We start from the raw sequence: 56680 nt of genomic DNA on the forward strand, positions 1-56680 counted from the left end.
TCCGAGAAGCCGAGCCGGCGCGAGAAGAGCGTGTTGGGGAACACCTTCACCTTGGTGTTCATCTCGCGCACGCCGCCGTTGTAGAACCGGCGTGCGGCCTGGATCTTGTCCTCCGTGTCGACGAGCTCGCCCTGCAGCTGGAGGAAGTTCTGGCTGGCCTGGAGCTGCGGGTAGGCCTCGGCGACCGCGAAGATCGAGCGGAGGGCCTTCTGCATGTGGTCCTCGGCGACGGACGCCTCGGCGGGTCCCTCGGCCGAGAGCGTCTCGGCGCGAGCGCGGGTCACCGACTCGAAGACCTGCCGCTCGTGAGCGGCGTAGCCCTTCACCGAGTCGATCACGTTCGGGATCAGATCGGCCCGTCTCTTGAGCTGGACCGTGATGTCGCTCCAGGCCTCGTCGACGCGGACGTTGAGGGTCACGAGCGAGTTGTAGGTCGCCCAGAGGTACACCCCGAGGACGACGACGAGGGCCACGACGATGATGAGCGGGACGAGCCATTCCATGCCGACAAGTGTAGGAGTGGGGCCTCACCCCTCCCCCGCCGGTTCGGCGCATTCGCAGTGTCGCCCGGGCCGCCCGGCGCCTGCTCCGGGGGCGGCGCACGTCGGGGCGCCCGCTCCTGCCGGCTGCGCGCTCGATCGGCGAGTGGGGCGGGGTGCCCATCCCACTGTCTCGCTGCCCGCGGCGTGCCTGCATGCGTCGCCTGCGTCGTCTCCCTGCCTGCCTGCCCGCCTGCCCGCTCTTCTGCCGGCTGCCCCAGCCCTCCCTGCCTGTGTCGCCGCTCGCCTGCTGCCAGCCCGCTCCTCCGCAGGGCCGCCGCCGCCCCGCCCGCCTGTCTCACTGCCCGCCAGCCCGCCGGCCTGCTCCCCTGCCGGTTCGCCGTCGGCCTACCCGCCTGAGTCGCTGCCCGCCGGCGTGCCCGCCTACGTCGTCTGCCTCGTCTGCCCGCCTGCCTGCCTGCCTGCCTGCCTGCCGTAGGTATACGCGCTTGTCTCGCTGTCCTCCTGTCCGCCTGCACGCCCGCTCTTCTGCCGGCTGCCCCAGCCCTCCCTGCCTGTGTCGCCGCTCGCCTGCCGCCAGCCCGCTCCTCCGCAGGGCCGCCGCCTCCCCGCCCGCCTGTCTCGCTGCCCGCCGGCCCGCCAGCCTGCTCCTCTTCCGGTTCGCCGCCGACCTACCCGCCTGACTCGCTACCCGCAAGCGTGCCCGCCTCCGTGGTCTGCCTCGTCTACCTCGTCTACCAGCCCGCTGGTCGAGTAGCCCCGGAGGGGCGTATGGAGACCCACTGGATCCGGCAGAGCTGCCCGCCTGCGTGCCTGCCTACGTGGTCTGCCTCGTCTGCCTCGTCTGCCAGCCCGCTGGTCGAGTAGCCCCGAAGGGGCGTATCGAGACCCACTGGATCCAGCAGAGCTGCCCGCCCGCAGCTCCGACTGCGGATGTCGCCACCCTCTGCGGCGGAGTGCTGGTCCGGCAGGACGCCAGACCAGTGGTCGTCGTCCTCCACAGGCGCCGATCGGGGGTGACTTGTCCGGTTCGAGCGCTTGGGCCGGTCCGGTGTCAGTGGTGCCTGATTCAATACTCGTATGGATGGAACGGGTGAGGCCTCAGCGGCAGTCGCGGCGCGGCTCGGCGCGGTCGACGAGCTCGCAGAACTCGCGGCGCGGGCGGGGTTCTCCGCGGCGCAGCTGCAGTTCACCCGCGCCACGGCCCTGCACCTCGCGCGTCGGGTGGCGTGGGAGATCCCGGAGGCGTTCGCCCGTGGCGGCCGGCTGTCGCGGAGCGAGTCGCACGATCTCGTGGAGCGGTCCATCCGCGCCGACCTCGCGACGCGGCAGGGCATGACCGAGCGGATGGTGACACGCAACCTCGAGCTGGCGCAGCTGCTGTTCGAGGACCTGCCCCTCACCCGCGCTGCCCTCTCGGAGGGTCGGCTGCTGTGGGAGGCGATCGAGGCGATCTGCGACGCCGCCGCCACCCTGCCCGTCACGGCCCGTGGAGAGCTGGACGAGCGCGCGGTGGAGGTGGCGCTGACGAAGAACCTCACCCAGCTGCGCCGGGCCGTCGCCCGGATGAGGGACGAACTGCACGACGAGCCCCTCGCCGTGCGGCACGTGCGTGCCCGGCGAGACCGGGGCGTGTGGGTCTCGCCGGAGATCGACGGCATGGCGACGCTGTGCGCGCTGCTGCCCGCACCTGTGGCGATGGGCGCGTACAACCGCATCGACCGCATTGCCCGCACCCTCCGCGACGGCGACAGCGACAGCAACGGCAACGAGCACTCCGGCGACGAGCGCACGCTCGCCCAGCTGCGCGCCGACGCGTTCGCGGACCTGCTCTGCGACGGCGACATCGCAGGCACGACCCCGGTCGACGACGGCCCGGCCGCCCCGCCGACGTTCGTGCCCGGAGTGCGCGCTGACGTGCGGCTGACGCTCGCCGCGAGCACCGCCACCGGAGCCGACGACACCCCCGCGCACCTCGACGGCTACGGACTCATCCCCGCCGACACCGCCCGCGAACTCGTCGGAGTCGGCGCCTCCTTCACCCGCATCCTCACGGACCCGGACACCGGCTTCGTCGCCTCCGTCGGCCGCACCCACCGTGTCCCACCGCACCGCATGCGCCTGCACCTCCAGCTCCGCGACCAGACCAGCCGCTTCCCCGGCTGCACCCGACCCGCGTCCACCAGCGAGGCCGACCACACCCTCGAATGGCGCAACGGCGGCGACACCAGCCTCGACAACCTCGCGTCGCTCTGCACCGCCCACCACCACGTCCGACACGGCGACCGCTGGACCTACCGCCTCCACCCCGACGGCACCGCGGAGTGGAGCACCCCCACAGGTCGCCGCGTCACCACACGACCGGCCGCACTCCCCGGACGCCCACCCGCACCACCCCCGCGACCACGGTTCGACGATGCACCGCCGCCGTTCTGACGCGCCGGCTGGCCGATCGACCCGCTCCAGCGCGCCAACACTGCGGGAGCGTGGTCAGCGCATCCAGCGTTGGAGTGCACCAGCGGACCCGCGCACCGTCCCGCGGTCGCGCACCGCCCACGTCCCGATACCGAGAAGGCCCCGCGGGCTCTCACAGGATCGCGTTCCCGACCGTCGAGCGGCGGCGAACGCGTGCGGTCCCCTCCCCGCGACCTGGACGCGGCGGTACTCCGCGGCGCTACTTGAGCGTCTTCTGCATCAGCACCGTGCTGAGCCAGCGCTCGAACTTGAAGCCCACGCGGCCCATCCGCCCCACCTCGACGAAGCCGTACTGCGCGTGCATGCCGAGCGAGGCCTCCGCGCCCTTGTCGGCGATCACAGCCATGATCTGCCGGATGCCGACGGCCTTCGAGCGCTCGAGCAGCTCGGCCATCAGCGCCTTGCCGAGACCCTTGCCGGTCGAGGCCGCTCGCAGGTAGATCGAGTTCTCGACGGTGAAGCGGTAGGCGCGCTTCGAAGACCACGGCGACACCATCGCGTAGCCGAGGATCTGACCCGAGGGAGAGACGGCGACGATGAACGGGAGCCCCAGCTTCTGGTTGCGCGAGAACTTCGTCCGCCACTCCTTGAGCGTCGAGTCGTCCTCGTCGAAGGTCACGACCGTGTTGCGCACGTAGTGGTTGTAGATCTCGCGGATGTCGGGGAGGTCGGCCTCCCGCACCTCGCGGATCTCGAACGAGAAGTCGGGCTCCGGCGCCGGGGCCTTGCGCAGGTGCGGCGGCAGGACGCGGCGCTGCTCGTACTCTTCCTCAAGCATCTTCTGCTCTCCTTCCGACGATCCGGGTCAGCACGATCCGGGTCAGCACGATCCGAGTCAGCACGATCCGAGTCAGCGTATCGACGTGCGGCGCCCCCGCGGTGTTCACTCCGCGAGGCTCCAGTCGACCGGATCCGCGCCGCGTTCGGCGAGCAGCTCGTTCGCCCGGCTGAAGGGCCGGGAGCCGAAGAAGCCGCGCGAGGCCGAGAGCGGACTCGGGTGCGCGCTCTCGACGATGCCGGCGTCGCCGAGCAGGGGACGGAGGTTCGCGGCGTCGCGCCCCCACAGGATCGCGACGAGCGGCTGGTCACGCGCCGCAAGAGTCCTGATGGCGTGCTCCGTCACCGCCTCCCAGCCCTTGCCGCGGTGCGACGCCGGCGCACCCGGGGCGACGGTGAGCACGCGGTTGAGCAGCATCACGCCGCTCCGCGTCCAGTCGCCGAGGTCGCCGTGCGAGGGCGTCGCCAGGCCGAGGTCGTCGTGCAGCTCGCGGTAGATGTTCTGGAGGCTCCGCGGGACGGGGCGGACGTGGCGCTCGACCGCGAACGACAACCCGATCGGATGCCCGGGCGTCGGGTACGGGTCCTGACCGACGATGAGCACGCGCACCTCGGCGAGCGGCGCCGCGAAGGCGCGGAGCACGTCCCTGCCCGCGGGGAGGTAGGGCCGCCCGGCGGCCACCTCGGCGCGCAGGAAGTCGCCCATCCGCGCGATGTCGGGGCCGACGGGCGCGAGCGCCTCGGCCCAGCCGCGATCGATCAGCCCGGCCTCGGCGAGCTCCTGCAGCTCCACGCGGGTCAGCTCGCGGCGAGCGTCGCCACGACGACTCCCGAGGAGCCTCCGCTGACCCGCCAGACGGAGCCGGCACCGCGCACCTGCAGCGCGCCGGTGCCCACGGTGAGGACCGTCGACTCGTCGATGGCCACGCCTCCGTCGACCAGGCCCGCTTCGACGGCGGCGACCAGGCGTCCGAGGGTGCCCCACTGCGCGGCGTGCACGTCGATCGAGACATCGACCAGGCCGATCCCCTCGAGGACGCTCACCTCGTCGAGCTCCTCCGCCGACGCCTCCGGGGCGACGGCGACTCCTCCCACGCGGAAGCCGCCGACGATCGCGCGATCGGCTGCGATGGCGGCGCCGGCCGAGAAGCCGGCATAGGGCACACCGGAGGAGACGAGATCGCGCAGCGTCGCGAACGCCGGCTCGAGGGCGTCGCGGAACGCGGGCGTGAGCCCCCCGCCGACGAAGATCCCGTCGACGCCGTCGAAGACCGCGGGGTCGAAGCGACCGCCCTCGGGCTTCAGCACGGCGACGGGCTCGAGCGGGCCGACCGCCGCGAGCAGCGTGGAGTAGTGGGCGTAGGCCTCCGCGCCCAGCCCGTCGTGCACGACGACGATCGCGATGCGCGGCCCCTCGATGCGACCGGCGTCGACGGCGCGGCTGCGCGCCTCGGCGAGGAACGCGCCGTAGAGCGCAGCGTCGTGCTCGGCGCCGCCTCCGCCGCCGATCAGGTGGACGCTCACTCGTCGTCCTCGGCGAGGGCACCGGCGACCGGGGGCAGGGCCGACCAGGGGAAGACGATCCAGCGCGGAGTGCGGCGCCAGAAGAAGTCGGGCTCGAGCACGGTGCGCGGCTTGGTGTAGAGCGTGACGGTCTGCACCTCGGCGCCCATCGCGCGGATGAGCTTCACCGAGAGCGCGAGCGTGTGGCCGGAGTCGGACACGTCGTCGACGAGCAGGATCCGCTTGCCGCGGACCGACGCCTCGTCGAGCAGGGGCGGGAGCACGACGGGCTCGGCCAGCCGCGCCTCGACGCCGGTGTAGAACTCGACGTTCAACGCGCCGCAGCTCTTGATCCCGAGCGCGTACGCCACCGCTCCGGCGAGCAGGAGCCCGCCGCGGGCGATCGCGACCACGAGCTCGGGCCGGTAGCCGGAGGCGACCACGTCGTCGGCGAGGTGGCGGGCGGCGTCGCCGAACTCGAGCCAGCCGAGGACCTCCTTCTCCGTGGCGGCGAGGAGGGCGGCGGAGTCGTCGGCGTCGGAAACCATGAGGGACAGGCTAGGGCGTCGCGACCCTCCGCGTCACATCCCGGCGCCCGCCGACGCACCCCCCGTCAGACCTTCGGCGCGAGCGGCCCCTTCACGACCTTGTGCGGCGCGGCCTGCGCCACCGGCTTGATCGTCACCAGGTCGAGGTTGACGTGCGCGGGCAGCTCGACGGAGGAGACGATCGCGGCCGCGACGTCCTCGGCGACCAGCGGGTCGGGCACCTCGGCGTAGACGGCGTCGGCGCGGGCGCGATCGCCGCCGAAGCGCACGAGCGAGAACTCGTCGGTGTGCACCATGCCCGGCGCGATCTCGATGACGCGGATCGGCTCTCCGGCGAGCTCGAGGCGCAGCACGGCCACGAGGGCGTGCGCCGCGAACTTGGCGGCGTTGTACCCGCCACCGCCCTCGTACGCGACGTGCCCGGCGATCGAGGTGATGGTGACGATGTCGGCGGACCCCTCGGAGCCCGCGTCGGCGATGCCCGCGCGCAGCAGCGGCAGGAGGGCGCTCGTGACGAGCTTCACCGAGAGCACGTTGATCTGGAACATGCGCGTCCAGTCGTCCGGGTCGGACGCCTCGACCGAGTCGAGCCCGAGGGCGCCGCCCGCATTGTTGACGAGGGCGTGCACCGCACCGGTCGCGGCGACGTGGTCGCGGAGCGCATCGACCTGCGCGGCGTCCGTGAGATCGGCGACGAAGACCTCCGCTCCGGTCTCCGCGGCGAGCGCCTCCAGCCGGTCACGGCGCCGCGCGACGGCGACGACCTCCCAGCCGTGGTCGCGGAACAGGCGGACCGTCGCCGCACCGATCCCTGAACTCGCTCCTGTCACGACGACGCGTCGAACCACGATCGTCCCCTTCCGTCAAGCCTCGGACACCACCGACCCCGTCGTCGCGCCCAACGCTAGTCTGACCGCGTGCAGCCCGCCGACCCGGCTCCCGCCACGGGCGGGGTCGCCGCTCCCCCGAAGCGACGCGTTCCCCTGTGGGACAACGCGCGCTTCGTCTGCGTGACGCTCGTGGTCATCGGGCACGGGATCCAGCGGCTCACCGCCAACTCCGACACCTCGCTGATCGTCTATCTGACGATCTACGCGTTCCACATGCCGGCGTTCGCGATCATCTCGGGCTACTTCTCGAAGGGCGGCCCGCCGAACAGCCGGGCGATGCGCCGGGTGATGACCGACATCCTGCTGCCCTACCTGATCATGGAGACGGTCTGGACCCTGGTGCAGTTCGCCGTGGAGGGCAAGCAGGAGTTCAACCCGACCAAGCCCAGCTGGACCCTCTGGTTCCTGCTCGCGCTCGGGATCTTCCGGCTCGTCCTGCCCTACCTGGCGCTGCTGCGCTGGCCGCTGCTGATCAGCGTGGTGCTGGCCGTCGGCGTCAGCTACTACGACAACATCGACTCGACCTTCTCGCTGGCCCGCGCGATCGGCATCCTCCCCTTCTTCGTGTTCGGCTGGCGCCTGCGCAGCTGGAAGCTCGGCTCGACTCCACTGATCGACCGCTGGCTCGACCTGCGGCCGGCTCAGCTGACGGTCTGGCGGATCGCGGCGGCGGCGCTCTTCGCCCTCACGGTGGTCGTGATGACCGTCAACATCGAGGCGTTCCGGGCCGCGGACCTGCGCTACTGGTTCTTCTACGACCGCCCGTACGACGCGCTCGGCGAGGCGGAGTGGTGGGCGGGCCTCGTGCGGCTGGGCCTCATGCTGGTCGCGGTCGTGCTCTCGCTCGCGTTCTTCAGCCTGGTGCCGCGCTCGCGCAGCGCGCTGACGACATGGGGGCAGTCGACCATGTACGTCTACCTGCTGCACTCGTTCGTCCTCTACCCGCTGCGGGAGTCGGGGATCCTCTCGGCGGCCGACAGCACCGTGGCCCTGGTCGCGGTGATCGTCTTCTGCGTCCTCGTCTCGGTGGTGCTCTCGCTCGGCTGGCCGCGCACGCTCTTCCACAAGCTCGTCGAGCCGCGCGCCGCCTGGCTGTTCGCTCCCGTGGTGGAGGAGCGTCCGGAGCGGCCCCGACGCGCCGACCCGACCGGCTCCAAGCGCGACGCCCCGGCCGCGCGCGACCGCGGAGCACGCTGATCGGATTACCGCGTGTGTCGGGTGCCCTCGACCGCGCGAGCGACCCCACCTAGGCTCGTCGCGGCGGAGAACGGCCTCCGCCCGCAGATGTCGACGACCCGATTGGACGCACCATGACCGACCCCACCCAGTGGCAGTTCGAGACCAAGCAGATCCACTCGGGTGCCGCCCCGGATCCGGTCACCAAGGCCCGCGCGACGCCGATCTACCAGACCACCTCCTACGTCTTCGACAACGCCGAGCACGCGAAGAACCTCTTCGCGCTGGCGGAGTTCGGCAACATCTACACGCGCATCCAGAACCCGACGCAGGCGGTCGTGGAGGAGCGCCTCGCGGCGCTCGAGGGCGGATCCGGAGCACTGCTGCTCGCCTCCGGCCAGGCGGCCGAGACCGCTGCGGTGCTGAACATCGCGCAGGCGGGCGACCACATCGTGTCGTCGTCGTCGATCTACGGAGGCACCTACAACCTCTTCAAGTACACGCTCGCCAAGCTCGGCATCGAGACGACCTTCGTCGAGAACCAGGACGACCAGGAGGAGTGGCGCCGCGCCGTCCGCCCGAACACCAAGCTCTTCTTCGCCGAGACCATCGGCAACCCGAAGATCAACATCCTCGACATCCGCTCGGTCGCGGACGTCGCGCACGCCGCCGGCGTCCCGCTGATCGTCGACAACACGATCGCCACGCCGTACCTCATCCGCCCGTTCGAGCACGGCGCCGACATCATCGTGCACTCGGCGACCAAGTTCCTCGGCGGGCACGGCACCGTCATCGGCGGCGCGATCGTCGACGGCGGCACCTTCTCGTGGACGGCCAACGCCGCGCGCTTCCCCGGACTGACCACGCCGGACGAGTCGTACCACGGCGCCGTGTACACCGCCGCGGTCGGCGACTCCCTCGCCTACATCATCAAGGCGCGCGTGCAGCTGCTGCGCGACCTCGGCGCCTCGATCGCTCCGGCGAGCGCCTGGCAGCTCATCCAGGGCATCGAGACGCTGTCGCTGCGCATCGAGCGCCACGTGCAGAACGCGCAGGAGATCGCGGAGTACCTCGAGAACCACTCCGACATCGCCACCGTGAACTACTCCGGTCTGCCGACCTCGCCGTGGTACGCGGCGGCGAACCACTACGCACCCAAGGGCGTCGGCGCGGTGCTGTCGTTCGAGCTCAAGGGCGGAGTGGACGCGGGTCGTGCGTTCGTCGACTCCCTGACGCTGTTCTCGCACCTGGCGAACATCGGCGACGTCCGCTCGCTGGTCATCCACCCCGCGTCGACCACGCACTCGCAGCTCAGCCCGGAGCAGCAGCTCACCGCCGGCGTCACGCCGGGCCTGGTGCGCCTCTCGGTCGGGCTGGAGAGCATCGACGACCTGCGCGCCGATCTGGCGCAGGCGCTGCAGGCGGCCCGAGCCGTGGTGGAGGCGTCGCGCGCGAACGCCTGAGTCCGCGTGCCGCGGGTGCGGGCGTAACAATGGGGCGGCCGGTCGGCGGCCCGTGACACGATGGACCCGCTATGGACTGGCAGCAGACACTCGAGGACACCGTCCCTTCGGCGTTCATCACCGAGCGCCAGCTCCGCTCGGTGATCGGCAAACCGCCCGCCACGGGGGCCTGGCGGGACGGCGACCACCCGGGTCACCGGCGGTTCCTCGACGCCGGCCCCTTCGACTTCGAGGCCGGCGGCCACCTCCCGCATCTGCGCATCGCGTACGAGTCGTGGGGTGAGCTGTCGCCCGCGAAGGACAACGCCGTGCTGGTGCTGCACGCCCTCACCGGCGACTCGCACTTAATCGGGCGCGGAGACCGCGGCCACGCCACCGACGGCTGGTGGTCGGGACTCGTCGGCCCCGGTGAGGTCATCGACACCGACCGCTTCTTCGTCGTCGCGCCCAACATGCTCGGCGGCTGCCAGGGGACGACCGGCCCCGCCTCCCTCGCCCCCGACGGGCACGAGTGGGGCGCCCGCTTCCCGTACACCAGCATCCGCGACCAGGTCCGCGCCCAGGTGCTGTTCGCCGATCTGCTCGGGATCGACCGCTGGCACACGGTGATCGGCGGGTCGATGGGCGGGATGCAGGCGCTCGAGTGGGGCATCGACCACCCGGAGCGGGTGGCCCGCCTCGCGGTCCTCGCGGCGCCTCCCCGCGCCACCGCCGACCAGATCGCCCTGAACTTCGTGCAGCTGGAGGCCATCCGCAACGACGCCGGATTCGCCGGCGGCTCCTACTACGACGCGGGAGACGGCCAGGGCCCGTACCACGGCCTCGCGCTGGCCCGGCGGATGGCGCTGCTCAACTACCGCAGCCCGTCCGAGCTCAACGACCGCTTCGAGCGCAGCTGGCAGTCGGGTCTGGATCCGCTCGGCGGCGGGGGGCGCTTCGCGGTGGAGTCGTACCTCGACTTCCACGGGAACAAGTTCACCCGGCGCTTCGACGCGAACAGCTACATCACGCTCGTCGAGGCGATGAACTCCCACGACGTCGGACGCGGTCGCGGCGGCGAGGCCGAGGCGCTCTCGAGGATCACGAGCCCCACCCTCGTGCTCGGCATCGACAGCGACCGGCTCTTCCCCGTCGACGGGCAGCGCATCATCGCCGCCCACGCCCCGGGCAACATCGACGGAGACGACGTGGCCGTGATCAGCTCGACCTTCGGCCACGACGGCTTCCTCATCGAGGACGACGCGGTCGGCGCCCACCTCGATCGGCTCCTCCGCCTCTAGCCGGTCCCGCAGGTCCGCTCGCACCCCGCGAGCCAGTGGCTATCGTGTGTCGGGGGCCCACCACCGCGTCACCAGGAGGGAGAGCGCCCGTGCCGATGATCCGCAGCGCACGCGAGCGCGATCGCCTCCTCCGCCAGTCCGCGTGCGGGATAGGCCTGCTCACCGACGCCGCCGCCTTCTCGCTGGTCCTCGTCCCCGGCACCCTGCACGAGAGGGCCGTGCCCTTCGCCGTCGCGCTGCTGCTCGGGCTGGCCGTCGCCCACATCGGGCTCGGCCGCACCGGCGGGAGGCTCTGGATGGTCCTGGTCGCGCTCGGCGGGCTGCTGCTCAGCGCCGGTCTCGCGATCGACCTCACTCCGAGCGGCGACTACGCGGGCTTCGTCCTCGTCAGCACGGCGAACGCCATCACCTCCAGCATCGCCCTCGCCGTGACCACCTCCCCTCGCCGCGTCGCGCTCCTGTTCCCGGTCATGGTGCCGAGCGTGGTCTTCTCGGTGCTGGTGGGCGGCGACGCGATGATCGCCACCGTCATCATCCAGAGCGTGCTGCCCTGGGGGGTCCTCAGCGGCTTCGCCCTCTGGATCAGCACCGCAGTGCCCCGGGTGGTGCGCAGGATCGACAGCATCGGCAACGCGCACCGCGTCGAACGGCAGGCCAGCGAGACGGAGGCGCAGCGCCGCCAGGGCGCCCGCCTGCTGCACGACACCGTGCTCGCCACGCTGACGCTGCTCGCCCACTCCGGACGCGGCGTCTCGGTCGACGCCCTGCGGCAGCAGGCCGCGGAGGACGCGCAGCTCCTGCGCCAGCTGCGCCTCGGCGGAGCTCCCACGCCGAGCGTCTCGGGGTCGTACCAGCTCACCAGCGTCACCAGCGCGCCGGCACCGAACGCCCTCGAGAACGTGAAGACCCGCTTCGGCCGGATGGGACTCGACGTCAACTGGCATGGCTCGGGCCAGGTCGTGCTGACGGGGGCCGCCCTCGACTCCTTCGTGCTCGCCCTCGCCGAGTGCCTCGAGAACGTGCGGCGGCACTCCGGTGTGAACTGCGCCGACGTGACCATCACGGAGGATCAGCGCACCGTCCGCGCGATGGTCACGGACGCGGGGACGGGGTTCGACATCGACACCGTGCCGTCGACGAAGCTGGGCTTCAAGGAGTCGGTCGTCGCGCGGCTCGCCGACGTCGGCGGCAGCACCCGGCTGTTCAGCTCGCCGGGCTCGGGCACCACCGTCGTGCTCGAGGTGCCGAAGTGACGGCGGGCGACTCCGACGGCATCGCCCCGCTCCTGCGCGGCGGCGGACCGTGGCGCGGACGCTCCTCGCGGGCCGCACGATCGGCGAAGGGCCAGCAGGAGGGCCTCGGCACCAGCTATCTCGGCAACGGCCTGAACGGGATCGCCGCGGCCCTGATGGCGTACGAGTTCCTCGTCTTCTTCGCCTCGATGGGCTCCTACGCCCGCCCGGGCCTCGTGCTGGTCGCCTGGTTCCTGCTCGCGGCCTCGTTCGCGACCGTCGTCATCACCATCCGGACGTCGGGCGACCGGCTGCCGACCCTCGCGTACGCCGCCTTCCTGCTCGGCATCGCGGGAGCGGTCGTCCTCGATCTGATCGCCGTCGTCGAACCGGGCAGCGCCGCCGTCGCGCCGACCGCCGCCGTCGCCGCCGCCGTGGCGCACGCCGCGATGATCGTCCACCGCCGGAGCATCGAGATCCTCGCCGTCGCGCTCGTCGTCGGCGTCGCCGAGCTCGTCACCTTCGGGGCGATGTCCCCCGGCGACCCGACCTCGTTCTCGGTGCGGGTCAGCGCGCTCGTCGTGACGATCGCGCCCGCGGTCGTCGTGGTCGTGATGATGCGCGGATTCCGCCGGATGGTGCAGCACGAGATCGACCGGGCCCTGGTGCAGAGCACCACCCTCGGGCCGCGCTACGCGGTCGGGATGCTCGCCTCCGAGGAGCTCGCCCGCCTCGACCTGGCCGCCGAGCGCCTGCTCACCGAGGTCGGCGACGGGAGCACTCCCCTGCCGCTCGATGCGCACCGGGCCGCGCTCGCCGCCTCCCTCGCCACACAGCTGCGCCTGCACCTCATCGAGGGGCGACGGGAGACGTGGCTGCACCACGCGATCCTCGAGTCGGAGCTGCTCGCACCCCTCGTCGAGCTCCACGACCCCGACGGCGCCGCCGGGCTCCTCGGCCACCAGCAGCGGGACGGGCTGCTGTCGGCGATCTGGCTCATCCTCGACGGATCGACCGCCGTCCTGCACGTCGAGGCGGGCCCGCCGCGCGATCCCGGCGCCGACGCCCCGCCGCGGACCCTGCTCGTGCCCCTCGTTCTCCGCTCGGAAGGCGTGCCACTGCGCGGTGTCGACCCTGCGACATGGGAAGCTATCGCACAGGTCGGCACCTTCCGCGAGCCGCCCCGCGACGGGGAGCTCGTGATCGAGATCGACTGTCTGGTCGAGAACCCCGCCGACCGATGAGCAGCATCCGCGACACCGCCCGCAGAGCCGAAGGACCCCGATGACCCACACCGCCGACCCGAAGATCACCCTCGCGGTGGTCGACGATCACAAGATGCTGCTCGGCGCCCTGACCGAGTGGATCCGCGGCGCCGCCTCCGACATCCAGCTCGTCGCCGCCGTCGCCTCGTGGCCGGAGCTGCTCACCCACCCCGAGTTCCCCGTCGACGTCGTGCTGCTGGACCTCGACCTCAAGGACAACATCCCGATCTCGGTGAAGCTCTCGACCCTGAAGACCACCGGCGTCAAGACCGTCCTGATGAGCACCTACTCGGAGCCCGCGGTCGTCCGCGAGGCCCTCGCCTCCGGAGCCCTCGGCTACCTCGTGAAGACCGAGGACGCGGACATGATCGTCGAGGCGATCCGCGCGGCCAAGGACGGCCACTCCTACATCTCCCACGAGCTCGACATGGCCCTCTCCACCGGCGACTCCGACGGCGCCCCGAAGCTCAGCGCACAGGAGCGCCGGGTGATGGCGCTCTACGGAGGCGGCGAACCGGTCAAGTCGGTCGCCTTCGAGCTCGGCATCTCGGAGGAGACGGCGAAGTCGTACCTCAAGCGGATCCGTGAGAAGTACCGCGTGGTCGGCATCGACGTCGGCACGAAGGTCGCCCTGCGCAAGCGCGCCATCCACGACGGGATCCTGATCGAGACGGACTGAGCTTGCTTGCACGGCGGTCCTTGCCCGCCGTGCCGCGGTCGGCTCCTCCAGGTGGTCGCGTCTCAGAGAGCGTCCTGCCACGCCTGCGGAGATCCGCTCGCACGCGGATTTCCGAGCGGCTCCACCCTGGGGCGTGCGCGGCCGCGGGCTTCGCCGCGGGTGGCGTTGCTTCGCGCGCCTGCTGGTCGGGTAGCACCGCAGGGGCGCGCGGCGGGGTCAGAGGGCGTTGATCGGGATGCCGTTGGTGCCGGGGGCGGCGGGCTCGCGCTGGGCGGGGTAGACGGTGCCTCGGGCGCGGTCGACGGCGATGCTCGCGACGGCCAGGAGGATGCCCGCGACGGTGAGCACGACGCCGACCCAGATCGGCGAGACGTAGCCGAGTCCTGCGGCGATGGTGACACCGCCGAGGGCCGCGCCGACCGAGTTGCCGATGTTGAGCGCGGAGTGGTTCAGCGCCGCGGCGATCGTCTGGCTGTCGCGGGCGACGTCCATCAGCCGCGTCTGGATCGCCGGGGACGCTCCCGCCGAGAAGCCCGCGGCGAGGAACGTGAACACCAGCAGACCCGCGGGAGTCGTGGCGGTCAGCGCGAGGCCGACCAGTGACACTCCGACGCCCGCGAACAGCACCAGCAGAGCGCGCGTGACGTTCTTGTCGGCCGCCCAGCCGCCCACGAGGTTGCCCACCGTCATGCCCAGGCCGATCACGACCAGCACCCACGGCACGACGCCGAGCGGCAGTACGGTGACCTCGGTCGAGAGCGGAGTGATGTAGCTGTACATCGCGAAGAGCCCGCCGAAGCCGATGGCTCCGATCGCGAGGGTCATCCAGACCTGCAGCCGACCGAAGGCCTTCAGCTCGTTGCGCATCGTCGCGCCGGGGTTCCCCTCCTGGAACGGCACGAGCAGCCACACGGCGACGACGGTCGCGGCGAAAATCGCGGCGACGACGAGGTAGGCGCTGCGCCAGCCGGCGTTCTGGCCGACCCAGGTGATCGCCGGCACTCCGACGACGTTGGCGATCGTCAGACCCGAGAGCACGAAGGCGACGCCCTTGCCGCGCTTGCCCGGACCCATCAGGTCGGCGGCGACCAGGGACGCGATGCCGAAGTAGGCGCCGTGCGGCAGGGCCGCGACGAAGCGGGCCGCCAGCACGAGCGGGAAGGTCGGCAGCAGGGCCGAGGCGATCGTGCCGAGGGTGAAGGCGACGAGCAGGCTGAGGAGGAGGCGCTTGCGCGGCCAGCGGGCGGCGGCCGCCGCGATCGTGGGGGCGCCGACGACGACGCCGAGGGCGTACGCCGAGATCAGGAGCCCGGCCTGCGAGTTGGCCTGCTCGGAGCTCGCGGCGTAGACGCCGGGCAGCAGGTCGGCGGCGAGCTGCGGGAGCAGTCCCATCGCGACGAACTCGGTCGACCCGATGCCGAAGCCTCCCATCGCGAGGGCGAGCAGGGCGAGGCGGGTGCGGGCCGGAGAGAGTGTCGTCACCGGTCGAGGATACAGAGGTCCTGCGCAGAATCGAAACGATTCGAGCGAGTCGCCCGACCGTGGCGCGTCACTCGTCGAGCGCTCGCCCCAGCCGCTCGATCTTGGCGTCGATCTCGCCCGAGTACCCGGGACGGATGTCGGCCTTGAGCACGAGCGACACGCGCGTCCCGAAGGCGCCCACCGCCTCCGTCGCCCGCTTGACGACGTCGAAGACCTCGTCCCACTCCCCCTCGATCTCGGTGAACATCGAGGTCGTGCGGTTCGGCAGGCCGGAGTCGCGCACGATGCGGACGGCGGCGGCGACCGCGTCGTGCACGGAGGCGTCGGGGCCTTCGCCGCCCGACGGTGCGACCGAGAATGCGACGAGCATGAACGACTCCCTGCCGCGGTCGCGTCTCGACCGCTCCGAGGAGCCTACGAGGCGCTCACGCGCGACGCGCCGGTCATCGCGCTCGCGGAGGCCGCGACTCCGGCGTCCGGCGCGCTCCCCACCCGCCACAGCTCGCGCACGAGCCAGACGAGGAGCACGACGAGGACCACGTTCCGCGCGGTGAGCACGAGCACCATCGACCAGTGGGCGTAGAGCAGGAAGAGGTAGAGGTACGGGTACACCAGCTGCGTGAGGGCGCCGATCACCAGCGTCAGCTTCGCCGGAGTCGCGAACGATCCGTCGCGGCTCGCGACGAGGCCGGCGATGACGGGCGGCGCCAGCCAGACGATGTACTGCGGCGAGAGCACCTTGTTCGTGTCGATGAAGACGACGACGAAGGTCAGCGCGAGCAGCGGGAACAGCCGGGCGGGGGCGGCACCGGCGCGGAGGGCGCGCAGGCCCAGCAGCGCGACACCGATCATCGTCAGCGCGAGCAGCGGAGTCATCACCGCTGCGGCGATCTCGGTCCCCGGGCCGTGCATCTCGAAGGTGTTGATCTCGGCGGCGTACCAGACGTAGCTGCCGCCGGCGGACCCGAGCGAGGCCGCCCACATCCACGGTGTGCTGACGACGGCCTCGATCTGCAGGCCCCGCGTCGTCTGGTCGCCGACGAAGCTGAAGACCTGGTCGCCTCCGCCGACGAGGACCACGGCGAGCACGATGACGACCGACGTCGCGACCGGCACCAGCACGGTCCTCACCCGCCCGCGGAGCACGAGCACCGCGGCCGCGAGGATCGCCGCCGGCCACACCTTGATCCAGGTCGTGATCGTCAGAAGCAGCGCGGAGGCCGCCGGATGGGTGCCCGCCCAGAGCATCCCCGCGATCGCGGGCGGGACGGTGAACGCGTCGATCCGCCCCACCGCGATCGGGCCGAGCAGCACGAGGAAGAGCAGCCACCAGCGCGCCGCGGCGAGGCGGACGGGGACGCCGCCGCGCAGGAGGAGCGCGAAGGCGGCGGCGTCGACCAGCGCCACGAGCACCAGCCACACCAGGTCGTAGCCGGCGGCTCCGAAGAGCCAGGAGGAGGCGATCGGCGCCCAGGCGAGGATCGGGTAGACCCAGCCGGTGTCGATCCCGGCGATGCCGCCGCCGTCGACCGCGGTCTGCATCCACTGCTTGTAGACGATGCTGACGTCGCCCATCGGGAGCCCCGGTGCGAAGAGGGCCAGCAGCGACAGCAGCACGTGCACGAGCGCGAACCCGCTCCAGAGCACCGTGGCGGAGTCGCGGTTCTCGCGCAGCCACGCGACGGGGCGGCGGGGCGCTCGGGTTCCTGGGGTCGACACGGCGACAGTGTAGAGGGACCGGGCGGAGCGGCCCTGACAGGATCCGCCCCCGGCTGAGAGGCTCAGTAGCCGGCGAACGCGTCGGTGCGGATGCTCTTCGCCCCCGCGCCGCGGATCGCTCCGCGGACGGAGTCGACGAACGACGGGGAGCCCGAGACGAGCCCTGTGCGCCGCGGGGCGTCCGGGACGGCGTCGGCGAGCGTCTCAGCGCTCAACCGGCCGTTCACGTGGCTCCAGTGCTCGGGCAGCGCCGACGGGGTCTCGCGCGACACGAGGACCACGCGGGCGCCCGATGCGCGCAGCAGCTCGCGGTAGGCGACGTCCTCGAGGCGCGGGGCCGCGTAGACGACCACCACGTCCCGGGCCGGGCCGTCGGCGATCGCCCGCAGCTGGCTGGCGAACGGGGTGATGCCGATGCCGCCGGCCACGAGGAGCAGCGGAGTCGCGGGGTCGGCGGGGAGGACGAAGTCGCCTCCGACGCTCGTCGCCCGCACCGTGCTGCCGGGCTCGAGGGCGGCGAGGGCCCGCTTGAAGCTGCTGGCCTTCTCGGGCATCCGCGTCGCGATGGCGATCTCGCCGTCGCCGGGAGCGGAGGCGATGGAGAAGGTCCGGCGACTGCCGCGGCCGTCGGCGCGGTGCGGCAGATCGAGCTCCAGCCACTGGCCCGCCTCGAAGCGCACGGGGACGCGCGGACGGAAGCGGTACTCCGTGATCCCCGGCGCGATGACGCTCGACGAGGCGAGCTCGAGCGAGAGCCGGCGGCGCTGGCCGAAGGCGAAGGCGATCGCGTTGCCGACCACGAGGCCCAGCTCGGGGCTGGCGTAGAGGGGCCCGAGCTCGAACGGCACGCTCGCCAGCAGCGCGGCGACCACGGCGACGAGGAGCTGCTGCGAGCGGCGCGGCGCGAGGGTCAGCGGCTCCGTCAGCATGAACGCGCCGGCGAAGACGAACGGGTAGGCGGTGACGACCAGCGCGACGGCCGCCCCGAGCTCCTGGCCGTTCTGCACCGACTGCCAGACCGAGACCGCTCCCGCGACGGCGACGAAGACGAGGAACACCGCCCAGCGGCGCACACGGGCGACGACGAGCAGCGAGCCGAGCACCACCCAGGGCCAGAGGGCACCGGAGGCGATCCACCACACGCCGGCGTTGAGCCCGGTGAACGCGATGATCAGCACCGCCACCGCGGCCGGATTGAAGAGGTGGCGCCCGCGCCAGACCAGCAGGAACTTGGACGCCGCGGCGATCGCCCCCACCAGCGCGATGACGGCGAGGCCGACCGGATCGGCGGTCGGGAAGAGCAGGCAGGCGATGAGCAGGCCCGTCACGAGAGACGACTCGAGGTGCGCGCGGGTGCGGAACAGCCGCGCGAGGACGGCGCTCACCGCCGCCGTCGAGGCCACCGCCACCAGCGTGCTCGACACGAGCTCGAGCGGGGTCGAGAAGAGGAGTCCGGCGGCGGAGTAGCCGAGGGCGATCAGGAGGAGCGCGGCGAGCGTCGTCCAGACCAGGCGGTACATGGTGATGCGGCCGAGGGCGCGATCGAGGGTGCCGATCATCGGAAGACCTCTCCGGGGAAGCGGGGCGAGTAGTGGAGGGTGCCGTCGCTGAGGACGCGGACGAACTCGAAGTCGAAGCGCTCGGCGAGCGTCTCGGGCGGGCAGACGAAGAGGGCGGTGGCGAGGCCGTCGGCCACGAGGGCGGTGTCGGCGACGGCCCACGTGGCGACGACCGTGTCGACCGGCCGCCCGGTGCGGCCGTCGAGCACGTGGTGCAGGCCCTCGCCCCAGGTGCGGCGGTTGCCGGCCGAGCCGCAGAGGGCGCGGTCGGCCGGTACTGCGACTCCGATCGCGCGGGCGGGGTCGTAGGGGTGCTCGAGACCGACGCGGAGCGACTCGGCTCCACGGGAGCGCAGATCGCCGCTCGCGTCGACGACGGCCCGGTCGATGCCCGCCGACTCCAGCTCGGCGAGCACGAGGTCGACGAGCTGGCCCTTGCCGGCCGCTCCGACGTCGAGCACGACGCCGGCCTCGGTCACGACGCTCACGCCACCCGCGGCCCTGGCCCCGCTCCAGGAGGGAGCGGGCTCGGCCGGTCCGCGCGGGACCAGCGAGTAGACCGGGTCGTAGCCGAGCTGCTCGAGCGCGTCACCGACGAACGGAGTGACCGCTCCTCCGCTCAGCGCGAAGAGCTCGTCGTAGAGGGCGAACAGCGGCTCGGCCTCGGGCGGGAAGAGGTGCTGCCCCGGCTGCGTCCGCAGGGCGGAGGCGGCGGAATCGTCGCGGAAGCGCGACCAGGTGCGGTCGTAGGCGTCGATCCGCGCGGCCACCTGTGCGCGGGCGGCCTCGTCGAGCGGCTCCTCGGTGTCGATCTGCCAGCGCGTGCCGATCGCGTCGAAGCGCCACTCGTGCTCGAGTGCGTCAGGCCGCGGCATCGGCCTTGATCGTCTCGACGGCGTCGTTGAAGCCGCCGGAGGTGAGGGAGGAGCCCGACACCTTCGTGACGTCGAGCTCGTCGAGCGACTTGCCGACGACCTCACCCGCGATGCCGCTCGCGAAGCGCTCCTGGTACTGCTTGCCGGTGGCGTTCTCGGACTCGGGAGTGACGGTGACGGCCGTGACGACTCCGCCCTCGAGGGTGATCGAGACCCCGACGGACTCGTTGCCGCCGGGCGAGGTGTAGGAGCCCTCGGCGTCGTAGGTGCCGTCGGCGTACGCGCTGTCGCTCGCGGCGGCAGTGGAGTCGTCGGTCGCGGCAGCGGTGGGCTCGGTCGCGGCGGCCGTCGACTCCGAGGTCGCCGCGGGGCTGGTGGTCTCCTCCGCCGTGTCGGTGCCGGCGGTCGCGGTGCTCGAGCAGGCGGCGAGCGCGGCGAGGGTGCCGGCCCCGGCCAGGAGGGTGAGGGCGTAGCGGACGGGGGTCGTGGTCTTCGCGGTCATGTCTGTTCTCCTGGGATGGGGGCGGACGCGGCTGTCGATCCCGACGCTACGGACGGGACCTTCGAGGTTCCGATGAGGCGGCAGTGCGGCTCCGATGAGCGGAGCCGCCGGGGTGCCGTCTCTCCCTCTGACAACGGGGGCGCTCGACGAACGGTTCAGTCCCCGACAGAGGTCTCGGCGCTCGAGCGGGTCCTCAGCGCAGGAGCCGCGCCACGACGCCCGGCAGGTGCTCGGCGATGTCCAGCGCCGCGATCGGCCCGCCGCCCGACGCGGCAGCCCCGGCCTCGGCGTGCAGGACGGCCGCCGCGGCGGCGACCGCGGCGAGGTCCTCGTCGGACAGGGCGCGCCCGTCGCTCTCGGCGTCGGCCGCGCGGCCCGCGAGCAGCGCGCCCAGCACTCCCCCGAGAACGTCGCCGCTGCCCGCGGTGGCGAGCCACGGAGTGGATCCGCTCACCGCGCAGGCGGCCGACCCCGCGACCACGTGCGTCGTCGAGCCCTTCAGCAGCACGGCGACGCCGAACCGCTCGGATGCGCGCCGCGCCCAGCCGCCCGGATCGGCCGCGATCCCGCGGCGATCGACCTCCACCCCGGCGCGCGCGAGCATGCCGCTGAGCTCTCCGGCGTGCGGCGTCACGACGACCGGGCCGGCCGCCTCGCCGACGAGGTCGAGGGCGCCCGCGTCGAGCACCACCGGCACGCCCGAGCGGAGCCGCTCGAGGAGCGCGTCGCGCTCGGCGTCGGAGCGGTCCGCCGCGTCGGTGCCCGAGCCGATGAGCCACGCCTGCACCCGCCCGGTCGAGGTCACCACCTCGGGCCGCCGCGCGAGCACGAGCGCCGACGGCCTCTCGTCGCCGAGGTACCGGACCATCCCGAGCCCGGTGCGGACGGCCGACTCCACCCCGAGGACCGCCGCTCCCGGGTACCGCTCGGACCCGGTCGCGATGCCGAGCACCCCGCGGCTGTACTTGTCGTCGTCGGATCGGGGGGCGCGCACCGCGGCCTTCGCCTCGCGCGGCCCGAACTGCTGGAAGTCGCTCACCCGGTCAGCCTAGGTCCGCCCCCTCCCCGACCCGAGAGCGCGTCGCGGCGGTATCAGCCGCAAGGCGGACGAGGAAGCGATACCGGCGCCACCGCGCCCGACGACAACGCCGCGGATGGCACCACCACGAGCCGACGCGGGGCGGGGAGGTGGTGATCGCAAGGCGGACGAGGAAGCGATACCGGCGGTATCGCGCCCGAGGACAACGCCGCGGATGGCCCCGCCGCGGCGCGCTCTCAGCGGCGGGTGGCGTCGTCGACTTCGCCGACCAACTCCTCGATGATGTCCTCGAGGAACAGCACTCCCGTGGCTCGGCCGTTCTCGTCGAAGGCGCGGGCGAGGTGGGCGCCGGTGCGGCGCATGATCGCGAGGGCGTCCTCGAGGTCGGTGGCCTCGAAGATCGAGGCGAGCTGGCGGATCCGCTTCGCCGGGATGGGGAGGCGGAACTTGGGCCCCTCGGTGTCGCCGTCGAGGTCGAGGACGTCCTTGAGGTGGATGTACCCCTCGGGCGCTCCGTCCTCGCCGAGGACGACGTAGCGCGAGAAGCCGTGCTTGGCGACGGCGCGCTCGACGTCGGCGGGGCTGGCGCCGGCGGGGAGGCTGACGATGCCGTCGAGTGGGAGGGCGACGTCGTGCACCTTCTTCTCGGTGAACTCGAACGCGGCGAGGAGCGTGCCGGTCGAGTCGCGCAGCGTTCCCTCGCGGGTCGACTGGTCGACGATCGTCTGCACCTCTTCGAGCGTGAAGGTGCTGTTCGCCTCGTCCTTCGGCTCGACGCGGAACAGGCGAAGCACGCCGTTCGAGATCGCGTTGAGCGCGACGATGATCGGGCGGAGCACCCGGGCGATCGCGACCAGCGGAGGTGCGAGCAGCAGGACGGCCTTGTCGGGCATCGAGAACGAGATGTTCTTGGGCACCATCTCGCCGAGCACGACGTGCAGGAACGACACGATCAGCAGCGTGATCACGAAGGCCGCGGTGCCCGAGAACTCGTCGGGGATGCCCACGGCGTGCAGGGGGACCTCGAGCAGGTGGTGGATCGCGGGTTCGCTGACGTTCAGGATCAGCAGCGAGCAGACGGTGATGCCGAGCTGCGTCGTCGCCAGCATCAGGGTGGCGTGCTCCATCGCGGCGAGCGCGGTGATCGCGCTGCGGCGTCCGCTCTCGGCGAGGGGCTCGATCTGGGAGCGGCGCGCCGAGATGACGGCGAACTCCGCTCCGACGAAGAAGGCGTTCGCGGCGAGCAGCACCACGAGCCAGGCGATTCCGGCCCAGTCACTCATGGTCGGCCTCCTTGCGTCCTCGGTGCGGGCGGCCGGCGTCGGCCAGGGGGTCGGGGATCTCGTCCGGTCCGGCCTCGGGGTCGGGGGTGTACCGGATCCGGTCGATGCGGCGGCCGTCGAGGCGCTCGACGCGGAGGGATCCGCCGTCGACCGCGACCTCGTCGCCCACGGCGGGGAGCCGGCCGAGCTCGCTCATCACGAAGCCGGCGACCGTCTCGTAGGGTCCCTCCTCCGGGATGTGCACGCCGGCGCGGTCGCGGACCTCGTCGGGTCGGAGCATGCCGGGGAAGGTGGTGGAGCCGGGCAGCTTGACGACGTCGGCGCGCGAGCGGTCGTGCTCGTCGGCGACCTCGCCCACGAGCTCCTCGACGAGGTCCTCGAGGGTGGCGACGCCCGCGGTGCCGCCGTACTCGTCGACCACGACCGCGAGCTGGAACCCGCGGCCGCGCAGCTCGGTGAGCAGGACGTCGAGCTTCATCGTCTCGGGCACCCGCAGCGGCTCGGAGCGCAGCGCCGTGACCGGCACCTCCGAGCGCTTGCCGCGCGGCACGGCGACGGCCTGCTTGACGTGGACGACTCCGACGATGTCGTCGATGTCGTCGTCCGTGATCGGGAAGCGCGAGAGCCCCGTCGTCCGGGCGAGGTCGAGCACGTCCTGCGCGGTGCTCGCGCGCTCGACGGTCGAGAGCCGCAGGCGCGGCGTCATCACGTCCCCCGCGGTGAGAGCGGAGAAGCGGAGGGTGCGCCCGAGCAGGTCGGCCGTGTCCTCCTCGAGGAGTCCGGCGCTCGCGGAGTGGCGGACGAGGCTCGAGAGCTCCTCCGCGCTGCGTGCGCCCGAGAGCTCCTCCTTCGGCTCGATGCCGACGAGGCGCAGGAGGGCGTTGGCGCTGCCGTTGAGCAGCGCGACCGCGGGGCGGAACACCGTGGTGAACGCGGTCTGCAGCGGCACGACGAGCTTGGCCGTCGCGCGCGGCAGGGCCAGCGCGAAGTTCTTGGGGACGAGCTCGCCGAGGATCATCGACAGCAGCGTCGCGATGACGATCGCGACGACGGTCATGATCGGCGTGAGCACGTCGTCGGGGAGGCCGAGACCGCTGAACGGCTCGCGGAGCAGCGTCGAGAGCGCCGGCTCCATCGTGTAGCCGGTGAGCAGCGTCGTCAGCGTGATGCCGAGCTGCGCGCTCGAGAGGTGGGTCGACGTCACGCGCAGGGCGGCGATCGTCATGCCGAGGCGGGTCTCGCCGCGATCGCGGCGGGCCTCGAGGTCGGCCCGGTCGAGGTTGACGAGCGCGAACTCGCTCGCGACGAACACGCCGGTGCCGAGCGTCAGGAGGAGCCCGACGCCGAGCAGGAGCCACTCAGAGCCCACGGGGGTCACCCCCGCTCACGCAGAGGGGGGTCGAGGCGTGCCGGACGAGCCGGTCCGAGGGCGGATGGGCAGAAGGGGGGTCGTCCATTGTGGCGTCGAGTCTACCGGTGCGCCGCCCCGCGCTCAGCGCCGGATCAGAGCCATTTCTTGCGCTTGAACACGGCGTAGAGCACGAAGCCGAAGACGAGCATCAGCCCGATCGCCCAGGGGTAGCCGAGCCGCCAGTGCAGCTCGGGCATCTCGTCGAAGTTCATCCCGTAGATGCCCGCGACCAGCGTCGGCGCGAAGAGGATCGCCGCCCACGACGAGATCTTGCGCACCACGTCGTTCTGGGCGAGGCCCGTCTCGGTCTGCCGGCGCGAGACCAGCGTGGAGTGCACGGTGAGCGCCTTGTCGAGGATCGCGCGGAGGGAGTCGACCGCCTCCGTCACCCGGATGGTGTGGTCGAGCACGTCGCGCAGCGACCGGTGCAGCTCGACGCGCTCGGGGCTCGTCGCCGCCGTCGAGTCGTCGGCCAGCAGATGCAGCAGGGCCGTGAGCGGCTGGACCGACCGCTGGAAGTGGATGACCTCGCGCGAGAGCCGGTAGATGCGCTCCGAGAGGCCGTCGTCCGACTCCGTGCCGAAGAGCTGGTCCTCGATCTCGTCCACGTCGCCCTGCACGCCGAGCACCACGGGCGCGTACTCGTCGACGACCTGGTCGAGGATCGCGTAGAGCACCGCCTCCGGGCCGCGGCCGAGGAGCGCCGGGTCCTCCTCGAGGCGGCGCCGCACCCTCGCCAGGTCGGGCGAGTCGGCGTGCCGGATGGTGACGACGAAGTCGGGTCCCACGAACACGTGCAGCTCGCCGAACACCACCGCTTCGGCCGCGTCGACGTAGCGGGCCGGGCGCAGCACCACGAACAGCCCGTCGTCGTAGCGCTCGAGCTTCGCGCGCTGGTGCCCGCTCAACGCGTCCTCGACGGCCAGCGGATGCAGACCGAACTCCTCGGCGACCGCCTCGACCTCCTCGCGGCTCGGGCGGTAGAGCCCGATCCACGCCATCCCGCGCTCCTCGCGCATCAGCTCGAAGGTGTCCTCGAGCGAATCCGGGTTGCGGATGCGGTGGCCGCCGACGTACACGGCGTTGTCGACGATGGTCATGCGCTCGGTTCTAGCACGCGGCGGCCGCTCACCAGCTGACCGGCAGCGCCTTGCCCTCCTCGTAGCCGGCGGCCGACTGGAGGCCCACCAGCGCGCGCTCGTGGAAGTCGGCGACGCTGCGCGCGCCGGCGTAGGTGAAGGAGGAGCGCACCCCGGAGGTGATCATGTCGAGCAGGTCCTCGATCGAGGGGCGGAGCGGGTCGAGGTAGATGGTCGACGACGAGATGCCCTCGGCGAAGAGGCGCTTGCGGGCGAGCTCGTAGGCGTCGAGGCGGTCGAAGCGCTCCTGGACCGCCTTGGCGGACGCCATCCCCCAGCTCTCCTTGTAGACCCGGCCGGCCGCGTCGCTCCGCAGGTCGCCGGGCGCCTCGATGGTGCCGGCGAACCAGGAGCCGATCATCACCGAGGAGGCCCCGGCCGCCAGTGCCAGCGCCACGTCGCGCGGGTAGCGCACCCCGCCGTCGGCCCAGACGTGCGCACCGAGCTCGCGGGCGCGCTCGGCCGTCTCGAGCACCGCCGAGAACTGCGGGCGCCCGACGGCGGTCATCATGCGGGTCGTGCACATCGCGCCCGGTCCCACTCCGACCTTGAGGATGTCGGCGCCCGCGGTGACGAGGTCGTGCACGGCCTCGGCCGTCACGATGTTGCCCGCGGCGATCGGCACCCCGAGATCGAGGGCCGAGACGGTGCGCAGCGCGCGGAGCATCCCCTCCTGGTGGCCGTGCGCGGTGTCGAGCACGAGCACGTCGACCCCGGCCTCGACGAGCGCCCTGGCCTTGGCCCCGACATCGCCGTTGATGCCGACGGCGGCGGCGACGCGGAGGCGGCCGTCGGCGTCGAGCGAGGGGTCGTAGAGGGTGGAGCGCAGCGCGCCCGTGCGCGAGAGGGTGCCGACCAGCGCGCCGTGGTGCAGCACCGGGGCGAAGTCGAGATCGGCCGCGGTCATCAGGTCGAAGGCGGCGCGGCCGGTCGGCACGTCGTCGGCGTCGATCGCGGGAGCGGCGCCGTGCACGAGGTCGCCGAGGACCGCGTCGGGCAGCGCCGTGGCGAGGCGCGAGGCCGGGACGCAGCCGAGGATCGCGCCGTCCGCCTCCTGCACGACGAAGCCGTGGCCGGCCACCGCGGGCAGAATCGCGAGCGCCTCCTCCACGGTCGTCCCCGGAGCCGCGGTGAGAGCGCCGGAGAAGGCGACCGGCTGCTCCTTGACCCAGCGGATCGCGGCGTCGAGCGCCTGCAGAGGCATGTCCTGCGGCAGCACGCCGAGGCCGCCGCGGCGCGCCAGAGCGGCGGCGAGCCGGGGCCCCGTGACCGAGTTCATGTTCGACGAGACGATCGGGATCGTCGCGCCTGTGCCGTCTCCGGGGGCCAGCGACACGTCGAGCCTGCTGGTGACCGAGGACCGTCCGGGGACGAGGAAGACGTCGGAGTAGGTGAGGTCGCCCGAGGGCGTCCCGCCGTAGAAGCGCATGCCACAGACGCTACTCCGACCCGCGCGCGGGGGCCGTCGCACCCGGGATCCGGGCTAGGCTTGACGACCGGGACGGGACCAGGCGACGGCGCCGATCCAGGCGGACGAGGACGACCTCCTCCCCGCAGGGAATCCGGCGTCGAGGGATGCGGCGGGCCCGTCCGGATGACCGAGAGCGCGTCAGTGCGGATCGAGCACTGGGCGGACGAATCAACGGAGAGAGTGGGCGATCGGCTGTGTCGAGCCAATTGACCGGTGTGGGTACGGACCAGGGCGCGGAGGACTTCGGAGCCAACGAGTGGCTCGTGGAGGAGCTGTACGAGCAGTACAGCGCCGACAAGGCCTCGGTGGACGAGTCCTGGTGGCCGATCCTGGAGCGCTACGGCCAGCAGCTCGCCGGCAAGGCGACCGCGACTCCCCCGGCGGCCGCGGAGCCCGCCGCCCCGGCCGAGAAGCCGGCCGAGAAGCCGGTCGAGCGCGTCTCGTCGAGCGCCGGGGCCACGGTGACCCATCCCGTCGCCACGCCCGCGTCGCGGACCACGTCGAAGCAGCCCAAGGCCGCGCCCATCCCGGCGGACGCCCCCGTGAGCAAGCCCGCCGAGGCCGACACGACCCCGGCCGAGGAGGACGTCGTCTCGCCGCTGCGCGGCATGGCGAAGAGCCTCGCGACCAACATGGACGCGAGCCTCAGCGTCCCGACGGCCACCAGCGTCCGGACGATCCCGGCGAAACTGATGATCGACAACCGCATCGTGATCAACAACCACCTGCGCCGCACCCGCGGCGGCAAGGTGTCGTTCACGCACCTGATCGGCTGGGCGCTGATCCGCGCGCTCAAGGAGTTCCCGAGCCAGAACGTCTACTACGACGAGCCCGACGGCAAGCCCTCGGTGGTGGCCCCCGCGCACGTGGCGCTGGGCATCGCGATCGACATGCCCAAGCCCGACGGCACCCGCGCGCTCCTGGTGCCGAGCATCAAGCGCGCCGACACGCTGAGCTTCACCGCCTACCTCGCGGCCTACGAGGACCTCGTGAAGCGCGCCCGCGGCAACAAGCTGGTCGCCGGCGACTTCGCGGGCACCACGCTCTCGCTCACGAACCCCGGAGGCATCGGCACGGTCCACTCCGTCCCGCGCCTGATGAAGGGCCAGGGCTGCATCATCGGCGCCGGCGCCCTCGAGTACCCGGCCGAGTTCCAGGGCTCCTCCGAGAAGACGCTCGTCGAGCTGGGCATCGGCAAGACCATCACGCTGACCTCGACCTACGACCACCGCGTCATCCAGGGCGCGGGCTCGGGCGAGTTCCTCAAGATCGTGCACGAGCTGCTGATCGGCAAGCGCGGCTTCTACGAGGACATCTTCTCGGCGCTGCGCATCCCCTACGACCCGATCCACTGGTCGACCGACATCGCCGTCGACCTCGCCGAGCGCGTGTCGAAGACCTCGCGGGTGCAGGAGCTCATCAACTCCTTCCGCGTGCGCGGCCACCTCATGGCCGACGTCGACCCGCTCGAGTACGTGCAGCGCTCGCACCCCGACCTCGCGATCGAGAACCACGGGCTCACCTTCTGGGACCTCGACCGGGAGTTCGTCACCGACGGCTTCGGCGGCGCGCGCCAGCTCAAGCTGCGCGACATCCTCGGGATCCTCCGCGACTCCTACTGCCGCACGGTCGGCGTCGAGTACATGCACATCCAGGACCCGGAGCAGCGCGCCTGGATGCAGCAGAAGCTCGAGCGCGGCTACGAGAAGCCCGGTCACGACGAGCAGCTGCGCATCCTCGGCCGGCTCAACGAGGCGGAGGCGTTCGAGACGTTCCTGCAGACCAAGTACGTCGGCCAGAAGCGCTTCTCGCTCGAGGGCGGCGAGTCGCTCATCGCGCTCCTCGACGCCGTCCTGCAGGGCGCGGCCGACGACGGCCTCGACGAGGTCGCCATCGGCATGGCGCACCGCGGCCGGCTCAACGTGCTGACGAACATCGCCGGCAAGACCTACGGCCAGATCTTCCGCGAGTTCGAGGGCACCCAGGACCCCAAGACGGTCCAGGGCTCCGGAGACGTGAAGTACCACCTCGGCACCGAGGGCACCTTCCGCGGTGCCGGCGGCGAGGAGATCCCGGTCTACCTCGCGGCGAACCCCTCGCACCTGGAGGCGGTCAACGGCGTGCTCGAGGGCATCGTCCGCGCCAAGCAGGACCGCAAGCCGATCGGCACCTTCACCACCCTCCCGATCCTCGTCCACGGCGACGCCGCGATGGCGGGCCAGGGCGTGGTGGTCGAGGGCCTGCAGATGTCGCAGCTGCGCGCGTACCGCACCGGCGGCACGATCCACATCAACATCAACAACCAGGTCGGCTTCACGACCCCGCCGCACGAGGCCCGCACCTCGATCTACTCGACCGACGGCGCGAAGACGATCCAGGCGCCGATCTTCCACGTGAACGGGGACGACCCCGAGGCCGTCGTGCACGTCGGCCAGCTCGCGTTCGAGTACCGCCAGCGGTTCAACCGCGACGTGGTCATCGACCTGATCTGCTACCGCCGGCGCGGCCACAACGAGGGAGACGACCCCTCGATGACCCAGCCGCTGATGTACAGCCTGATCGAGGCCAAGCGCTCGGTGCGCAAGCTCTACACCGAGGCGCTCGTCGGTCGCGGCGACATCACCGAGGAGGAGTACGACCGCGCCCACCAGGACTTCCAGGACCGCCTGGAGCGCGCCTTCGCCGAGACCCACGCGGCGCAGACCGGCGCGATCCCCGTGATCAGCGCCGACGGCGACTCCGTGGCCGACCTCGAGCTGCCCGACGCGCAGCAGGGCGAGGACTACCCGGGCGAGCCCGAGGTGACCGGCGTGAAGAACGAGGTGGTCACCCGCATCGGCGACGCGTTCAACTCGCCGCCCGAGGGCTTCACCGTGCACCCCAAGCTCCAGCAGCTCCTCACCAAGCGCCAGGAGATGAGCCGCTCCGGCTCCATCGACTGGGCGTTCGGCGAGCTGCTCGCGCTCGGATCGCTGCTGCTCGAGAACACCCCGGTGCGCCTGGTCGGCCAGGACACGCGCCGCGGCACCTTCGTCCAGCGCCACGCGGTGCTGCACGACCGCGAGAACGGCCAGGAGTGGCTGCCGCTGATGAACCTGTCGGACCAGCAGGCCCGGCTGTGGATCTACGACTCGCTGCTCTCGGAGTACGCCGCGATGGCGTTCGAGTACGGCTACTCGGTCGAGCGCCCCGACTCGCTCGTGCTGTGGGAGGCGCAGTTCGGCGACTTCGCGAACGGCGCGCAGATCGTGATCGACGAGTTCATCTCCTCGGCCGAGCAGAAGTGGGGCCAGCGCTCGTCGCTCGTCCTGCTGCTCCCGCACGGCTACGAGGGCCAGGGCCCCGACCACTCGTCGGCCCGCATCGAGCGCTACCTGCAGATGTGCGCCGAGCGCAACATGACCGTCGCGCGCCCGTCGACGCCGGCGTCGTACTTCCACCTGCTGCGCCGCCAGGCGTACTCGCGACCGCGCCGTCCGCTGATCGTCTTCACCCCGAAGGCGATGCTGCGGCTGCGCGGGGCGTCGAGCCCGGTCGAGGACTTCACCTCGGGCCGCTTCGAGCCCGTGATCGACGACGCGCGCATCCAGGACGCGTCGGCCGTGAAGCGCGTGCTGCTGCACGCCGGCAAGGTGCACTACGACCTCAGGGCCGAGCTCGAGAAGAAGCCCGACGACGGCATCGCTCTCGTGCGCGTCGAGCAGTACTACCCGGCGCCGATCGAGGAGCTGCGCGGCATCGCCGAGCGCTACCCCGACGCGGAGTTCGTGTGGGTGCAGGACGAGCCCGAGAACCAGGGCGCGTGGCCGTTCATCGCGCTCGAGGTCGCTCCGGCGCTCAGCCGCTCGATCCGCGTGGTCTCCCGCCCGGCCGCGGCCTCGCCGGCCGCCGGCTCGGCCAAGCGCCACGCCTCCGAGCAGGCCGACCTGCTGTCGCGGGCGCTCACCCGGTGATGTCCGGCTGACGTCCGGAGACGACGGAACCCCGGTGCGTCGAGGGAGCCTGCTGCTGCAGGCCGCCTCGACGGACCGGGGTTCCGTCGTTCGTGCCGGCGGGCGCTAGACGCGCGCCGCTGCCGTCGTGTGCGACGCCTGGGCGTCGCGGAGCATGCCGAGCACCTGGGCGCGGAGGTCCTCCGGGGCCGTCTCCTTGCAGGCGCGCTGCACGGCGACGGTCAGGACGACCCCGACCTTCGCCTCACCGGAGCAGTCGGGGCAGTTGGCCATGTGCTCGCGGATGTCCGCGGCGTCCTCTTTGCAGAGCTCGTTGTGCAGGTACTCCTCGAGTTCTGCCTTGGCCTTCGTGCAACCGCAGTCGGTCATTTCGTGCTCCCGGTGGTGAAAGCGGCGCGGATCCCGCGCTCGCGTGCGTAGTCGGTGAGTCGTTCGCGCAGCATGCGCCGACCGCGGTGCAGTCGGCTCATCACGGTCCCGACGGGCGTCTTCATGATGTCGGCGATCTCCTGGTACGAGAATCCCTCGACGTCGGCGAAGTAGACGGCGAGCCGGAAGTCCTCCGGGATCGCCTGCAGGGCCTCCTTGACGGCGGTGTCGGGGAGGTGGTCGATCGCCTCGGCCTCGGCCGAGCGGCTCGAGGTCGCGGTGGTCGACTCGGCGCCGCCGAGCTGCCAGTCCTCCAGCTCGTCGATCGCGCTCTGATAGGGCTCGCGCTGCTTCTTGCGGTACGAGTTGATGAACGTGTTGGTGAGGATGCGGTAGAGCCACGCCTTGAGGTTCGTGCCCTGCTCGAACTGGGTGAAGGCGCCGAACGCCTTCGCGAACGTCTCCTGGACGAGGTCCTGGGCGTCGGAGGGGTTCTTCGTCATCCGCAGGCCCGCGGCGTAGAGCTGGTCGATGAACGGCAGCGCCTGCTCCTCGAACAGCGAGCGGACGTCGACCGGCGCCTCGGGGGCGACGTCGTCGAGGGACTCCTCGACGGTCGCCTCGATCGTCTGCTCGGCCGGGGTCTCGTGGGACCGGGCCGATGCGGGCGCCTCGTCGGCGGTGAGGGGGCGGGGTGAGTCGTCGCGTGTCATCACCAGCGATTCTAGGCCGCGAGGTGCCGGGCGACCCGGGGTTGCCCCGCCGCGCAGCGCTCGCGCGGGAGCGCGAGGCGGACGGACGGCCAATGACATCGACACTCCGCACCACCTCTCTCCTCGCCTGCTGACCGTGTGCCCGCCGACTACTCTGATAACCCATGGTCTTCTCGCGTTATTCCGCTCCCGAGTTCGATCCGTACGGCGACGCCCGAGCGCTCCCCGGCGAGGAGGACTGGTCGGCGCCCTCCGCCGCCGGTGCTCTCGACGCCGTCGTCGAGCTGCCCGGCTCGAAGTCGCTGACGAACCGCGAGCTCGTGCTGTCCGCGCTGGCGACGGAGCCGTCCACGCTGCGCGCTCCCCTGCACTCGCGCGACAGCGCCCTGATGATCGAGGCGCTGCGCTCCCTCGGCACGACGATCCGCGAATCCGGGGCCACCGGGGCGTTCGGCGCCGACCTCGTGGTCGAGCCCGCGGAGGAGCTGCTCGGCTCCACCACGATCGACTGCGGTCTCGCCGGCACCGTGATGCGCTTCGTGCCGCCGCTCGCCGGCCTCGCGCTCGGCCCGACCACCTTCGACGGCGACGCCTACGCCTACAAGCGCCCGATGGGCGCGACGATCGCCTCGCTCCGCTCGCTCGGCGTCGACGTGGCCGACGACGGGCGGGGCTCGCTCCCGTTCACGGTGCACGGCTCCGGATCGGTGCGCGGCGGCGACGTCGTCATCGACGCCTCCCGCTCGAGCCAGTTCGTCTCGGCGCTGCTGCTCGCGGGTCCGCGCTTCGACGAGGGCCTCCGCCTCCGCCACGAGGGCGAGCACCTGCCCAGCCAGCCGCACATCGAGATGACGATCGCCGCCCTCGCCGCCCGCGGAGTCGAGGTCGGCACGCCGGCACCCGGCGAGTGGGTCGTCGAGCCGCAGCCGATCGCCGGCGCCGACACCGTGATCGAGCCCGACCTCTCCAACGCCGCTCCGTTCCTCGCCGCGGCCCTCGCGACCGGAGGCCGGGTGCGGCTGCGGCACTGGCCCGCCGAGACCACCCAGGTCGGCGCGCACCTCGAGCGCATCCTCCCCCTCTTCGGCGCGAGCGTCGAGCGCGACGGCGGCGACCTCGTCGTCACCGGCGGCGACGAGATCCTCGGCGTCGACCTCGACCTCTCCGAGGGCGGCGAGCTCGCTCCCGCCCTGGCGGCACTCGCAGCCCTCGCCACCGGCCCCAGCACGCTCACCGGCATCGGCCACATCCGCCACCACGAGACCGACAGGCTCGCGGCACTCGCCGCCGAGATCAACGGCCTCGGAGGCGCGGTCACCGAGCTCGAGGACGGCCTGCGCATCGAGCCGGCCCCGCTGCACGGCGGCCGCTGGAGGACCTACTCCGATCACCGCATGGCCCACGCGGGCGCCCTGCTCGGACTGGTCGTGCCCGGCGTCGCGATCGAGGACATCGCGACGACGTCCAAGACCCTCCCGCAGTTCCCCGCGCTGTGGTCGACCCTGGCGGGATCGGTCTGACATGTCGTGGTGGACGGACAGCGGCCTCGACGCCGACGGAGCGCTCGACGACTTCGACGGCTACGACGAGTCGGACGCGAAGGTGCGGCCGAACCCCAAGGGCACCAAGCCGCGCACGAAGCAGCGCCCCGCGTACGAGGACGCCGAGACCGCGATGGTGCTCGGCGTCGACCGCGGCCGTTACACGGTCATGATCGGCGACGGCACCCCGGAGGAGCACGAGTTCACCGCCGCGCGCGCCCGTGAGCTGCGCCGCCAGGCGATCGTCGCGGGCGACCGGGTCGACGTCGTCGGCGACTCCACCGGCGACGACGGCACCCTCGCCCGCATCGTCCGGATCCGCGAGCGGTCGACGCTGCTCCGCCGCAGCGCCGACGACACCGACGCGATCGAGCGCGTCATCGTGGCGAACGCCGACCAGATGGTGTGCGTGGTCGCCGCGGCCGATCCCGAGCCGCGGACCCGGCTCGTCGACCGCTACCTCGTCGCGGCCTTCGACGCCGGGATCACCCCGATGCTCTGCATCACCAAGACCGACCTCGCCGACCCCGGCCCGTTCCTCCGCAACTTCGAGGGCCTCGACCTGCGCGTCTTCCTCTCGAGCCAGGACGAGCCCCCGGTCGACGAGATCGCCGAGGCGCTCCTCGGCCACGAGACGGTCGTGGTCGGCCACTCCGGAGTCGGCAAGTCGACGCTCGTGAACAAGCTCGTCCCCGACGCCCACCGGGCGATCGGCCGCGTCAACACCGTCACCGGGCGCGGGCGCCACACCTCCTCCTCCACCGTGTCGCTCCGGGTCGAGCGCGGCGACCGCCACGGCTGGGTGATCGACACCCCGGGCGTCCGCTCGTTCGGACTCGGGCACGTGAACGTCGACAACATCCTCGGCGCCTTCACCGCGCTGGCCGAGATCGCCGAGGACTGCCCGCGCGGCTGCACGCACCTCCCCGACTCCCCCGACTGCGCGATCATCGAGGCGGTCGAGGAGGGACGGCTCGGCCCGACGGGCCCCGAGCGACTCGACTCGCTCCAGCGCCTCCTGACCACCTTCGCGCCCTCCGACGGAAGCAGACGATGACGAACGCCGCCCTCCCCCCGATCCCCGCCGAGCAGCGTCTGTCCGCCGGCGACGCCGCCCCGGAGTTCACCCTCCTCGACCAGGACGGCAGCCCGGTCTCGCTGTCGGACTACCGCGGCCGACGGGTGATCGTCTTCTTCTACCCGGAGGCCGACACCCCCGCCTGCACCAAGGAGGCCTGCGACTTCCGCGACAACGCGTCCTCGCTGCGCGACTCCGGCTACGAGGTGCTCGGCGTCTCGCGCGACACTCCGGAGGCGCTGCGCCGCTGGGCGGACGCGCAGGGCATCGACTACCCGCTGCTGAGCGACTCGGACCGGGCCGTGCACCTGGCGTGGGCGGTCTGGGGCGAGAAGAGCATGTACGGCAAGACCGTGGTCGGCGTCCTCCGCTCGACCTTCGTCGTCGGCGCCGACGGCGTCCTCGAGTTCGCGCAGTACGGCGTCCGCGCGACCGGCCACGTGCAGGCGCTCCGCAAGAAGCTCAAGCTCGCCTGACGCGCCCCTCCCGCGCGGTCAGAAGCCCTCGTTGACGCGCGGCGCGTAGTCGGCGCCGAGAGCCTCCAGCTCGTCGGGGGTCAGCTCGACGTCGACCGACGCCACGGCGTCCTCGAGGTGCTGCATCTTCGTCGCTCCGACGATCGGAGCCGTCACCACCGGCTGCTGCCGGACCCAGGCGAGCGCGACCTGCGCGCGCGGGATGCCGCGCTCCCCGGCGATGCGGGCGACGGTGGCGGCCGTCCGGCGGTCGCCCTCCTCCTGCTGGTGGTAGAGGGTCTTGCCGTAGAGGTCGGTCTCGGTGCGCGAGGTCGTCTCGTCCCAGTCGCGGGTGAGGCGGCCGCGGGCGAGCGGGGACCACGGGATCACTCCGACGCCCTGATCGAGGCAGAACGGGTGCAGCTCGCGCTCGTCCTCGCGCTGGACGAGGTTGTACTGGTCCTGCATGGAGACGAAGCGCGTCCAGCCGCCGAGGTCGGCGGTGTACTGCGCCTTGGCGAACTGCCAGGCCCACATGCTCGAGGCTCCGATGTAGCGCGCCTTGCCCGAGCGGACGATGTCGTGGAGGGTCTCCATCGTCTCCTCGATCGGCGTCTCCGGGTCCCAGCGGTGGATCTGGTAGAGGTCGACGTAGTCGGTGCCGAGGCGGCGCAGGCTGTCGTCGATCGCGCTCAGGACGTGCCGGCGCGAGAGTCCGCCGCCGTTCGGGCCCTGGCGCATCGTGCCGTGGACCTTGGTCGCGATCACGACCTCCTCGCGGACGGCGAAGTCGGCCAGGGCCCGGCCGACGAACTCCTCGCTCGTGCCGTCGGAGTAGACGTCGGCGGTGTCGAAGGTCGTGATGCCGAGCTCGAGCGCCCGGCGGAGGAACGGCCGCGACTCCTCCTCCCCCATGCTCCAGGCGTGGGCGCCGCGCTCGGGAGCGCCGTAGCTCATGCAGCCGAGGATGATCGAGGAGACCTGCAGGCCGCTGGAGCCGAGTCGGGTGTAGTCCATGGGGAGGCGTCGCTTTCGCATCGGGGAGGGGGCACCTCAGCCTCGCACCGGGCGGGGGCGGGCGCTACCCGGTCGCGGTGGGGTCGCGCCGCGTGGCGGCGACGACGCTCGGCAGGAAGATCGTCACGACGGCGACCAGCGCCGGAGCGAGGAGCGCCCAGCCGACGTCGGGGACGGCGTACTGCCCCTGGAACGCGCCGAGCGCCACGGCCATCAGCACGAGCTGCATCGTCAGGGCGGAGCCGCGCATCCAGCTGCGCCGGCGGATCGCTCCGAGAGTGGTCGCGACGACCCAGCCGAGGGCGATGACGGCCAGGACGACGATGGCGACGCCTCCGCCCACCGTGTCGGCCGTGGTGGTCACCAGCTCGATCAGGAGCCAGGCGGTGACCGCCCCGACCCCCACCGTCTCGAGCGCGAGCACCACGATGAGGACGAGGAGCCCGAGTGGCGGCGGAGCGCTGTTCGGGCCGGTCGGGAGCCGGTTCTTCTCAGGCATCACAGCCACATCCCATCCTGGACTCTTGATTCGGGCGTACCACCGTGAGAGGCTACTTGAGTTCGTTTCACCGCTCACAGGGTCGTGGGTTTCCGCCGATGTGAACAACCCGATCCGTTCGAGCCGTGAGGTTCGTGTGTCCGCCCGAAGGGTGCGACAGGAAGCCGGGTGAGCTCGTCCGGAAGAACCGAGCCGCCCCCGTCCACCCCCTCGAATCGCCTTGCGCAGCTGCGCGGGGCTTCGTGGCGTGCGCCGGAGGGTGTGCTGGGGCTTCCCGCCGAGATCGATCGTCGGCGTGATCCGATCATCTCATTCGAACACTGCGTGGTTCCTCCACGCACGCCTGCACACAAGGAGCACCTGCATGGACTGGCGCGACAAGGCCGCTTGCCTCACCGCTGACCCCGAGCTTTTCTTCCCGGTCGGCAACACCGGACCCGCCGTCGACCAGATCGAGAAGGCCAAGACCGTCTGCGGACGCTGCACGGTCACCGAGGTCTGCCTCCAGTACGCCCTCGAGACCGGCCAGGACTCGGGCGTGTGGGGCGGCCTCAGCGAGGACGAGCGCCGCGCCCTCAAGCGCCGCGCCGCTCGCGCCCGTCGCGCCTCGTAGCGCGCCGCACAGCGACACGAGACCCCCGCTGCCTCAGGGCAGCGGGGGTCTCGTCGTTGCGGCGCGCGGTTCGGCGTGCGTCAGATCTTGGGGCGCGCCAGCCAGCGCAGCGGCATCTCGATGGTGACCTCGGTCCCGCGCCCGACGAGGGTGTGCCAGTCGATCGTCCCGCCGAGCTCGCCCTGAATCAGCGTGCGCACGATCTGCGTGCCGAGCCCCGAGCCGACCTTGCCCTCCGGCAGACCCACTCCGGTGTCGCGCACCTTGACGGTCAGGACGTCGTCGGTGCGGGTGGCGACGATCTCGACGTCGCCCTCGCGGCCGGCGAGCCCGTGCTCGACGGCGTTCGTGACCAGCTCGGTCAGCGCCAGGGCGAGCGGAGTCGCGTACTCGCTCGGCAGATTGCCGAAGCTGCCGCTGAGCTTGGGGTGCACCGTGGTGTTGTGCGTCGAGGCGACCTCGGCGATCAGCAGCAGCACGCGGTCGAAGACCTGGTCGAAGTCGACGTTCTGGTTGAGCCCCTCCGAGAGCGTGTCGTGCACGACCGCGATGGCGGCCACCCGGCGCATCGCCTGGGTGAGCGCCTCGCGGGCCAGGTCGGAGTGGGTGCGCCGGGCCTGGATCCGCAGCAGCGAGGCGACGGTCTGCAGGTTGTTCTTCACCCGGTGGTGGATCTCGCGGATCGTCGCGTCCTTGGTGATCAGCTCGCGCTCCTGGTGGCGCAGCTCGGTCACGTCGCGGCAGAGCACCACGGCGCCGACCCGCTCGCCCCGGTCGCGGATCGGGATCGCACGGAGCGACACCGTGACTCCGCGGGCCTCGATGTCGGTGCGCCAGGGGGCGCGGCCGGTGACCACGAGCGGCAGCGATTCGTCGATGACGAGCTTGCCCGTGAGCAGCTTGGTGGTGACCTCGGCGAGCGACTCCCCCTCGAGCTCGTCGGCGAAGCCGATGCGGTTGAACGCCGAGAGCGCGTTGGGGCTCGCGAAGGTGGTGATGCCGTCGACGTCGAGGCGGATCAGGCCGTCGGAGGCGCGCGGAGCACCGCGTCGCGGCCCGGTGGGCGCCCCCAGGTCGGGGAAGTCTCCCGAGGCGATCATCGAGAAGAGGTCGTTCGCGCAGTCGTTGAACGTCAGCTCCTGGCGGCTGGGCGTGCGCGTCTCGCTGAGGTTGGTGTGGCGGGTGACCACCGCGATCGGGCGGTCGGTCGTGGCCTTCTCGGAGGCGTTCAGCCGGCGGATGACCGGCACCGCGCGGACGCGGGTGGGCGTCTCCTCGAACCAGTCGGGCGCCGAGGTGTCGACGATGCGCGCCGTCTCGAACGCCTCGACGACCTGCGCGCGCCACTCCGACTTGATCCGCTGCCCCACGAAGTCGCGGTAGAAGAGCGTCGCCGCACTGGAGGGCCGCGCGTGCGCGACGGCGACGAAGCTGTCGTCGGCGGTCGGCACCCACAGCACGATGTCGGCGAAGGCGAGATCGGCCAGCAGCTGGGCGTCGCCGACGAGCAGATGGAGCCACTCGACATCGGCGTCGGTGGAGCGGCCGTGGGCGAGGACGAGGTCACTGAGGGTCGACACCCGACAAGCCTAGGCGCTCGCCCGCGCCCCGCTCCCGCCGAGCGGACCGTGCGCCGGTGGCGGATCGGGACGAACGGAGGCCGCGCCGCGGGGACCGCACGGGTGGCGTCCGACGCCGTGTTATCCACAGTGTCGCGTCGGCGCACATGTGAGCATCCCTCGACTGCTTCGATGAGGAGGTCCCAGCGCCCCACCCTGAGCGCATCACGCACCGTCCGAGCCGAAAGGTGACCCGACCCATGAGTCGCTCGTCATGCCACTGGAGCATCCTGCATGAGCCGCCCTTCGAACGCCTTCGACTACAGCACTCTGCCCCTGGAGGCGGGGGCAGCCGCCTCCAGGCCGCCCACCGTCGGCTTCTTCGCGGCCCAGCCGACGACGCGGGCGGAGCTGCCCGACCCCGAGCCGATCCTCGAGCGCCTGACGCTGCTCGTCATCGAGATCCTGGCGGGCTCGCGCGACATCGACCAGATCGCGCGCTGGCTGACCGACGACGTCTACCGGCACCTGCAGAAGCGGGTGGTGCTCGCCGCGCGCTCCCGCGCCCTGCAGGGGCGACCGGCGCACCGGATCCCCTTCACGGTGGGCCGGGTCGTGGTCTCGGAGCCGCGCGACGGCATCGTCGAGGCGGTGGTCCTCGTCCACAACCGCGTGCGCACCCGCGCGGTCGCCATCCGGCTCGAGGGCATGGACGCCCGCTGGCGGGCGACCGCGATCAATGTGCTGTGAGACCCGGAGCGCCGGTGCCGCGCGCGTCGGGCGCCCGCGGCGTCGTCTCGGCGCCCGCCCGGCACCGAGCCTGAGCGATCCACGGAACGACGAAGGCCCCGCGCTCCGCATCTGCGGAGCCGGGGCCTTCGATCGTGCGGGTCAGCGGCGCTTCTGCTGCGCGCGGCGCTCCTGGCGGTTGTTCGGGACGTCGTCCTCGGCGGCCGGCTTCTGGCCGAACGCACCGGTCGTCGCGGCCTCGTCCTGCGGGCGCGCCTCGCGGGCCGCGGCGGCGCTCGCCTTGGCGGTGGCCGCCTGCTGCACCTGGCCGCGCTGGTTGCGCACCTCGACTCCGCCCGAGTCGCTCGGCGCCGAGTAGCTGAGCTTCTCGACCGGGGCGACCGGCTCCGCGAGCCCCTTGGCGGCGACTCCGGCGACCTCGCCCTGCTTCTGCGTCACCTCGACCTCGAGGTTGAAGAGGAAGCCGACCGTCTCCTCGCGGATCTGGCCCATCATCTGCTGGAACAGGGCGAAGCCCTCGCGCTGGTACTCGACCAGCGGATCGCGCTGCGCCATCGCGCGCAGGCCGATGCCGTCCTTCAGGTAGTCCATCTCGTAGAGGTGGTCGCGCCAGCGGCGGTCGATCACCGAGAGAACGACGCGGCGCTCGAGCTCGCGCATGGCGGGCGCACCGAGCTGCTCCTCGCGGCGCTCGTAGGCGATCTTCGCGTCCGAGAGGATCTCGCGGCGCATGAACTCCTTGTTGATGCGCCCGCGGCTGCCCGCCTCCTGCACGACCTCGTCGATGGTGAGGCTGATCGGGTACAGCGTCTTGAGCTCGGTCCAGAGCGCGTCGAAGTCCCAGTCGTCGCCGTTGCCGGTGCCGGTGTGCACCTCGAGGATCTCGTCGATGACGTCGACGAGGAACTTCTGCGTGCGCTCGTGCAGGTCGTCGCCCTCGAGGATGTGGCGGCGGTCGGAGTAGATCGCCTCGCGCTGGCGGTTCAGCACGTCGTCGTACTTGAGGACGTTCTTGCGGATCTCGGCGTTGCGCGCCTCGACCTGCGACTGCGCGCTGCGGATCGCCCGCGAGACGACCTTCGACTCGATCGCGATGTCGTCGGGGACGTTGCCGCGCCCCATCAGGGCCTCCGCTGCGCCGGAGTTGAACAGGCGCATCAGGTCGTCGGTGAGCGAGAGGTAGAAGCGGCTCTCACCGGGGTCGCCCTGGCGGCCGGAGCGGCCGCGGAGCTGGTTGTCGATGCGGCGCGACTCGTGCCGCTCGGTGCCGAGCACGTAGAGGCCGCCGGCGGCCTGGACCTTCTCGGCCTCCTCGCCCACCTTCGCCTTGACCTGGGCGAACACGTCGTCCCAGGCGGCCTCGTACTCCTCCGGGGTCTCGGACGGGCTGAGCCCCTTGCCGGCCATCTCGGTCACGGCGAGGAACTCGGCGTTGCCGCCGAGCATGATGTCGGTGCCGCGGCCGGCCATGTTGGTGGCGACGGTGACGGCGCCGAGGCGGCCCGCCTGAGCGACGATCGCCGCCTCCCGAGCGTGGTTCTTGGCGTTCAGGACCTCGTGGCGCACGCCCTTCTTGGCGAGCAGTCGCGACAGGTACTCGCTCTTCTCGACGCTGGTCGTGCCGACCAGGACCGGCTGACCCGCGGCGTGGCGCTCGACGATGTCCTCGACGACCTGCTCGAACTTGACCTGCTCGTTCTTGTAGACGAGGTCGGGGTTGTCGAGCCGCTGCATCTTGCGGTTGGTCGGGATCGAGACGACGCCCAGCTTGTAGGTGGCCATGAACTCGGCAGCCTCGGTCTCGGCCGTGCCGGTCATGCCGGAGAGCTTGGAGTAGAGGCGGAAGTAGTTCTGCAGCGTGACGGTGGCGAGGGTCTGGTTCTCGGCCTTGACCTGCACGCCCTCCTTCGCCTCGATCGCCTGGTGGATGCCCTCGTTGTAGCGGCGACCGGCGAGGATGCGGCCGGTGTGCTCGTCGACGATGAGGACCTCGCCGTTCAGCACGACGTAGTCCTTGTCCTTCTTGAACAGCGCGCGCGCCTTGATCGCGTTGTTGAGGAACGAGATCAGCGGAGTGTTCACCGACTCGTAGAGGTTCTCGATGCCGAGGTAGTCCTCGACCTTCTCGATGCCGGGCTCGAGCACGCCGATGGTGCGCTTCTTCTCGTCGACCTCGAAGTCCTCGCCCTCGACGAGGCGCTTGGCCAGGGTGGCGAACTCCGAGAACCAGCGGTTCGCCTCGCCCGAGGCGGGGCCGGAGATGATCAGCGGGGTGCGCGCCTCATCGATGAGGATCGAGTCGACCTCGTCGACGACCGCGAAGAAGTGGCCGCGCTGCACCATGTCCTGCGCCTGCCACGCCATGTTGTCGCGGAGGTAGTCGAAGCCGAACTCGTTGTTCGTGCCGTAGGTGATGTCGGCCGCGTACTGCTCGCGACGCTGCTCGGGCGTCTGACCCGACAGGATCACACCGGTCGTCATGCCGAGGGCGCGGAACACGCGCCCCATCAGCTCCGACTGGTACGAGGCGAGGAAGTCGTTCACCGTGACGATGTGCACACCGCGGCTGGCGATCGCGTTGAGGTAGGCGGGGAGCGTCGCGACGAGGGTCTTGCCCTCACCGGTCTTCATCTCGGCGATGTTGCCCAGGTGCAGGGCGGCCCCGCCCATCAGCTGCACGTCGAAGTGACGGAGGCCGAGCGTGCGGCGCGACGCCTCGCGGACGGCGGCGAAGGCCTCCGGCAGCAGGTCGTCGAGCGACTCGCCGTTCGAGTAGCGCTCGCGCAGCTCGACGGTCTCGTTCTTCAGCTCCTCGTCGCTGAGGTGCGTGAAGTCCTCTTCGAGGGCGTTGACGGCTTTCGCGTAGTTCTCGAGGCGACGGATGACCCGACCCTCCCCGACGCGAAGGACCTTTTCGAGAACTGAGGCCACGGGGTACTCCAAAACGTAGAAGACAGGGGTTCCGCACCGGAGCGCGGACCGCGACCCAGCCTAGCCGGGGAGGGCTGTGCGCGGCCCGAGGTCCTGTCCGCCGTCGGCGGACGCGAGCGGGCCCCGGCGTCCAGGACGCCGGGGCCCGCTCCAGAGGGGGGCGAGGGTCAGACCGCGGCCTGCTCCGCGAGCTCGTCCGCCTCGTCGCCGAGGCCGATCACGCCGTAGTCCCAGCCCTTGCGGCGGTAGACCACGCTCGGGCGGCCGGTGTCGGCGTCGATGAAGAGGTAGAAGTCGTGGCCGACGAGCTCCATGTAGTCGACGGCGTCGTCGACGGTCATCGAGACCGACGCGAAGACCTTCTTGCGGATGACGACGGGGCAGTACGGCTCGTCCTCGATCTCGTCGTCCGCGGGTGCCGGCTCGGCCTGGACGGGCACGACGCCCGTGCTCACCGCTTCCAGGATGGCGGCGTCGGCCGGCTGGAGGGCGACGACGCTGAAGTCGTCGGCGGCGGCGTCCCGGAGCGAGACCGGGCGATGCTGGCCGCGATGCACCTTCTTGCGGTCCTTGGCTCGTCGCACCCGTTCGAGGAGCCGGCCGAGGGCGACATCGAAGGCCGCGTACTTGTCGGCACCGCTCGCCTCCGCCCTGACCACGGGGCCCTTGCCGATCAGCGTCAGCTCGACCCGGTCTCCTCCGGGGGCGCCCTTGCCCTCGCTGTGGCGGCTCGCCTTGATCTCGAGCGCGAGAGCGCGATCGGAGAGGTGCTCGACCTTCTCCGCCTTCTCCGTCGCGTACGCGCGGAAGCGATCGGTGATACCCACGTTGCGTCCTGTGATGTCGATGTCCATGACAACCTCCCAGTCGAGTACGGCGTGCCGCCTTTCTCGGGCGGACCGTTCACGCCGTGTCCTGAGAGCGTAGACCCCGGCCACTGGAGTGTCACCGAGTGTTCATCCGAGGATCATCGGGGACCCCGGTGAGTCCCCCGTCAATCGCTGACGACGGCGCGCGGAGGTCGCCGCGACCGCGACCGCTCCGCGTACGCTTCCGCCCGCCGCCTCGACGGCGCGCCGCATCTCGAGCAGGGTCGCGCCCGAGGTCACGACGTCGTCGACGAGCAGCACCGGTGGGAGGGCCTCGAGCGGGCGGCGGGCGCGGAAGGCGCCGTCGAGGTTGCCGCGGCGCTCCAGACGCCCGAGGCCCACCTGGTCGCGCGAGTGCCTGGCCCGCCGGAGCGGTCGCGCGACGCGGCCTCCCGCGGCGCGGACGATGAGCTCGACCGGGTCGTAGCCGCGGCGGAGTCGCCGGCCGTACGACCCGGGCGGGACGACGAGCACCGCGGCGTCGCCACCGAGGGCCAGGCGCAGCGCCGGCCGCAGCAGCACCGCGAGCGGAGGGGCCGCCGCGACCCGCCCCTCGTCCTTGAGCGCGAGGACGAGTCTGCGCACCACTCCCGCGTAGTCCGCGCCGGTGACGACCTCGAGCGGGCGATCCTCCGGCCCGAGCGCCCGTCGCCCTGGCCGCCCGGCCGCCGCGAGCTCGCCGCGGCACTGCTCGCAGGGCCCGGCGCGGGCGGGGCTCCCGCAGGCGGGGCAGTCGACGGGGAGGAGGACGGCGAGGGCGTCGAGCAGGGAGTCGCGGAGCATGCGCAGAGCCTGCCGGAACCGCGGGCGACGTCACGCGCCGATCGTGCGGCTCCGTCGCGCGGCGGCCTGTGGAGGAGGATCGTGCCGGAGCGGTCAGGACCCCATGCCGGTCTGCACCGCCAGCACCCGCACGTCGGTGGCGACCGTCTGCCACGCCGACCCGCGCTGCTGTCGCAGCTCGCCGCCCTCGGCGAGGATCCGGATCTGGGTGGACGCGTTGCCCGCCGCGATCTGCCGGGTCCCGGTGGTGGTGCCGAGCGACGTGGCGCCGCCTCCGATCTGGTTGAGCGTGACGGCGTCCTCCCCCGTCGAGGCGCGCACGACCGAGACGACATCGAGCTCGTCCGTCCAGCTCGCGGCGATCGCCGTTCCGAGGGTCGATCGGAGCACCACGGGCTCGCCGACCGCGAGGGGCTCCCCCGACGCCGAGCGGGTGATGCCGGCCATCAGCACCGTCGCCTGCTGGCCGTCCTGGGCGAGGGCCAGCAGGCGCGTGCCGTCGCGCGAGACCGCGACCGAGGCCAGGGAGTCGATCTCGGACCAGGCCGTGGCGACCTGGTACGACGTCGCTCCGTCGGGCGAGTAGGCGACGAGCTGGCTCGGCGAGGCGCCGGGGATCGACCAGACGTAGCCGAGCGGATCCGTGCTGGGGGCGATCAGGCCCGACCGGGCGTCGAGCAGCACGTCGTTCCGCCCCGGAGCCACGAGCGTCACCCCGGCGCTCGAGAGCACCGCGGCGGACGCATCGGAGTCGGCTCCCCGCTGCTCGCCCAGCACCACGGCGGTCGGCGACAGCGCGCGCACCCGGTCCGAGACCGCCGTCTCGGCGAGTCCCGAGGAGCCGAGGAAGCCGAAGGCGTCGTCGGTGAGCACGAGCGGCCGGGTGTCGACCCGCGGCGAGGTGGGGAGTCCGTTCGTCTCGCCCGCCACCTCGATCGGGTTCTGCTCGACCGAGAGCGTCACTCCCGTGACGTTCGAGACGTTGCCGAGGCTGCGGCTCAGCTGAAGCGCCATCAGGCGCCACTGCCGCTCATCGGCCTCGAGCGCCGCGGAGTTGAGGTCGACGACGGCCCGCTGCGCCTCGACCGGCACGGTCTCGGCGGCGAGCGCCGTCCCCGACGGGAAGGCCGAGACGGCCGCGCCGGAGTCGCGCAGCCAGACGGTCGGCCCGCGCAGCAGCTCGGTGACGATCGTCGTGCTCGTCGAGCTGTCGGCGCGGGACGCGAACCAGCGGAGGTCCGGCACGAGGAAGCTGTAGCTCGGGTCGAAGAAGTAGAGCGTGTGCGTCGAGAAGACCTGCTCGAACGTGGTCCTGTCGATCACCACTCCGCTCGGCGGCGCGCTGATGCGCCACTCGCCGTTCTCCTGCACGAAGCCGTAGTCGAGGCTGAGCGCGGCGGTGGTCGAGACCTCGGTGTACACGCCGCTGCCGTCGACCTCGGCCACGGGGGTGATCGTGAGGGTCAGGGTCGACGTCGACGGCTGGACCTGCGAGCGCTGGCCCTCGTCGACGGTCACGTGCTCGCTCGGCGTCCAGTCGGCTCCGGAGGAGAGGAACTCGCGGGCGATCTTGTAGTTGTTCTGCGGGCTGGAGGCCGCGTCGATGAAGCCGTTGAGGATGTCGCGCTGCGAGGCCCCGGCGGCCGGTCCGGACGGCAGGAAGTCGTACTCGAGGTCCTGCGGTGCCGAGTCGGGCTGCCCGACGCCGACATCGCCGCTGCGGGGGATGCCCGCGCAGCCGGCGAGGGCGAGCACGAGCAGGAGGGCGGTGGCGAGGGTGCGGAGCATCGTCACGAGAGCGCTCCGTCCGGGGTCGGCAGCGGCGGCATCACGATCGGGCCGGTGAACGCCTGCTCGCCCGCGTCGATCGGAGGCAGCGGCAGCGGCGAGGAGTCGATCCGCTCGCCGCGTCGGCGCGGGATGGTCAGGCGGAAGCACGCGCCGCGGTCGGGCAGGGACCAGACCTGCAGCCAGCCGTGGTGCAGCGCGGTGTCCTCCTGCGCGATCGAGAGGCCGAGGCCCGTGCCGCCGAGGGTCCGTCGGCGCGAGGGGTCGGCCCGCCAGAACCGGTCGAAGACCCGGACGACCTCCTCGGAGCTCATGCCGTGGCCGTAGTCGCGGACGGCGAGGGCGACTGCGGACGCGTTGCTGTCGACGGTGACCACGATCTCGCGGCCGTCGCCGTGCTCGATGGCGTTGCCGAGGAGGTTGCGGACGATCCGGCGGATCCGGCGGGAGTCCATGTCGGCGTCGAAGTAGCCGCCGGGCGCCGAGAGGGTGAGGGCGGAGCCGTTCGCGGCGGCGATCCCGCTCATGTCCGCGATCTCCTCGCTCGCCAGCCGCACGAGGTTCACCGGCTCCAGCTCGAGCTCGGCCGACCCGGCGTCGTGGCGGGAGATCTCGAGGAGGTCGGCGAGCAGGCTCTCGAACCGGCCGATCTGGCCGTGCAGGAGCTCGACCGTGCGCTCGGCGACCGGCGGGAACGCCTCCCTCTGGTCGAAGAGGACGTCGCCGGCCAGCTTCATGGTGGTGAGCGGTGTGCGCAGCTCGTGCGAGACGTCCGAGACGAAGCGCTGCTGGACGCGGCTCAGGGTCGCGAGCTCGCTGATCTGGTCCTGGAGGCTGTCGGCCATGCCGTTGAAGGAGCGGGCGAGGGTCGCGATCACGTCCTGCCCCTTCTCGGGGATGCGGACGTCGAAGTCGCCCGCCGCCAGCCGCTGGCTGGTCTGGGCGGCGACCCTCACCGGCGCGACGACCAGGCGCACGACGACCCAGCTCACGGCTCCGATGAGCAGGACCAGCAGGATCCCGGCGATGTTGAGGACCTGCTGGACGAACTGGAGCGTCCGCTCGGCATCGGCGAGGGAGTAGCCGATGTAGAGCTCGTACCGGCCCGCCGAGCTCGGCAGCTCGAGGGTCGAGCCCACCAGGATGCCCGGCTGCTGCTCGCCCGACGAGTCGAGGGTCACCGACTGCCAGTACTGCCCGTCGACTCCGTCCTGCACGCGCTGGCGCAGCTCGTCGCTGATCACCCCGTTCTGCAACTCGCGGTTGTAGATGTCCTGCGGCGCGAGGGAGGACGCCTCCTGGTCGGGCGAGCGGACGATCGCGATCAGGGCCGACGAGGACGCGTCGCGGACCGCGGTGCGCACCGAGCTCATCACCTCCTCCATGTCCTGGCGGGTGGAGACGGTGGCGGCGTCGAGGTAGCCCTGGGCGGCGCGCGTGGCGCGGGAGGTGTCGCCGGTCACCTGGCTGAGCCGCGACTGGAACAGGTTGTCGCTGATGCTGTACGAGAGGTACGCGCCCGTGGATCCGATGGCGATGCCGCTCAGCAGGACGGTGATCGCGACCGCCCGGAACTGCAGCGAGCTCCGCCACGCACCGAGGATCCTCCGCGGCCAGCGGCGGACCGCCGGGACCCGGAACCGACGCGCGAGCGACACGGTCAGCTCGGGAGCACGGCGCCGGCGCGGTAGCCGACACCGCGGACGGTCATCACGATCCGGGGGTCGTCGGGGTCCTTCTCGACCTTGGCGCGCAGGCGCTGCACGTGCACGTTCACGAGGCGGGTGTCGGCCTTGTAGTGGTAGCCCCAGACCTGCTCCAGCAGCATCTCGCGGGTGAACACCTGCTGGGGCTTCGAGGCGAGGGCGAGGAGGAGGTCGAACTCGAGCGGGGTCAGGCCGATCCGCGCCTCACCGCGGCGGACCTCGTGACCGGCCACGTCGAGGCTGAGGTCCCCGACCTGCAGCACGGCGTTGGCCGCCACCTGAGCGGGCCGCAGCCGCGTCTTGATCCGCGCGACGAGCTCCTTGGGATCGAACGGCTTGACCATGTAGTCGTCGGCACCCGACTCGAGGCCCTGCACGACGTCGGAGGTGTCCGACTTGGCCGTCAGCATGATGATCGGCACGCCCGACTCGGCGCGGACCTCGCGGCAGACCTCGATGCCGTCGCGGCCGGGCAGCATCAGGTCGAGCAGGACGAGATCGGGCCGGGAGCGGCGGAACGCGTCGAGCGCTCCCGAGCCGTCGGCGCAGAAGAAGACGTCGTACTCCTCTGCCCGCAGCACGATGCCGATCATCTCGGCGAGGGCCGCGTCGTCGTCGACCACCAGAATTCGCGCGCTCATGAGCCTGTTCTTCCTCGTCTCGGGTCGCGCTCACCCCCCTGGGCGTCCGCGGTTACCGGCTCAGGCTAACCGACGGGGCCGGGAGGGCGCCGGGCGCGCGGCGGCGGGCGCGCACGGGCCTGTGACAGCATGGGAGGGATGACCGATGCAGCTCAGTGGCCGCCGCCCTCAGGGCCCTCCGACGCCCCTGACCGCGACGTCGTCGCGCCCGCGCCGCCGGCCCCGCCCGCGGCCTGGTCGTCGACCGGTTCCTGGCAGCAGCCGGGGCCCGCTTCGGGACCGGCGCCGGCGTGGACGCCGCCGCCCCGGCCCGGTCTCATCCCGCTCCGCCCCCTCGGCTTCGGGACCCTCCTCGGCGCGCCGTTCCAGGTGCTGCGGCGCAGCCCCCGCACCACGCTCGGCGTCGCCCTGCTCGTGCAGGGGGTCGGCTCCGTCCTCGCACTCGTGATCTACGGAGTCGTCGCCGTCCTCGCCGTCGGGCGCGTCGAGCAGGCGGACGCCGCCGACCAGGACGCGGTCGGCGCGGGCGCCCTCGCCGTCGTGATCCTCGCCGCGCTCATCCCGCTCGCCGTCGCTCTCGCCACCGGAGCCCTGGTGCAGGGCGTGGTGGTGCTGGAGGTCTCGCGCGGGGTCCTCGGCGAGCGCCCCACTCTGCGGCAGCTCCTCGGGCGCCTCCGCGGCCGGTTCTGGGCTCTCGTCGGCTGGACGGTGCTGCAGGGCGTCGGCACGGCCCTGCTGGTCGCGGCGGCGGTCGCGCTGGCCGTCCCGCTCTTCCTGCTCGGCGCGCAGAACGGCGGCGCCGGCACGATCGTCGGCGGCGTCCTCGTCCTGATCGTCGCGGGTCTCGCGGCCTCGGCGCTCGGCGTCTGGATCGGCACGAAGCTCGCCCTGGTGCCGAGCATCCTGGTCGTGGAGCGGCTCCCGATCCGTCGCGCAGTGGGACGCTCCTGGGGCCTCGTGGTCGGCGGGTTCTGGCGCACCTTCGGCGCCCTGGCCCTCATGCTCGTGATCGTGCAGGCCGCGAGTCAGGTGGTCGCCACTCCGCTGAGCCTGCTGGTGCCGATCGGCGGTGCGCTGATCGCGCCGACCGATCCGGACGCGCAGATCGTCACGTCGCTGATCGTCGCCCTCCTGTCGGTGGCGGTCGGCCTCGTCATCGGCGCCGTCGGCACGGTGCTGCAGTCGGCGGTGACCGGCCTGGTCTACCTCGACCGCCGGATGCGGCGCGAGGGCTTCGATCTCGTGCTTCTGCGCCACGTCGAGGACCGCGCGGCCGGACGGCCGACCCCGGATCCGTTCCCGGCCCCCGAGCGGGCGCCCCGGTGATCCCGGGCCTGCTCGCGGGCGCGCCGCTCGACCCCCACTCGCAGGAGGCCCGCCGCCTCCTGCTCGAGGAGCTCGCCGATCCGCGCTACCGCGCCGCGGAGCCGACGTGGTTCGACCGCACGGTGCAGGCGATCCGCGACTGGTTCTTCTCCCTCTCGGTCCCGACCGACGGCGCCGGCGTGCCGGTCGCGGCGGTGATCGGAGTCGCGGTGCTGCTCGCGCTGGTCGTCGCCGCGCTGCTCATCGCGGGGGCGCCGAAGCGGCGCCGCCGGAGCACCGTCACCGGGGCCGTTCTCGCCGACGACGACGGGCGCTCCGCCGACAGCATCCGCACCCTCGCCGAGGCGGCCGCCGCGCGCGGCGACTTCGACGAGGCCCTCGTCGAGCGCTTCCGCGCACTCGTCCGCGCCCTCGACGAGCGGACCCTGGTCAGCCACTCCCCCGGCACCACCGCCCACGGATTCGCCCGGCGCGCCTCCGCGGCCTTCCCCGGCTCCGCCGACGCCCTGCGGGCCGGCGCCGACGACTTCGATCGCGTCCGCTACCTGGGCCGGCACTGCGGCGCCCCCGAGTACGAGCGCCTGCGCGACCTCGACCGCGCGCTCGCGGCGGCGACTCCCGACCTCGGTGGTGCCGTCGATCCGCTCGCGTCCCTCGCCCCGCGCCGATGACCTCGACCGCTGACGTCACGAGCCCGACCCTCGGCGCGCTGCTGCGGCGCGGGCGCGTGTGGGCGCTGCTGCTCGCCCTGGTGGCCGTCGGCACCCTCCTGCTCACCGTCGCGACCGGCGCGCCGACCCCCGCTCCCGACCTCGACCTCGACAGCGCGGCTCCCGACGGAGCGCGAGCGCTCGCCCAGGTGCTGCGCGAGCAGGGGATCGACGTCGTCCGCGCCGACGACCTCGGCACCGCGCTCGACGCCTCGGGCGACGGCGCGACCCTGCTGATCGACGACCCGAGCGCCGTCCTGGACGAGTCGCAGTACGCGGGGCTCGGCGGCGCGGCCGGCGCGATCGTCCTCGTGCAGCCCACCGGCGCCGCGCTCGACGCCCTCCTGCCGCAGGCCGCCTTCGCCGGCGCCCCGCTGGAGGAGGGCAGCCTCCCGGCCCGCTGCTCGCTCCCCGCAGCCGAGCGCGCCGCGAGCATCCCCTCCGGCGGCAGCACCTACCGCATCCTCGAGGGCGACGCGGTCGGCTGCTTCCCGGCCGGCGACGACGCCTTCGCCCTGGTCACCGGCACCGGCCCGGGAGGTGCACCCGTCACGGCGATCGGGGACGCCGACCTCCTGCGCAACGGCACGATCGACGAGGAGGGCCGCGCGGCCCTCGCGCTGGGACTGCTCGGCGCCGAGGACCGGCTGGTCTGGTACCGCGTCGGGCTCGACGACCTGGTCGGCTCGACCGCCGCCGACCCCGCCGACCTCGCTCCGGGCTGGGTGACCCCGGCGCTCCTGCTGCTGGTGGCCGTCTTCGTCGCCTCGGCCGTCTGGCGCGGCCGCCGCTTCGGCCCCCTGGCCGTCGAGCCGCTGCCCGTCGTCGTGCACGCGAGCGAGACCGCGCGCGGTCGCGCCCGGCTCTACGCGCGCGGCGACACCCGGCTCCGGGCCCTCGACGCCCTCCGGATCGGCACGCTGCACCGCGTCGGCGCGTCGCTCGGGCTCTCACCCTCGGCCGGCGTCGACGAGATCGTGCCGGTCACCGCCGAGCTCCTCGGCCGCGACCCGGCCGCCGTCCGCCGCCTCCTGGTCGACGATCTGCCCGCCGACGACGCGGCCCTCGTGTCGGCGTCCGACGAGCTCCTCCGCCTCGAGAGCGCCGTCCGCGCCGCGCTCGTCCCCTCGACCACGCACCCCGACCGCCGACCGGAAGGCCCCCACCGATGAGCGACACGTCCCTCCCCCCGACCGGCCTGCCGCCGATCGGAGACGACGACCTGCGCGTCGAGCTCGACCGCGTGCGCACCGAGGTCGGACGCGCCGTCGTCGGCCAGGACGGCGCCGTCTCGGGTCTGCTGATCGCGCTCCTCGCCGGCGGCCACGTGCTGCTCGAGGGCGTCCCCGGAGTCGCGAAGACACTGCTCGTGCGCGCCCTGTCGGTCTCGCTCGGCCTCGACACGCGCCGCGTGCAGTTCACCCCGGACCTGATGCCCGGCGATATCACGGGCTCGCTCGTCTACGACGCCTCCACCTCGGGCTTCGCGTTCCGCGAGGGCCCCGTCTTCACGAACCTGCTCCTCGCCGACGAGATCAACCGCACGCCTCCGAAGACCCAGGCGGCCCTGCTCGAGGCGATGGAGGAGCGCCAGGTGAGCGTCGACGGGCGGACGCTCGCGCTGCCGGATCCGTTCCTCGTCGCGGCGACGCAGAACCCCGTCGAGTACGAGGGCACCTACTCGCTTCCCGAGGCGCAGCTCGACCGCTTCCTCCTCAAGCTCGTCCTCGAGGTGCCGCCGCGCGATGTCGAGGTCGAGGTGCTGGCGCGCCACGCGGCCGGATTCGATCCGCGCGACCTCGCCGCCGCGGGCGTGCACCCCGTGCTCGACGCCTCGCGCCTGCACGCGGCCCAGGAGGCGGTCCGCCGCGTCGGCGCCGGTCCCGACGTGCTCGGCTACATCGTCGACGTGGCGCGCGCCACCCGGCAGAGCCCGAGCGTGAAGCTCGGCGCGAGCCCCCGCGGCTCGACAGCGCTGCTCGCCGCGTCCCGCGCGTGGGCCTGGCTCAACGGCTACAGCTCGATCACCCCCGATCACGTGCAGGCGATGGTGCTGCCCGTCCTCCGGCACCGCATCCAGCTCCAGCCGGAGGCCGAGCTCGAGGGCGTGCGCACGGAGGCGGTCCTCGGCGGCATCCTCCAGCAGGTCCGCGTCCCGGTCTGAGCCGTGCACCTCACCGGGCGCTCCGTCCTCGTCCTGCTCCTCGGTCTCGTGCCGGTCGTCCTCTTCGGCGGGCGCGCCGAGACCGCGTTCGGCGTGCTCGGGCTCTGGCTGCTGCTCTGGCTCGTCCTCGTCGGAGTCGACCTCGCGGTCGCGGGATCGCCGCGCGCCGTCGTCGTCGAGCGCCGGGTCGCGGACCGGGTGCGCCTCGGCGAGCGGGCCGAGGCGGCCCTCCTGATCGCGAACACGGGCCGGAGGCGGATCCGCGGGATGGTCCGCGACGCCTGGGAGCCGTCGGCGGGCGCGGTCGCGACCCGTTCGCCGCTGCGCCTCCCGCCCGGTGAGCGGCGCTCGGTGACGACGGTGCTCGTGCCCCGCCGGCGCGGCGAGCGGCGGGCCCTGCACGTCACGGTGCGCTCGGAGGGGCCGCTCGGACTGGCCGGCCGGCAGGCCACCCTCGCCGCCCCCGCGGTGATCCGCGTGCTGCCGCCCTTCCGCTCGCGGCGGCACTTGCCGTCGAGACTGGCGCGCCTCCGCGAGCTCGAGGGACGCACGAGCGTGATGATCCGCGGCCAGGGGACCGAGTTCGACAGCCTCCGCGAGTACGTCCGCGGCGACGACGTCCGCTCGCTCGACTGGCGTGCGACCGCGCGCCGACGCGAGCCCGTGGTGCGCACCTGGCGGCCCGAGCGCGACCGGAGGGTGATCCTCGTGCTCGACACCGGGCGCACCAGTGCGGCGCGCATCGACGACGAGCCGCGCCTCGACACCGCGATCGAGGCGTCGCTCCTGCTCGCCGCCCTCGCCGCCTCGGCGGGCGACCGCGTCGACGTGCTCGCCTTCGACCGGACGCGGCGCGCCCGCGTCCACGGCGCGACCGGCACGGAGGTCCTCGGCCGCGTGGTCGACGCTCTCGCCCCCGTCCAGCCGCAGCTCCTCGAGACCGACTGGTCCGCCGTCCCCGCCCAGGTGCGCACTCTCGCCTCGCAGCGCTCCCTCGTCGTCCTGCTGACCGCGCTCGACTCCGTCGGCTCGGCCGAGGGCATGCTCGCCGTCCTCCCCCAGCTCACCCGGCAGCACACCGTCGTCGTCGCCTGCGCCCTCGATCCCGAGCTGGTCGAGCTGGCCGCCGATCGCAGCGACCGCAGCGCCGTCTACACGGCCGCCGCGGCCCAGCGCTCCCTCACCGACTCCGACCGCCTCGCCGCGGCCGTGCGCCGGCTCGGCGGCGACGTCGTCCTCGGGAGTCCCGAGCGGCTCCCCCCGCTCCTCGCCGACCGCTACATCGCGTTGAAGGCCGCCGGGCGGCTCTGAGGCCGCGACTCAGCTCTCGGCGATGCTGCGGGAGCCCGCGCCGAAGCGGTCGAGGTCGCCCGTCTCGCCGGCCCGCGCGGCACGGCGGCCGACGACCACCGTGTAGACCAGGAACGCACCGAGCGCGACCGCCCCGATGCCGATCTTGAGCCACCACGGCCACGGAGCCGGGGTCACGAAGCCCTCGATCACTCCCGACACCAGCAGCACGAAGACCAGTCCGATCGCGACCGTGAAGAGACTCCGCGCGTCCTCGGCGAGGGCCTGACCCCGGGTCCGCGGGCCCGGAGCGATCCAGGCCCAGAAGATGCGCAGGCCCGCCGCCGCCGCGACGAAGACGGCCGTCAGCTCGAGCTGGCCGTGCGGAGCGATGTAGAGGAAGAACGTGTCGCCCTCGCCCACGTGGAACATCACCGCGATCGACGTGCCGAGGTTCTGCGCGTTCTGCAGCAGGATGTACGGCACGTAGACGCCGACGATGCCGAAGGCGACGCACTGGGCGGCGATCCAGGCGTTGTTCGTCCAGACCTGGCCCGCGAACGAGGCCGCCGGGTTCTCGGAGTAGTAGTCGATGAAGTCGTTCTGCGCGAAGCGGCGCAGCTCCTCGTCGTCGCCGAGGGACGCGAGCAGACGAGGGTCGCCGAGGATCCACACCGCGTACAGCGTGGCGACCAGGGCCGTCGCCAGCGCGACCGCGAGGGTCAGCCAGCGGAGGCGGTACAGCGCCGCCGGCAGCGACAGCACGACGAAGCGCGAGACGGCCGCCAGGGGCTCGTCGCCGGTGCCGGTGAGGCGGCCGCGCGCCCGCGACAGCGAGACGGCGAGCCGGGTGCCGACCGCCGTGGAGCCCGCGGTGGAGGTGATGGCGGCGAGATCGGCGGACGCCGACTGGTAGCGCTCGACGAGCTCGTCCGCCTCGTTCCCGCTCAGCCGGCGCTTGCGCGAGAGCTCGTCCAGGCGCGTCCACTGAGCGCTGCGCGCGGCCGAGAGAGCGTCGATGTCCATCTGTTGAGATGATAGCCGCGACTGTTTCTCGGCCGCGGCCCAGGACCGACCGGGAGGAACCGATGGACGACGACGGCGAGTCCGGTCTGATCACCGGCGAGGCGATCGCGCTCGACGTCCCGGTGACCTCGTTCGTGCTCCGCGCCTCCGGAGCGATCATCGACCTGCTCGCCGAGCTGGTGCTCGCCTTCGGTCTGTTCTACCTGGTCGCCTCCCTCGCCGGCGAGGGAGGCCTCGACGAGGCGGCCCTCGCGGCCGTCGCGATCGCGGCGCTCGTCGTCTCGGTCGTCGTCGTCCCGGTCGTCGTCGAGACGGCCACCCGCGGTCGCTCGCTCGGCAAGCTCGCGGTCGGTGCGCGGATCGTCCGCGACGACGGCGGCGCGATCGGCTTCCGGCACGCCCTCGTCCGCGGTCTCACCGGGGTGCTCGAGATCGTGATGACGCTGGGCGGGCTCGCCGCGGTGGTCGGGCTGCTCTCGCGGCAGTCGCGCCGTCTGGGCGACATCCTCGCGGGCACCAGGAGCCAGCTCGAGCGCGTCCCCCGGGTGGAGCCGCTCGAGGTCGAGGTGCCGGCGCCGCTGCGGGGCTGGGCCGCGACCGCGGACGTGGCGCGCCTCCCGGACGCCCTGGCGCGGCGACTCGCGCAGTACCTGCGCCAGCGCGGACGGATGACCGAGCCGTCGCGCTCGCAGCTGGCGGCCTCGCTCGCCCAGGAGGCCTCGGCGTTCGTCTCCCCGCTGCCGGACGCGCCGGCCGAGGAGTTCCTGCTCGGCGTGGCCGCCCTGCGACGGGCTCGGGAGGCCCGTGCGCTCGGCCTCGCCGATCAGCGGCTCCGTCGTCTCGCGCCGGTGCTCGCCGACGCGCCGCGCGGATTCCCCGAGCGCGAGCCCGCCCGGCCCCTCGATCAGCCCGTCGGAGGCGACGGCTCGCTGTAGCGCACCGTGCGCCAGCCCCGCGGCACCAGCAGTCGACGGTCGTGCTCGGCGCAGAGGTCGTAGCCGTGCGGGTCGGGTGCCGGGCTGAGGGGGCCCACGGCCACGAGCGAGTCGCGGTAGTCGTACGTGAGGGTCACGGTGGCGTCGGAGCGGCACCCGGTGCGCGAGCACAGGCGCTCGTGGTCCGCCGCGCCCTGCCCGTTCATCGGGCTCAGAGTAGCAAGGGCCCGGGAGGCACCGGCTCCCAGGCGCATAGGCTTGGCGCATGCCCCGCGCTCGTCGTTCCACCGCTCGTCAGGCGACCACTCTGCGCAGCGGATCGCGGGACAGGCACGGGCGCGGCATCCGCGGCCAGGTCACCGGACCGCACCTGCCGCCGCTGCAGACCCGCACCGACTTCTTCGAGATGACGATCGGCTCGGCCATCGACTACCTCCGCGGCCTGTGGCCGGAGGAGCTGGCCGGCATCCACGTCGACGTCGCCACGACGCCCGACGTCGACCCGGCGCGACTGCACGGCACGGGCATCGCCCGGTGGCGCGTGGACCACGCCGCGCGGCGCATCACGCTCTACCGCGTGCCCATCGAGCGGCTCGCCAAGCTGCACCGGCGCGACGACTGGCACCAGCGGATGCTCATCGAGAGCTATGTGTTCCGCGCGGTCGCCGAGCTGCTCGGCCGCGACCCGTGGGACATCTCCCCGGACCGCTTCCGCCACCACTGACGGCAGCGGCCGGTCCGACCGGCTCCCGCCTCAGTGCGAGTACACCGTCACCGGGGACGAGAGCGGCCCGGGCGGCACGACCGGGTACGACGCGATCCGCCCCTCGTTCGCGATCGAGACGGAGGCCTGCACCGGCTGGTCGCTCGAGACGACGACCGAGTCGGTCCCGAGCTCGGTCGACGCCGCCGCGTACGGCCCGATCTCGAGCGTGCGCGAGCCGGAGGCCGACTCGATCACGACCGACGCCGAGGAGTCGCTCGCGTTCGCGAGGTGCAGTCGCGCGCCCGCCTCGCCCGTGTTCCCGACGCCGAAGGGCACGGAGGTCGAGGTCCCCGAGGCGAACCACGCGAAGTCCGTCCCCGCGGAGCCGGTCGAGGTCGAGCGCCCGGCGGCGACGACGGGCTGGTCGGAGGAGAGGGTCACCCGGTACGAGCCGTCGGCCAGCCCCGTGAGAGGGACCTCGCCGACGCGTCCGGCGGCCACCACGACCTGGGTCGAGGTGCCGAGTCCGCTCGGGTCCTCGTTCGCGACCTCGATCGAGACGGTGCTGTCGGCGTCACCGGGGGCGAGGATCCGCAGCACCGGGGCGCCCGCTCCTCCGCTGCCGTCGTCGCTCGCGGTGTCGGCGGGGGGCGAGGCGACCGTGAATCCCGAGACGACCGTGACCGTCGACGGGTCCGCGGAGGGGGACGAGGTCTCGACGCCCTCGGGCGTCAGGCCCGAGATCGCGGTGGACTGCAGGCTCGCAGCGATCTCGCCGCCGCGGGCCGTCACGCGGACGACGGGCTGGACGACGTCGGGCGCCAGCCCGGCGAGGGGCAGCGTGCGGACCGCCCCCGCCGGCACGACGACTCCGGTCGCGCCCGTGGCCGACACGAGCCCCTGCTCGCCGTAGAGGGTGAGGTCGACGGTCGCCGCGACCTCGCTCGCGTTGGCGAGCACGAGGACGGAGGTGCGGCCGACGTCGGTCGA

At 72.5% G+C, this 56680-nt stretch carries 51 protein-coding genes (2 of these 51 cut by a window edge); 20 read left to right on the top strand and 31 right to left on the bottom strand.

The genetic code is table 11. From position 1 onward, the window contains the following. Positions 1 to 503, bottom strand: partial view of a LemA family protein gene (locus GSU68_RS11835; protein ID WP_159856527.1) — the 5' portion only. It extends 64 nt beyond the left edge of the window; 503 of the gene's 567 nt are visible here — the first part of the coding sequence; it begins with the start codon at positions 501 to 503; the stop codon falls past the left edge of the window. A gap of 1077 nt (positions 504 to 1580) precedes the next feature. Here GSU68_RS11835 and GSU68_RS11840 point away from each other — a divergent pair. Further along, a complete protein-coding gene (locus tag GSU68_RS11840) occupies positions 1581 to 2936 on the top strand; it encodes an HNH endonuclease signature motif containing protein (RefSeq protein WP_159908544.1) in 1356 nt (451 codons plus the stop codon). A gap of 238 nt (positions 2937 to 3174) precedes the next feature. On the opposite strand, the gene GSU68_RS11845 is transcribed toward GSU68_RS11840, so the two are convergent. The 5 genes from GSU68_RS11845 to GSU68_RS11865 form a co-directional block, all read right to left on the bottom strand. Beyond that, positions 3175 to 3753 carry a GNAT family N-acetyltransferase gene (locus GSU68_RS11845; RefSeq protein ID WP_159908546.1) on the bottom strand — a complete coding sequence of 193 codons (579 nt, stop codon included), beginning with the start codon at positions 3751 to 3753 and terminating at the stop codon, positions 3175 to 3177. A 105-nt stretch (positions 3754 to 3858) separates the two neighbouring features. Beyond that, positions 3859 to 4554: a uracil-DNA glycosylase gene (locus tag GSU68_RS11850; protein ID WP_208544708.1), complete on the bottom strand. Its 696-nt coding sequence runs from the start codon at positions 4552 to 4554 to the stop codon at positions 3859 to 3861. Beyond that, on the bottom strand, positions 4551 to 5276 hold the full coding sequence (locus GSU68_RS11855; protein ID WP_159908550.1) for a Type 1 glutamine amidotransferase-like domain-containing protein: 726 nt from the start codon (positions 5274 to 5276) through the stop codon (positions 4551 to 4553). Before GSU68_RS11855 ends, GSU68_RS11850 begins: the two co-directional genes overlap by 4 nt. Further along, entirely contained in the window at positions 5273 to 5803 is a 531-nt protein-coding gene (locus tag GSU68_RS11860; RefSeq protein WP_159908552.1) for a phosphoribosyltransferase, read from the bottom strand. The genes GSU68_RS11855 and GSU68_RS11860 overlap by 4 nt, the downstream gene beginning before the upstream one ends. A 65-nt stretch (positions 5804 to 5868) precedes the next feature. Continuing rightward, positions 5869 to 6651 (bottom strand): SDR family NAD(P)-dependent oxidoreductase, encoded by a 783-nt coding sequence (locus tag GSU68_RS11865; protein ID WP_244259260.1) that lies wholly within the window; start codon positions 6649 to 6651, stop codon positions 5869 to 5871. 69 nt (positions 6652 to 6720) lie between these two features. On the opposite strand from GSU68_RS11865, the gene GSU68_RS11870 reads away from it, so the two are divergent. The 6 genes from GSU68_RS11870 (at position 6721) to GSU68_RS11895 (ending at position 13788) form a co-directional block, all read left to right on the top strand. Beyond that, positions 6721 to 7890, top strand: coding sequence for an acyltransferase family protein (locus tag GSU68_RS11870; RefSeq protein ID WP_159908554.1), 1170 nt, complete (start codon positions 6721 to 6723; stop codon positions 7888 to 7890). A 113-nt stretch (positions 7891 to 8003) separates the two neighbouring features. Then, the gene (locus tag GSU68_RS11875) at positions 8004 to 9332 is read left to right on the top strand and encodes a bifunctional o-acetylhomoserine/o-acetylserine sulfhydrylase (RefSeq protein WP_159908556.1); all 1329 of its coding nucleotides are present in this window, start codon (positions 8004 to 8006) and stop codon (positions 9330 to 9332) included. 71 nt (positions 9333 to 9403) lie between these two features. Then, positions 9404 to 10612, top strand: coding sequence for a homoserine O-acetyltransferase (locus GSU68_RS11880; protein WP_159908558.1), 1209 nt, complete (start codon positions 9404 to 9406; stop codon positions 10610 to 10612). Between the two features lie 95 nt (positions 10613 to 10707). Further along, on the top strand, positions 10708 to 11865 hold the full coding sequence (locus GSU68_RS11885; RefSeq protein WP_159908560.1) for an ATP-binding protein: 1158 nt from the start codon (positions 10708 to 10710) through the stop codon (positions 11863 to 11865). Continuing rightward, a complete protein-coding gene (locus GSU68_RS11890; protein WP_159908562.1) occupies positions 11862 to 13088 on the top strand; it encodes a hypothetical protein in 1227 nt (408 codons plus the stop codon). The genes GSU68_RS11885 and GSU68_RS11890 overlap by 4 nt, the downstream gene beginning before the upstream one ends. Before the next feature lie 40 nt (positions 13089 to 13128). Further along, complete coding sequence (locus GSU68_RS11895; RefSeq protein WP_159908564.1) at positions 13129 to 13788, top strand: response regulator; 660 nt, start codon at positions 13129 to 13131, stop codon at positions 13786 to 13788. Positions 13789 to 14004: 216 nt separating this feature from the next. On the opposite strand, the gene GSU68_RS11900 is transcribed toward GSU68_RS11895, so the two are convergent. From GSU68_RS11900 to GSU68_RS11950, 11 genes are all read right to left on the bottom strand, one after another. Further along, positions 14005 to 15219 (bottom strand): MFS transporter, encoded by a 1215-nt coding sequence (locus GSU68_RS11900; protein ID WP_159910272.1) that lies wholly within the window; start codon positions 15217 to 15219, stop codon positions 14005 to 14007. 118 nt (positions 15220 to 15337) lie between these two features. After that, complete coding sequence (locus tag GSU68_RS11905; RefSeq protein WP_159908566.1) at positions 15338 to 15640, bottom strand: thiamine-binding protein; 303 nt, start codon at positions 15638 to 15640, stop codon at positions 15338 to 15340. Positions 15641 to 15684: 44 nt separating this feature from the next. After that, on the bottom strand, positions 15685 to 16989 hold the full coding sequence (locus GSU68_RS11910) for a glycosyltransferase 87 family protein (protein ID WP_159908568.1): 1305 nt from the start codon (positions 16987 to 16989) through the stop codon (positions 15685 to 15687). Positions 16990 to 17051: 62 nt separating this feature from the next. Further along, entirely contained in the window at positions 17052 to 18548 is a 1497-nt protein-coding gene (locus GSU68_RS11915) for an oxidoreductase (protein ID WP_159908570.1), read from the bottom strand. Continuing rightward, on the bottom strand, positions 18545 to 19423 hold the full coding sequence (locus GSU68_RS11920; protein WP_159908572.1) for an FAD:protein FMN transferase: 879 nt from the start codon (positions 19421 to 19423) through the stop codon (positions 18545 to 18547). Before GSU68_RS11920 ends, GSU68_RS11915 begins: the two co-directional genes overlap by 4 nt. Continuing rightward, positions 19410 to 19925: a hypothetical protein gene (locus GSU68_RS11925; protein WP_159908574.1), complete on the bottom strand. Its 516-nt coding sequence runs from the start codon at positions 19923 to 19925 to the stop codon at positions 19410 to 19412. The genes GSU68_RS11920 and GSU68_RS11925 overlap by 14 nt, the downstream gene beginning before the upstream one ends. A gap of 193 nt (positions 19926 to 20118) precedes the next feature. Further along, complete coding sequence (locus GSU68_RS11930; RefSeq protein ID WP_159908576.1) at positions 20119 to 20964, bottom strand: ADP/ATP-dependent (S)-NAD(P)H-hydrate dehydratase; 846 nt, start codon at positions 20962 to 20964, stop codon at positions 20119 to 20121. Between the two features lie 236 nt (positions 20965 to 21200). After that, complete coding sequence (locus tag GSU68_RS11935; RefSeq protein WP_159908586.1) at positions 21201 to 22247, bottom strand: hemolysin family protein; 1047 nt, start codon at positions 22245 to 22247, stop codon at positions 21201 to 21203. Next, positions 22240 to 23625, bottom strand: a complete 1386-nt coding sequence (locus GSU68_RS11940; protein ID WP_159908595.1) for a hemolysin family protein — start codon at positions 23623 to 23625, stop codon at positions 22240 to 22242. Before GSU68_RS11940 ends, GSU68_RS11935 begins: the two co-directional genes overlap by 8 nt. Positions 23626 to 23750: 125 nt before the next feature. Then, a complete protein-coding gene (corA, locus tag GSU68_RS11945; protein WP_159908597.1) occupies positions 23751 to 24758 on the bottom strand; it encodes a magnesium/cobalt transporter CorA in 1008 nt (335 codons plus the stop codon). A gap of 28 nt (positions 24759 to 24786) precedes the next feature. Continuing rightward, entirely contained in the window at positions 24787 to 26226 is a 1440-nt protein-coding gene (locus GSU68_RS11950; protein ID WP_159908599.1) for a GuaB1 family IMP dehydrogenase-related protein, read from the bottom strand. A gap of 236 nt (positions 26227 to 26462) precedes the next feature. On the opposite strand from GSU68_RS11950, the gene GSU68_RS11955 reads away from it, so the two are divergent. Next, a complete protein-coding gene (locus tag GSU68_RS11955; protein ID WP_208544562.1) occupies positions 26463 to 30221 on the top strand; it encodes a multifunctional oxoglutarate decarboxylase/oxoglutarate dehydrogenase thiamine pyrophosphate-binding subunit/dihydrolipoyllysine-residue succinyltransferase subunit in 3759 nt (1252 codons plus the stop codon). A gap of 105 nt (positions 30222 to 30326) precedes the next feature. Here the strand turns inward: GSU68_RS11955 and GSU68_RS11960 are convergent, their stop codons facing one another. Beyond that, positions 30327 to 30590 carry a zf-HC2 domain-containing protein gene (locus tag GSU68_RS11960; protein ID WP_159908603.1) on the bottom strand — a complete coding sequence of 88 codons (264 nt, stop codon included), beginning with the start codon at positions 30588 to 30590 and terminating at the stop codon, positions 30327 to 30329. Further along, positions 30587 to 31303, bottom strand: a complete 717-nt coding sequence (locus GSU68_RS11965; RefSeq protein ID WP_159908605.1) for a sigma-70 family RNA polymerase sigma factor — start codon at positions 31301 to 31303, stop codon at positions 30587 to 30589. The genes GSU68_RS11960 and GSU68_RS11965 overlap by 4 nt, the downstream gene beginning before the upstream one ends. Before the next feature lie 164 nt (positions 31304 to 31467). On the opposite strand from GSU68_RS11965, the gene aroA reads away from it, so the two are divergent. Genes aroA through bcp form a run of 3 tightly spaced genes read left to right on the top strand, consistent with a single transcriptional unit; the run spans position 31468 to position 34398 of the window. Further along, positions 31468 to 32823 (top strand): 3-phosphoshikimate 1-carboxyvinyltransferase, encoded by a 1356-nt coding sequence (gene aroA, locus GSU68_RS11970; RefSeq protein WP_159908607.1) that lies wholly within the window; start codon positions 31468 to 31470, stop codon positions 32821 to 32823. 1 nt (position 32824) lies between these two features. Continuing rightward, a complete protein-coding gene (gene rsgA, locus GSU68_RS11975; protein ID WP_159908609.1) occupies positions 32825 to 33901 on the top strand; it encodes a ribosome small subunit-dependent GTPase A in 1077 nt (358 codons plus the stop codon). Next, positions 33898 to 34398 (top strand): thioredoxin-dependent thiol peroxidase, encoded by a 501-nt coding sequence (gene bcp, locus GSU68_RS11980; RefSeq protein WP_159908611.1) that lies wholly within the window; start codon positions 33898 to 33900, stop codon positions 34396 to 34398. Before rsgA ends, bcp begins: the two co-directional genes overlap by 4 nt. An 18-nt stretch (positions 34399 to 34416) precedes the next feature. Here bcp and GSU68_RS11985 read toward each other — a convergent pair whose 3' ends face one another. Together GSU68_RS11985 and GSU68_RS11990 are read right to left on the bottom strand one after the other, a co-directional pair. Then, complete coding sequence (locus GSU68_RS11985) at positions 34417 to 35394, bottom strand: aldo/keto reductase (RefSeq protein WP_159908613.1); 978 nt, start codon at positions 35392 to 35394, stop codon at positions 34417 to 34419. Positions 35395 to 35458: 64 nt separating this feature from the next. Beyond that, the gene (locus GSU68_RS11990; RefSeq protein WP_159908615.1) at positions 35459 to 35893 is read right to left on the bottom strand and encodes a hypothetical protein; all 435 of its coding nucleotides are present in this window, start codon (positions 35891 to 35893) and stop codon (positions 35459 to 35461) included. Between the two features lie 364 nt (positions 35894 to 36257). Here GSU68_RS11990 and GSU68_RS11995 point away from each other — a divergent pair, with 364 nt between their 5' ends. Beyond that, positions 36258 to 36506 (top strand): WhiB family transcriptional regulator, encoded by a 249-nt coding sequence (locus GSU68_RS11995; protein ID WP_056045195.1) that lies wholly within the window; start codon positions 36258 to 36260, stop codon positions 36504 to 36506. 80 nt (positions 36507 to 36586) lie between these two features. On the opposite strand, the gene GSU68_RS12000 is transcribed toward GSU68_RS11995, so the two are convergent. Then, positions 36587 to 38086 carry a PAS domain-containing sensor histidine kinase gene (locus tag GSU68_RS12000; protein WP_159908617.1) on the bottom strand — a complete coding sequence of 500 codons (1500 nt, stop codon included), beginning with the start codon at positions 38084 to 38086 and terminating at the stop codon, positions 36587 to 36589. Between the two features lie 273 nt (positions 38087 to 38359). Here GSU68_RS12000 and GSU68_RS12005 point away from each other — a divergent pair, with 273 nt between their 5' ends. Further along, positions 38360 to 38815, top strand: coding sequence for an Rv3235 family protein (locus tag GSU68_RS12005; RefSeq protein ID WP_244259261.1), 456 nt, complete (start codon positions 38360 to 38362; stop codon positions 38813 to 38815). 141 nt (positions 38816 to 38956) lie between these two features. On the opposite strand, the gene secA is transcribed toward GSU68_RS12005, so the two are convergent. The 6 genes from secA to mtrA all read right to left on the bottom strand — a co-directional run bounded on the left by secA (position 38957) and on the right by mtrA (position 47533). Further along, positions 38957 to 41746 (bottom strand): preprotein translocase subunit SecA, encoded by a 2790-nt coding sequence (secA, locus tag GSU68_RS12010; protein ID WP_159908619.1) that lies wholly within the window; start codon positions 41744 to 41746, stop codon positions 38957 to 38959. A 167-nt stretch (positions 41747 to 41913) separates the two neighbouring features. Continuing rightward, complete coding sequence (gene raiA / locus GSU68_RS12015; RefSeq protein ID WP_159908621.1) at positions 41914 to 42600, bottom strand: ribosome-associated translation inhibitor RaiA; 687 nt, start codon at positions 42598 to 42600, stop codon at positions 41914 to 41916. A 102-nt stretch (positions 42601 to 42702) separates the two neighbouring features. Next, complete coding sequence (locus GSU68_RS12020) at positions 42703 to 43398, bottom strand: ComF family protein (RefSeq protein WP_159908623.1); 696 nt, start codon at positions 43396 to 43398, stop codon at positions 42703 to 42705. Positions 43399 to 43491: 93 nt separating this feature from the next. Continuing rightward, the gene (locus GSU68_RS12025) at positions 43492 to 45186 is read right to left on the bottom strand and encodes a GerMN domain-containing protein (protein WP_244259494.1); all 1695 of its coding nucleotides are present in this window, start codon (positions 45184 to 45186) and stop codon (positions 43492 to 43494) included. A 2-nt stretch (positions 45187 to 45188) separates the two neighbouring features. Continuing rightward, on the bottom strand, positions 45189 to 46844 hold the full coding sequence (gene mtrB, locus GSU68_RS12030; protein ID WP_208544563.1) for an MtrAB system histidine kinase MtrB: 1656 nt from the start codon (positions 46842 to 46844) through the stop codon (positions 45189 to 45191). A 2-nt stretch (positions 46845 to 46846) separates the two neighbouring features. Further along, entirely contained in the window at positions 46847 to 47533 is a 687-nt protein-coding gene (mtrA, locus tag GSU68_RS12035) for an MtrAB system response regulator MtrA (protein WP_159908627.1), read from the bottom strand. Between the two features lie 138 nt (positions 47534 to 47671). Here mtrA and GSU68_RS12040 point away from each other — a divergent pair, with 138 nt between their 5' ends. The 5 genes from GSU68_RS12040 to GSU68_RS12060 are packed head-to-tail and all read left to right on the top strand — an operon-like array spanning position 47672 to position 53044. Then, the gene (locus GSU68_RS12040) at positions 47672 to 48859 is read left to right on the top strand and encodes a hypothetical protein (protein ID WP_159908629.1); all 1188 of its coding nucleotides are present in this window, start codon (positions 47672 to 47674) and stop codon (positions 48857 to 48859) included. Further along, positions 48856 to 49530, top strand: a complete 675-nt coding sequence (locus GSU68_RS12045; protein WP_159908631.1) for a DUF4129 domain-containing protein — start codon at positions 48856 to 48858, stop codon at positions 49528 to 49530. Before GSU68_RS12040 ends, GSU68_RS12045 begins: the two co-directional genes overlap by 4 nt. Beyond that, entirely contained in the window at positions 49527 to 50741 is a 1215-nt protein-coding gene (locus GSU68_RS12050; RefSeq protein WP_159908633.1) for a DUF4350 domain-containing protein, read from the top strand. Before GSU68_RS12045 ends, GSU68_RS12050 begins: the two co-directional genes overlap by 4 nt. Further along, on the top strand, positions 50738 to 51733 hold the full coding sequence (locus GSU68_RS12055) for a MoxR family ATPase (protein ID WP_159908635.1): 996 nt from the start codon (positions 50738 to 50740) through the stop codon (positions 51731 to 51733). Before GSU68_RS12050 ends, GSU68_RS12055 begins: the two co-directional genes overlap by 4 nt. A 3-nt stretch (positions 51734 to 51736) precedes the next feature. After that, positions 51737 to 53044 carry a DUF58 domain-containing protein gene (locus GSU68_RS12060; RefSeq protein WP_159908637.1) on the top strand — a complete coding sequence of 436 codons (1308 nt, stop codon included), beginning with the start codon at positions 51737 to 51739 and terminating at the stop codon, positions 53042 to 53044. A 9-nt stretch (positions 53045 to 53053) separates the two neighbouring features. On the opposite strand, the gene GSU68_RS12065 is transcribed toward GSU68_RS12060, so the two are convergent. Beyond that, positions 53054 to 54049, bottom strand: coding sequence for a stage II sporulation protein M (locus GSU68_RS12065; RefSeq protein ID WP_159908639.1), 996 nt, complete (start codon positions 54047 to 54049; stop codon positions 53054 to 53056). 62 nt (positions 54050 to 54111) lie between these two features. Between GSU68_RS12065 and GSU68_RS12070 the strand changes: the two genes are divergently transcribed. Then, positions 54112 to 54984: an RDD family protein gene (locus GSU68_RS12070; RefSeq protein WP_159908641.1), complete on the top strand. Its 873-nt coding sequence runs from the start codon at positions 54112 to 54114 to the stop codon at positions 54982 to 54984. Here GSU68_RS12070 and GSU68_RS12075 read toward each other — a convergent pair. After that, positions 54954 to 55190, bottom strand: a complete 237-nt coding sequence (locus GSU68_RS12075) for a DUF3499 family protein (protein WP_159908643.1) — start codon at positions 55188 to 55190, stop codon at positions 54954 to 54956. The two genes, GSU68_RS12070 and GSU68_RS12075, sit on opposite strands and share 31 nt — an antisense overlap. A 59-nt stretch (positions 55191 to 55249) precedes the next feature. On the opposite strand from GSU68_RS12075, the gene GSU68_RS12080 reads away from it, so the two are divergent. Next, positions 55250 to 55708 carry a metallopeptidase family protein gene (locus GSU68_RS12080; protein WP_159908645.1) on the top strand — a complete coding sequence of 153 codons (459 nt, stop codon included), beginning with the start codon at positions 55250 to 55252 and terminating at the stop codon, positions 55706 to 55708. 30 nt (positions 55709 to 55738) lie between these two features. Here GSU68_RS12080 and GSU68_RS12085 read toward each other — a convergent pair whose 3' ends face one another. Further along, a protein-coding gene (locus GSU68_RS12085; RefSeq protein ID WP_159908647.1) for a DUF5719 family protein crosses the window boundary here: on the bottom strand, positions 55739 to 56680 show its 3' portion. Its footprint extends 561 nt past the window's final position; the window shows 942 of its 1503 coding nt (coding positions 562–1503); its start codon lies beyond the right edge, outside the window; the stop codon is at positions 55739 to 55741.

This window comes from Rathayibacter sp. VKM Ac-2759 (assembly GCF_009834225.1).
GTDB lineage: Bacteria > Actinomycetota > Actinomycetes > Actinomycetales > Microbacteriaceae > Rathayibacter.

Coding starts and splice junctions, on each gene's coding strand:
- GSU68_RS11840 (WP_159908544.1), top strand. CDS start 1,581: ATGGATGGAACGGGTGAGGCCTCAGCGGCAGTCGCGGCGCGGCTCGGC.
- GSU68_RS11845 (WP_159908546.1), bottom strand. CDS start 3,753: ATGCTTGAGGAAGAGTACGAGCAGCGCCGCGTCCTGCCGCCGCACCTG.
- GSU68_RS11860 (WP_159908552.1), bottom strand. CDS start 5,803: ATGGTTTCCGACGCCGACGACTCCGCCGCCCTCCTCGCCGCCACGGAG.
- GSU68_RS11875 (WP_159908556.1), top strand. CDS start 8,004: ATGACCGACCCCACCCAGTGGCAGTTCGAGACCAAGCAGATCCACTCG.
- GSU68_RS11880 (WP_159908558.1), top strand. CDS start 9,404: ATGGACTGGCAGCAGACACTCGAGGACACCGTCCCTTCGGCGTTCATC.
- GSU68_RS11885 (WP_159908560.1), top strand. CDS start 10,708: ATGATCCGCAGCGCACGCGAGCGCGATCGCCTCCTCCGCCAGTCCGCG.
- GSU68_RS11895 (WP_159908564.1), top strand. CDS start 13,129: ATGACCCACACCGCCGACCCGAAGATCACCCTCGCGGTGGTCGACGAT.
- GSU68_RS11900 (WP_159910272.1), bottom strand. CDS start 15,219: ATGGGAGGCTTCGGCATCGGGTCGACCGAGTTCGTCGCGATGGGACTG.
- GSU68_RS11905 (WP_159908566.1), bottom strand. CDS start 15,640: ATGCTCGTCGCATTCTCGGTCGCACCGTCGGGCGGCGAAGGCCCCGAC.
- GSU68_RS11915 (WP_159908570.1), bottom strand. CDS start 18,548: ATGATCGGCACCCTCGATCGCGCCCTCGGCCGCATCACCATGTACCGC.
- GSU68_RS11920 (WP_159908572.1), bottom strand. CDS start 19,423: ATGCCGCGGCCTGACGCACTCGAGCACGAGTGGCGCTTCGACGCGATC.
- GSU68_RS11925 (WP_159908574.1), bottom strand. CDS start 19,925: ATGACCGCGAAGACCACGACCCCCGTCCGCTACGCCCTCACCCTCCTG.
- GSU68_RS11935 (WP_159908586.1), bottom strand. CDS start 22,247: ATGAGTGACTGGGCCGGAATCGCCTGGCTCGTGGTGCTGCTCGCCGCG.
- corA (WP_159908597.1), bottom strand. CDS start 24,758: ATGACCATCGTCGACAACGCCGTGTACGTCGGCGGCCACCGCATCCGC.
- GSU68_RS11950 (WP_159908599.1), bottom strand. CDS start 26,226: ATGCGCTTCTACGGCGGGACGCCCTCGGGCGACCTCACCTACTCCGAC.
- GSU68_RS11960 (WP_159908603.1), bottom strand. CDS start 30,590: ATGACCGACTGCGGTTGCACGAAGGCCAAGGCAGAACTCGAGGAGTAC.
- GSU68_RS11965 (WP_159908605.1), bottom strand. CDS start 31,303: ATGACACGCGACGACTCACCCCGCCCCCTCACCGCCGACGAGGCGCCC.
- aroA (WP_159908607.1), top strand. CDS start 31,468: ATGGTCTTCTCGCGTTATTCCGCTCCCGAGTTCGATCCGTACGGCGAC.
- rsgA (WP_159908609.1), top strand. CDS start 32,825: ATGTCGTGGTGGACGGACAGCGGCCTCGACGCCGACGGAGCGCTCGAC.
- bcp (WP_159908611.1), top strand. CDS start 33,898: ATGACGAACGCCGCCCTCCCCCCGATCCCCGCCGAGCAGCGTCTGTCC.
- GSU68_RS11985 (WP_159908613.1), bottom strand. CDS start 35,394: ATGGACTACACCCGACTCGGCTCCAGCGGCCTGCAGGTCTCCTCGATC.
- GSU68_RS11990 (WP_159908615.1), bottom strand. CDS start 35,893: ATGCCTGAGAAGAACCGGCTCCCGACCGGCCCGAACAGCGCTCCGCCG.
- GSU68_RS11995 (WP_056045195.1), top strand. CDS start 36,258: ATGGACTGGCGCGACAAGGCCGCTTGCCTCACCGCTGACCCCGAGCTT.
- GSU68_RS12005 (WP_244259261.1), top strand. CDS start 38,360: ATGAGCCGCCCTTCGAACGCCTTCGACTACAGCACTCTGCCCCTGGAG.
- raiA (WP_159908621.1), bottom strand. CDS start 42,600: ATGGACATCGACATCACAGGACGCAACGTGGGTATCACCGATCGCTTC.
- GSU68_RS12020 (WP_159908623.1), bottom strand. CDS start 43,398: ATGCTCCGCGACTCCCTGCTCGACGCCCTCGCCGTCCTCCTCCCCGTC.
- GSU68_RS12025 (WP_244259494.1), bottom strand. CDS start 45,186: ATGCTCCGCACCCTCGCCACCGCCCTCCTGCTCGTGCTCGCCCTCGCC.
- mtrA (WP_159908627.1), bottom strand. CDS start 47,533: ATGAGCGCGCGAATTCTGGTGGTCGACGACGACGCGGCCCTCGCCGAG.
- GSU68_RS12040 (WP_159908629.1), top strand. CDS start 47,672: ATGACCGATGCAGCTCAGTGGCCGCCGCCCTCAGGGCCCTCCGACGCC.
- GSU68_RS12050 (WP_159908633.1), top strand. CDS start 49,527: ATGACCTCGACCGCTGACGTCACGAGCCCGACCCTCGGCGCGCTGCTG.
- GSU68_RS12055 (WP_159908635.1), top strand. CDS start 50,738: ATGAGCGACACGTCCCTCCCCCCGACCGGCCTGCCGCCGATCGGAGAC.
- GSU68_RS12065 (WP_159908639.1), bottom strand. CDS start 54,049: ATGGACATCGACGCTCTCTCGGCCGCGCGCAGCGCTCAGTGGACGCGC.
- GSU68_RS12070 (WP_159908641.1), top strand. CDS start 54,112: ATGGACGACGACGGCGAGTCCGGTCTGATCACCGGCGAGGCGATCGCG.
- GSU68_RS12075 (WP_159908643.1), bottom strand. CDS start 55,190: ATGAACGGGCAGGGCGCGGCGGACCACGAGCGCCTGTGCTCGCGCACC.
- GSU68_RS12080 (WP_159908645.1), top strand. CDS start 55,250: ATGCCCCGCGCTCGTCGTTCCACCGCTCGTCAGGCGACCACTCTGCGC.